We start from the raw sequence: 57,671 nt of genomic DNA on the forward strand, positions 1-57,671 counted from the left end.
CTGATTGTAGCAGATCCTGGTGAAATAGTTGAAAATATTATGAGTACCAGAGTGGTATCTGTAACGGCAAACACGGATCAGGAAGAAGTAGCAAAGCTGATCAGAAAGTATGATTTTCTGGCAGCGCCAGTAGTAACAAATGATGGTGTACTTGTGGGTATCGTAACAGTCGACGATGTGATGGATGTTCTTGAAGATGAAGCTACAGAGGATATTGGGGAAATTACAGCAGCAAAAGGTGCTACTGACGTAAACATTAGTTCATTTACAGCGGCAAAAAGACGTTCTCCGTGGATTATCCTCCTTATGTTTTTCGGAATGATCACAGCAGGCGTTATAGGACAGTTTGAAGAAACATTAGAAAGTATTGTTTTACTGGCAGCATTTATTCCGTTAATTATGGATTCAGCGGGTAACACCGGTACACAGTCACTTGCTGTTATGGTACGTTCTCTTGCTACTGGATCCTTTGAGAAGAAAGGTCTTGCTCACACAATAAAAAGAGAATTCGGTACTGGCCTCATGCTTGGGCTTATCTGTGCTGCCGTTCTTATGGTTATTGTACCAATTATATATCCAGGCCAGATAATGCTTGGTTTTATTGTAGCTGTTTCTATATTCTTAACTTTAAGTATAGCAACAATTATTGGAGCCGTTGTCCCTGTTGCAATTAATAAACTTAAGCTTGACCCGGCGATTGCTTCCGGCCCTTTTATTACTACTGTCAATGATATACTCGGATTACTGATTTATTTCTCGATTGCAACTGCTTTGCTGCAATATTTATAAAATATATGATCATATAATGAGCTGCCTGAAAACCGCGGGCAGTTCATTTTTTATCCCGATGTAACCGTCCGTAAAACTCCCGCCTAAAAACATGAGTGGAAGCGAAGATGTTCAGGCGGGAGATAACGGACGCTAACATCCCGATTGGTTCAACTAACAATCAGTGGGGGATGAGTAAACCCCCCCACTGATTGAAGGTTCACTTTATGAGAGATAATAAATTTATAAATCGTAGTAATTACGGTTTACAAATCGGAACCGTTACGATATAATCATTTTTGTCTAATAGAGTTATGTAGGAGAGGAGTTAACTATGAAGAAATTATCTGTTTTATTTTCATTAATTTTTGCAGCTATTTTAATACTGGCAGCTTGCGGCGCAAACGAACCTGAAGAAGATGAGGTAAATAACAGCAATGTTAACGAGGAAAATAATAATGAAAACAATAACCAGGACGGAGACGTAAATATTGATGAAACCATTAAGGTTTATACTACTCTTTATCCTTTAGAAGATTTCGCAAACCGTATTGGCGGCGAGTATGTGGAAGTAACTAATATTATACCGGCAGGTGCAGACGCACATTCCTTTGAGCCAACTGCCAATCAGATGATTGAAATTGCAGAAGGGGACTTGTTTATTTATAACGGAGCTGGGTTCGAGGCTTTTGCTGAACGAATCGAAGAAACCATTGCTTCTCATGACGTCAACATTTTAACTGCAGCTGAAGGAATAGACTTAATTGATTATCATCATGACCATGATCACGGCCACGATCACGATCACAACCATGATCACAATGACGACCACAACCATGCTCACAATGACGACCATAATCATGATCACAATGACGACCATAATCATGATCACAATGACGACCATAATCATGATCACAATGACGATAATAACCATAACCACAATGATGAAGATAATAACCATAATCATGGCCATAATAACAATGACGATCACACTAACAACGATCACAACCATAATCATGAAGATGATGAAAATAATCACGGCCATGACCACGCACACGGAGATGAGGATCCACACATCTGGCTTGATCCCCTGAGAGCGATAGAAATGGCTGAAAACATCAAGGATGCACTAGTGGAATTAAATCCGGCTGCTGAAGAAACTTTTACGGAGAACTTTGAATCACTCAGAAGTGAGTTGGAAGAGCTGGACCAGGAATTTATCGAGATGTCAGAGGAAGTGTCAAATAATACAATTGTTGTTTCACATGCAGGCTATGGCTACTGGGAAGAAAGATACGGTATTCATCAAATCGGAATTGCAGGCATCTCCCCGACAAATGAACCTTCCATTCAGCAAATGCAGGATGTTATCGGGCTTATGGAAGAAAATGATATTAACCATGTAATGTTTGAACAGAATATTCCACAGAATATTGCGCAGACAGTACAAAGTGAGACAGGATCTGAGTCTCTCTGGCTTCATAATCTCGAAACATTAACCGAGGAAGAAATTGAAGCGGGAGAAGATTACTTCTCACATATGCGCAGTAACATCGAAACATTAAGAACCGCCCTTCAGTAATTCAAGGATCAAAAAAAGCACTTCAGAATATCTCTGAAGTGCTTTTCCTTTAAATGGGCTATGAATAAAGCTGGGATTATTCAATTTTTATATTTATTGTTTAGGTTACGATTAAGTTAGTGTCCCTTTTTTTCCAAGAGGCACTGTTGTATTTCTTACGGCGATATATTCAGGTCTCGGACTTGCGCCGGAGAACGGTTCTGCAAGTTTGTTTTCAACACTGTTATAAACCATGAACAGGTTGTTTCTGGGATATGGTGTTATGTTGCTTGTGGAAGCATGCATTGTGTTACATTCAAATAATGTAATTGTACCTGCTTTTCCAGTTGCAACATCCAGGCCGCCGCCATTTTCCACCAGCCATTTCAGACTGTCGTTATCCGGCACACCAAATTTTTGAGTCTTTAAGGACTCTTTATAATGGTTTTCCGGCGTTTCACCTACACAGCTAACGTAGTAGTTTTGCGAACCGGGAACAAGCATAAGCGGTCCGTTAAATGTATAGTTGTCGGAAAGGGCGATTGACATGCTAAGTGCTCTCATTCTGGGCATGCCATCTTCTACATGCCATGTTTCAAAGTCAGAGTGCCAGTTAAATTCTTTCCCTGCAAATCCAGGCTTATAATTAATTCTGGACTGATGGATATAAACGTCGCTGCCCAGCAGGTGATTAACTATGTCCAGAAGTCGCTGGTCCTGCGCGATTTCCTTAAAGTAATTGTCGTCCTGGTCCACCGCGAATATGGATCGAATTTCATCATGATCAGGTTCGCGTATAATCTTATCTGATGAAACATCGCGGTTAGAGTCCTTCAGTTCGAAAATTGCTTTTTGCATATCAGCAACTTCATTATCAGAAAATATGTTTTCAAGTTGCAAATAACCATTTTTTTCATAAAAATTCAATTGATTTTTCGATAACGGAGATTCATGATCTTTAGAGCGGTCAGTATGGATGACTGGGTCTTTTCTTTCTGTAATTTTCGGTTTGCTTTCAACTCGTGAAGGATAGAGGTCTTCCATTCTTCAACACTCCTAACACTAAGATTTGTAAAAATCCTGATGTAAGTCATGATAGCGTTTCAAAAATCCAGCTTTATCATTAGCCCAATAAAACAGATTACTTGGTTAGTAATCTGCTTCATACTCTCACATCCCCATTAAAATTACTTAATAAACATAATTGGCCCAAAAAACAAAAAATTTCGGGTGTCCGTTATTAAAATAAATCTTCCGGGGAAAGCCGCTTTTAAGGTTAAATTATCTCTCACGTCCTTATATACCAGAGAGTGGCTTAGTTTGCAAATGTTGACACTCAAAAAGTGACCAGGAACATTCATATTTTTCAGGGATATGATCATCCTATGCTTGAACGGGAGGCGAAAAAAATGACACAAAATAAAAAAGTCTCAAATCAGGATGCTGAGAAGGTTGCCGAAAAAACGTACCAGACAGAATATTATAATAGCAATGATGTAACTGAAAAAGGACTTGCTTTAACACATGAACAGGTGTCAGATGATTACACAGAGGGCACAATCGACGGAAAAATTGATGAGACAGATGAGAACGGCTTTTTAAAAGAAAGCAATGGACTGGAAAGGGATAAAGGGCGGTTTAATAAATAACACACGAAACGAGGAAAAGAAATGGCCCGCAGAAATAAAATTTTAGTACCTGAAGCGAGAGAAGGGCTGGATCGGCTCAAAGCGAAGGTTACTAATGCTGAGACCCCAGAAGCAGCTAAATTTGAAGCAGCCAGAGAGCATGGTATCCCGCTGAATAATGGCTACAATGGTCAGATCCAGGCGAAAGATGCAGGTAAAATTGGCGGGAGTATTGGCGGCAGCATGGTGAGAGAAATGGTAAAAATGGCTCAAAGAGAGCTTAATAAAAAACCATAAACAACGAGGCTGTCCCAAAAGGTCGCTAAATTGCGACCTTTAAAGGACAGCCTCTTTCTTACCTTTAGTCAACGCATTTTTGTTAATTTCTTTTACATTTCATTTTTGAGTGTAGGAGGAAGGGGGACCCCTTCCTCCTACACCCAAGTTTTTGTATCACAAAAAGACCTTACGCTTTCCTGTTTTTCGAAAGGTCAATGTGCTATAGTTGAATCAAACTTCGTTACGATCTTTGAGCTGGGAGTGCGGACTCATAATCGTACAATATGCCGTGTGTGATAAGTTGAAACGTCACTTTCAGGAACTTATTCATACACGCCACAACAGCGACCTTATGAGGCTTACTCTGAGGTTGCTTTTTTAATGTGTAAGAATAGTCTACGAAGTGATTAGGTTTTCCTTTTGCCATAAGCATTGAACAAATCATAAAAAATAAAAGTTTCCACAGCTTCTTATTACCTCTTTTATTTATTCGATCACGATATTGCATATTACCGGATTGATAGCGCATGATATCAATGCCCGCGTAAGCGTTTAACTGTTTGGCGTTTTTAAAACGGCGGATATCCCCTAGTTCGCCAATCAGTCGACACGCTGTTGAATCTCCGATTCCTGGAAATGAACGCAAGACCTTATATTCTTTTCTCCCTTCTGAGATAGTTACCATTTGTTTGACGAGCTGAACCTTTTTCTCCATCAAATCCGCAATACGTCGAGCATAATCCCTTGCTTGATCACAACGAATGTCCGACGGATCAATAGCTGGATACGAATTTTCGGCAGCTTTCAATAATACAATGGCTTTCTCCTCTGCGCGTTTTAAAGATAAATTCTTTCGGGTGTTCTCTTTCAAACGGTTTTTAATAATCGTTTTTGAAAGTGCCCGTAATTGTGCCGAATGGGGATAGAGCTGTACGAGATTTAAAAATAACGCGGAACTTGGTGTAATGAGCTGTTCCAATTCCGGAAATGATAGATGTAAAATCGCATGCATTCTACTGCGTAAGAGGATCATCTCTTCATCAATTTCATCATAGTAACGTGTCATCGCCCGCATTTGTTCAAAGTAGTCATCTTGTTGGTATGTCGCTTCGCGAGCCATACTAAAGTGTGTTTTCGCAAGCTCGAGGACATCGCTAATATCAGTTTTATGACGACGCATCTTAGCCATTTGTAAATTCGCTTCCAATGGATTCATACGGCAGTATGTATGGCCTTTAGTCGCCAGGAACTTTTCCAGTGGTTTTGAGTAAATACCTGTTGCTTCAAACACAATTTCGGGGGCTTGTTTATCCAAAACCGTCATTTCTTCAATTCTGTGATGAAGCCGTTCAAAATCAATCCGAGTATGAGTTAATTCCCCTTCCAATTCACATTGTTTATACCGGTCATAAATAGCAAAAGTCCTTTTTCCTTTACTGACATCAAGTGCGATGACATGCTTCACACGAACCTTCTCCTTTTTAGCCAATCATAGAAGTCTTCACAGCGCCTTATTGATTCCATTTTCTTATACACGATCTCTTGGACCCAACATACTAAACTGATTCAAACAAGGGTGTGAAGTTGGCCGGTTTTTTGATACGGACTCTTATCTTGGTCCCAGAGGCTGTTCGGCCTTTCTTCACTTCTACTATAAAAAAATAGTAGCACAGACCATGGCCTTGGTCTGTGCTACTAATGTTAGAATGTTTTTTGTAAAGCTGTTTTTGGTTGATTTTCGAAAGTCGAAGGCCTCTTATCCTGCCTTCGGCTCTCTTTTTGTTTCTTTTTGGCCCTTGAACTTTAGATGTGTTTCCCATTTTAGAAAGTTATGGGCAATACAAAGAAGACCCCATTCCAGCGTCGTTTTGGAAAGGCCTCTCAGATAGAACCGATTAAAGCCCCGGTTATATTTAATTTGGCCAAAAACCGGCTCTACGTCACACTTCCTTCGCCGGTAAAGCTGACTGCCAGTTTCTGTCTGAAGTCGTTCCCGAACCTGCCTTCGCTGTTCCTGATTCTTCATGGACACACTAATCGTTTTCGTATCTTCTCCTTTAGCGCATACTGCCTGGAAAGGACAGCCGTGGCAATCCACGCACCGGTAAACACGTTTGATCGTCGTATAACCGTTTTCTGTTTTTCGATTCGAATTATACTGAAACGTAAGACGCTTATTATTAGCGCAAATCCACTCGTCTTCCTCTTCATCATATTGGAGGTTCTCCACCCGACCGATCTGATCTTTAAACTTTTTGGTCTGTTCCTTATCCAGTGTACTGTATTTCACATAGGCTTCTATCTTCTTCTCTTCACAAAAGGAGTAGTTTTCCTCACTTCCATAGCCTGAATCGGCGATCAGGTTGTTGGGAAGTCGGCGACCGTATTTTTCCAGTAACTCGAAGTGTGGTTTCAGGCAGCCTGGATCTCCGGCTCGCTGATGAAGGCTAAATCCGGTGATAAACTGGTTTTCTGTCCCTGTCTGTACATTGTAGCCTGGCTTAAGCTGCCCGTTACGCATGTGGTCATCCTTCATTCTCATGAAGCTCGCATCAGTGTCGGTTTTAGAGTAACTGTTTCGGCCGTTCAAAATCTCTTTTTGCGTCTCATATCTTTCTTTTCGTGGAAGGAGATCCTTTTCAAGAAGGCGCTTCGCCTTTTTAACCTCACGGTTTTTTGGTTCCTCAGCCAGTTTCTCTTCTAGTTCATTAATAGACTGTTTGATGTCCTCTGAAGTGATTGGGTCAGCCTCTAGTTTCTCTTGTGCGTCCAACTCTCCTGCGTGATCCTCGTCTTGCCGGGTCACCTTCTCTATATCCTGCATAATCTTATGGTACTTTTCGTTGAGCTGGCTGTCGTAGCGCTCGGTGGCTTTTCGCCAGACGAACGTATACTTATTGGCGTTAGCTTCAACCTTGGTGCCATCAAGGAAGTAGTCTTCTAACTTTACGAGACCATGATTCCGAAGGAGATCAACGATAGAAAAGAAAATCTCATAGATAATTTCTTTCATTTTCTCGGAGCGAAAACGGTTAATTGTGCGGAAGTCCGGTTGTTGGTGGCGAGCCAGCCACATAAAATAAATATTTTCCTTAAGCTGTTTTGCGATTTGTCTGGAGGAGTAGATTTTCTGTGTATAGGCATAGAGGATAATTTTTAACATCATTTTCGGATGATAAGGAGGACGTCCGCCCCCGTCATAACACCGATAGAGAATATTCTCATCGAGTTCTTCCACGGCTCGATTGACAATGCGACAAACGTGATGGGTTGGGATTTCTACTTCAAGATCCATTGGTAAATACAGCTGATCCATGTTATAATCTTGGAAAGAAATATGATCATGTTTCATAAAGAAATCGCCTCCTGGTATGGTTTTGGTGTGGTGCTTTAATTATACCAAATGGGGCGATTTCTTTATTTTTCAATTTTATTAAAATAGCTCGAAAGAGCGGCAGGCGGCGACTCCCGCGGGAAAAGCAACGGCTGAAGACCCCGCAGGGCGTTTTTCCCGAGGAGGATGAAGCGTTGCCCGGGGAACACGTCCGCCGAGAGCGATTCGAGCGAACTTATTATTTTTACTTTAATTAATTTGTTATAAAGAGAGAGGGTGTCACCAAAAGCTAGTTGCTTTTGGGACACCCTCGTGTTTAATACTTTAATTTTTCTGTTTAATCCTGCCGAGGAAAAAGCCATTTACATCATCAATTTTTCCCCGCCAGAGAAAGTGATTCTCAGATGGAGTAGGTTGAGTATCACCAACATAAACTTGGGCGTTTTTTAAGTGGATAAACTCTACATTGTTATTGTCAGACTTCTTTGCGTCTTCACTTGCCTTTAATAGTTCATCCTTGATTTTTTCGGCAGTTTCACTGCTGTCATCCTTAAAGTTTTCACTGAGCCGCTGGAAATATTCCTGTTCTCCAACAATTTTTCCGGTTACTAAGGAACCGTGGACGTTCAGGGTTATATCTATCGAATAACCATAGTCCTGAGCTGCATAAACAAAAACCTCAAGCATAGAATCTTTTGTACCGTTTTTTGAGGGCATCTAAAACTCTCCTTCTGGATGAGTGATTATTTATCGTCGGACTCTTCATTCTCCATTGTTAAAATTGTGCTGCCGCCATCGTTTTTGTTCTCGTCTTTTTCCTCGGAGTCCTCGCTTCCGGAGTCATCTTTACTCTGTTTTTTGCTGTTTTTCTTATTCTTGGATTCTTTGTCATTGTCTTTCTTCTTTTGCTGTTTCTTGTTATCAGAGTCTTTTTTATTCTTGCTGGAAGATTTTTCTTCCTTTTTGTCATTATCTGATTCACTGTTGTTCTTGCCTGATGACTTATCTTCCGTATTATTTTCATTTTTGCCTTGCTCTTTGTCTTCGTCATCACCGGACTTATCTTCCTCGGTCTTATCCTTTTCTGCGGACTCGCCTTTGTTATTCTTATCATCTTCTTCGGACTTTTCTTCGTCGTCCTTATCTTCGTCCTCGGACTTTTCTTCGTTATCCTTATCGTCTTTGCCGGAAAATTCCTGCTCCTCTGATTTTTCTCCTGAGTCGTTTTCTTCCTGTTTGTTTTCTTCGTTATTTGGATTTGTCTCGCTGTCATCCTGTTGCTTACCTTTGTTCGTTTCATCAGTTGAGTTATCATTGTTTTCTTCTTCGTCTGAAGAATCTTTGTCTGATTTTTTCAGCTTGCCGGCAAGCTCTTTTGATTTCTCTGATGTATTTGATTTAATCTCGTCGAACTTGCTTGTAGTAGCAGTTTTCAGCTCATCAAACTTAGTGGATGTGCTGGACTTTATGTCGTCAAACTTAGTAGACGTTGTAGATTTTATGTCGTCAAATTTTGTTTTCGTTGTTTCTCCAAGCTGTTTACTTTTTTCCATTACCTGATTTTTACCTTTTTCATAGCCGGATTTAGTCTGGGTGGAAATGTCAGACCTTAGTTCTTTTCCTGCTTTCGGTGCGAAGAGTAACCCTGCTGCAGCACCAGCGGCTGCGCCTAAAATAGCACTGGTAACAACTTTCCCTGCAGCGCCGTTTCCTTTACTGTTTTTTGCTTTTTCATTTTTGTTTTGATTTTGCTTATTGTCCTGGTTTTCGTTCTTGTTCTGATTCTCTCCCTTGTTTTGGCTGTCTCCGCTGTTTTTTTGTTCTTCGTTTTTGTTAGTCATACTTACCAACCTCCGTTAAAATTTTTCCTTAGTAAGTTCCTGTGTTTAAGGACTATCAACCAATACCCGTCATTGGTCAACAGACAAACATGAAAACAATGGAAGAATAGAGAGCCGAAAAGAAGAGATCGGAAAGTAGTGTTAAAGTCCTGGTTGAAAAGGTGTGAAAAAAGAACACTCTCGATTGATTGAGAGCATTCCTTTCATTAAATTATTTGTTTTTTCAGAAGGGCATGGTGTATCCAGTCAGAATGCTGCTATCATCTTTTTCGGACGAATTCTTCGTTACGTATAACGAACTGCAATAAATAAGAATACTCATCAGTTAAAACCACTCTTTATAAAGGTAAAAAGCGGCTGCGGCAAGAATAAGTAACTCAGAAAATTTTCCGGTCCGGTAAATCGGGATTGTCGTTCTTTTATTAGTCAGCGGGGCAAACAAAGGAACCCCTGCTTTTGAGAATAAATCTCCTGCCACATGAAAGAGATAACCTAAAAATAACCCTGTAGTAAATCCATGCTGCAAAGTAAAGGCCATAAGTCCAGCAGCAATACAGGCAATGGCAGAGTGGGTTATTCCCCTGTGCCCAAAAAGAAGGTTCACCGGACGGGAAAAAAAGGGAATTCGTTTTCCTATGTAAGAACGGCTTTCGTCAATATCCGGCAATACAGATCCAATTAATACACCGCTTACTAACGGTACGGAAATATGTAAATTAAGATAGGGGGCTAAAGCTGTAACTCCGGCAAGTGAAGTAATAATATGTGTGTAATAGCGCATGTTGTTTCCTCTTTCCTTGATTTTCAAAAAAATGGTCTCGTAAAAGTATAAACGTTTTTTTGTAATCAGGCATCACTCGGTTTTATAATAAAGGTATATTTACAACGACAATTTTTATAAATGGGAGGGATACTATGACAGCAACAGAGGAGTTCACCTATTCGGCTAATGACGGAACGAATTTATATGTCAATAAATGGACAGTGGAATCGGCTGAAAGGCCAAGGGCAGTAATTCAAATCGCCCACGGGATGGCAGAGCATATCAAAAGGTATGATATTTTCGCCAGGTTTCTGGTCCGGCACGGTTTCTCCGTCTATGGAAACGATCACAGGGGCCATGGGAGACTTGCTGAAAGAAACGGTACTTACGGCTACTTTTCTGATGAGAATGGCTTTGACAAGGTAGTGGACGATATGCTTTTGCTGACAGACAAAATTCAGTCAGAAAATCCAAATACTCCTGTTATTTTATTCGGCCATAGTATGGGTTCTTTTCTTGCGAGAAGGTATATGCAGCTTTACGGAGAAAAACTCAGTGGTGTTATCCTTTCCGGTACTGGTGGTAACAAAGGAAATTCAGTAAAAGTTGCAAAAATGATAGCAAGGGCAGAAAGCAGAATAAGAGGCAGAAAGACTCCCAGCCCTCTTATGACAAAGCTTACTTTTGGAGCTTACAATAAAAAATTCAAACCGTCCTTAACAGAATATGACTGGTTGAGCAGAGACAATGAGGAAGTCAGGAAATATATAGAGGATCCGCTGTGCGGTTCAGAGTGTTCTGCAGGTTTTTTCATTGATTTGTTTGAAGGCCTAGAGCTCATAAACGATAAAAAGAACATCAGAAAAATTCCTGAATCACTACCCGTTTATATTTTTTCAGGGGAAAAGGACCCTGTTGGCAATGATACTAAGGGAGTCCGTCAGGTATACGAAGCCTTTCTGGAGGCAGGCCTGGAAAATGTGGAACTTAAGTTTTACGAGGGAGGCAGGCATGAAATGCTTAACGAGACAAACAAGGAAGAAGTTTATCAGGATATTTTAGCCTGGCTCGAGAAGCACCTTTAAAAAGTTTTTTTAGTGAATGAATTTCATATAGTTCAAGATATTCATCTTTAATACGAACACTATCTTAAAATGTTACTTTATTGTTCGATTTACGCTTCAGATATACGCGTTCTGCGGGCACGGCTTCAACTAATTTTTGACGGATGAACGCCGTCAAAAATGGATTTTCAGCTCGCGTTATTCCCGCAAGAGTCGCCGTCTTACGCTGCAATCGAAAAGTAACGTTAGTCTTTTTTTATTCAAAGCCTATATATGAAATTCGTTCAAGTAAAAAAAAATGAGTATGTCGTTAGCTCAGAATGATTAAATAATCCCTGTTATAGAAGAGTAGTTGTCTTCAACACACTTCTTAAGTAACAACCATAATTCTGAGCAAAAGTGATACTCAATTAAAAAATATTTTGACAACTGAGAAAACTAGTGATAAAATTCTTTTCAACTTAATAAATTTTAATTATCAAATTTTTCTTATCCAGAGAGGCGGAGGGACTGGCCCGTTGAAGCCCGGCAACCACGGAACTGCATTGCATTTCCGAAGGTGCTAATTCCTGCAAAGCTTATTTCGAGCTTTGGAAGATGAGACAGAGAAGAATCAGGAATATTTCCTGTAACTTATCGTACTCATTTCCCTCTGCTTGTTTCAGGCAGAGGGATTTTTACGTTTAGACACTATGAAAAAATGCTTGTCTTTTCAGTAAAAGAAACAGGATTATTCCTGAAAATCAAAGTAATCTGATAAAAATACTAAATAATGGTTTGACTTCATTAAATTAACGTGTTACTATTCTAAATAATTGAACTATACTGAGTTTTACTAATTAAATATTTTTTACTCTTATCAAGAGTGGTGGAGGGACTGGCCCGTTGAAACCCGGCAACCAGCACATGAGCAGAAGCTTTATTGTGCAAGGTGCCAAATCCTGCAAAGCAGCAGCTTTGGGAGATGAGAGCGGAATGTAATTTGATTTCGTCTCTCTGTCTCCAATGACAGAGAGTTTTTTATTTATTTAGAAATGATCCTTCCGTCACTGGCCGCATCCGGAAAAAGTTCGGGAAAAAGTTTACCGTGGAGGTGAGGCAATGACAGTGAAAGAAAAAGGAGAAACGCAAACCGGCAAGGTGCTATTGCCAGAGTTTACACTGGAGTCAGGAGAAACCCTTCAAAACCTGGAATTAGCATATGAAAGGGCGGGTGCTGATAATGGGGAAACGGTGCTTATCTGCCACGCCTTAACTGGAAATCAGCATACTGTCGGGACGGAAAAAGAGCCTGGCTGGTGGCGTGGACTTATCAACTACGGAGGCTACGTGGATTTAGCCGAACACCAGACGATTACTTTTAATGTCCTTGGAGGGTGTAATGGAAGCACTGGCCCTTCCAGCAGGAATGAAGCTACAGGAAAACCTTATTTAACCGATTTTCCTTTTGTAAGTGTCAGAGATATGGTAAGAGCACAGAAAATAGCTCTCGATAAAATAGGAATCACGCACCTTAAAGCCGTAATTGGCGGTTCTCTTGGAGGAATGCAGGCATATGAGTGGGCACTCGAGTATCCGGAAATCGTTGATTCCTTAATAGTAATGGCAGCCACTCCATCGTTGTCAGACTATGGAATAGCTTTCAACGCCATGGCCAGAAAAGCGATAATGGATGATCCTAACTGGAACAACGGTGGGTACTCTGAAGAAGCTTTTCCTGTCAATGGCCTGTCGCTGGCGAGAATGGTGGGAATGGTCACTTACCGTTCCGGCAGACTTTTCAGCCAGAGATTCCATAGGGAAACGAAAGACGAATGGGGTGAAAACCATTCAGAAGTGGCATATCAGGTAGAGTCATATTTACTGTATCAGGGAGACAAATTCACAAAAAGGTTCGACCCAAATTCTTATCTGTATTTACTTAAAGCTATGGACAGACATGATATAGAAGAAAACAGAGGTCCATTGGCTGAAGTTCTGGCCCGTTTTAAAAAGAAAGTACTGCTAATTTCGTACGAGAGCGACCTGCTGTATCCACCTGATGAAATTGAACAGCTTGGGAACGCGTGGAAAAAGGCCGGGGCGGATGCAACAGTCCACCATGTTAACACAATTTTCGGCCATGATGGATTTTTAACAGAGTTTGATAAATGGGGAGATATTGTAAAGCGGACACTGGAAAAACAGACGGAGACAACTTAAAAGATCTACTCTTATCAAGAGAGGCAGAGGGACTGGCCCGATGAAGCCCGGCAACCATCGAGTAAACAATATACTCGGAAGGTGCCAAATCCTGCAAAGCTGTTACAGCTTTGAAAGATGAGAGGAAGGACATAAATTTTTATGCACCTTTCTTTCAGAGAAAGGTGTTTTTATTTTATATCTTTGTTAAAGTCTGATGTTTTTTACGGAAGGTGCGAGACGCCTTCGGGAATAGCATTAGCTGAAGATCCCGCAGGGAGGTTTTTCCCGAGGAAGCTGAAGCAATGTCCGAGGCAAGCGAGCGTCCTGGAGTGAAAATCAGCAACAAAGTTTAATAAACCATTTTTATAAAAGTCTGTAAACGGAAAACTGACTGCGGGCATTCTGGAATGAAGAAAAAATTAAAACAAAAACCGGGAGGAATTACTAATGGCAAACTCAAACAATTCGGAAACTTACAATGTGGAAACAGTACTTTTACATGGAGGACAGTCACCAGATCCGACTACAGGTTCAAGAGCGGTTCCTATTTATCAGACTACTTCTTATGTTTTTCACGACACTGAACATGCGGAAAGGCTGTTCGCCCTTGATGAACCAGGAAATATTTACAGCCGTATTGGGAACCCGACAGTAGATGTTTTTGAAAAGCGAATCGCACTGCTGGAAGATGGGGTGGCCTCGGTGGCAACAGCCTCAGGAATGGCGGGGATTTCCCTGGCAATATTGAATATTGCAGGAGCCGGGGATGAAATTGTTGCTGCAACAAACCTGTATGGCGGAACTTATAACTTGTTTTCAATCACTCTGCCGCGATATGGGATTAATGTGAAATTTGTAGACCCAACAGATCCGCAAAACTTTAAAGAGGCAATCAATGAAAATACGAAAGCAGTATTTGCTGAAACTATAGGTAATCCGAGCTTACATGTGCTTGATATTGAAGGGGTAGCTGAAGTAGCCCATGAAGCAGGTATCCCTCTCATTATTGATAATACATTTGCCACACCTTATGTATGTAAACCATTAACTCTTGGAGCAGACATTGTGGTTCATTCTGCTACTAAGTGGATTGGCGGGCACGGCACTTCAATCGGCGGAGTTGTAGTAGACGGTGGACGTTTTAACTGGCAGTCAGAAAAGTTCCCAGGTTTTATCGAGCCGGACCGAAGCTATAACGGTCTCTCCTATGCAAAAGACTTCGGAACATTGGCATTTGCCACAAAGCTGCGTGTGCAGCTGTTACGTGATTTTGGCGCAAGCTTAAGCCCGTTTAACGCTTTTCAGCTGTTACAAGGACTGGAAACACTTCACCTCCGGGTTGAGCGGCACAATGAAAACGCACTGAAGCTGGCGGAACTTCTATCTGGCCATCCGGCAGTAGATTGGGTGAACTATCCTGGGCTATCTTCTCACGAGTCCCACCAACATGCTTCGAAAGTGTTAACAAATGGATACGGTTCCGTGCTGAATTTCGGAATAAAGGGCGGCAGAGAAGCAGGCCGCAAGCTCATTGATTCTATTTCTCTCTGGTCCCATCTTGCAAACGTCGGGGATGCAAAGAGCTTAATCATCCATCCAGCATCTACCACTCATCAGCAGCTGTCTGACGAAGAACTGGTGGCTACAGGGGTAACGGAAGACCTTGTCCGTTTATCTGTAGGGATTGAAAATGTAGAAGACCTGTTCAAGGATCTGGATCAGGCGCTTTCAAAAGCTACAGGCCATGGAAATAAAAACAGCACGGTAATCAATGACGAAGGGGTAATAAAGTGGGCTTTATCCTCTCCGAAAGAACAGGTCGAGACAGAAAACGGTACAGAGGAACGTCAAAAAACTATCGCTATCGTTGGGCTAAGCAGTAATGAGGCTCGTCCTAGTAACCGCCTGGCGCGAAAAATGCAGCGATTAGGTTATAAAATCATTCCTGTCAATCCAAGAGAGACGGAAGTTTTAGGAGAAAAAGCTTACCCTGATCTGAAAAGTGTGGAAGGACCAATTGATATCGCGCAGATTTTCCGAAGCCCGGAAGCAGCGATTGAGCTTGCGAGAGAAGCAGCTGAGGTTCGTCCTAAAGTATTCTGGCTGCAGGAAGGTGTTATCTCTGAAGAAGCGGCCGCAATCGCGAAGGAAGCCGGACTTGAAGTAGTCCACAACCGCTGCACTTATAAAGAAGCTCAGCGCTTGAGAGGAACAATCGCCACATTTGCATGTGAGATTTAATCCAGGAACTTATATATTTGTGAGAAATTTAAGTTAAATGGTGATATCGCAACAACGACTTCATTTCGCAACAAGGGAAGCTGATATCGCAACAAGGACCACGTATATCGCAACAAGACAGGTGAAAATCGCAACAAAGATATCATTTCGCAACAAGGGAAGCTGATATCGCAACAAGGACTAAGTATATCGCAACAAGACAGGTGAGAATCGCAACAACGATATCATTTCGCAACAAGAATCGCGTATTTCACAACTAATAAATTATGAAAAGGAGAGAAGTATCTTGTCACACATTAAAAATTACAGCCTACTACTATTCGCAATACTGGGAGCAGCTTTTTTAACAGCCTGCGGCACGTCTACTTCCGGGGCAGATGCTTCTCATCCGGACAAAATTACAGTAGACTACGCATTTTATTCACCTACCAGCCTCGTATTAAAAGAGTTCGGCTGGCTGGAAGAAGCGTTTGAAGAAGAAGGAACTGAAATTGAATACGTTTTGAGCCATGGAAGCAACAGGGCACTGGAGTTCCTCTCAGGAGGAAGTATTGACTTTGGATCAACAGCAGGTGCCGCAGCGTTAATGGCTAAGAGTAATAATTCACCTATAAAGAATGTGTATATATATTCTCAGCCTGAATGGACGGCTCTTGCGGCGAATGCTGATTCCGGTATTCAGTCTGTAGCGGATCTTGAAGGTAAAAAAGTCGCGGCTACATTAGGAACAGACCCTTATATCTTCCTTATAAGAGCGCTGAATGAACACGGTCTTACAAGTAATGATATTGAAGTGGTACCGCTGCAGCACAGTGACGGAGCCAACGCACTGGCTACAGGACAAGTGGACGCCTGGGCAGGGCTGGATCCTCACATGGCAAGACAGGAGCTGGAAACAGACGCAGAGTTGTTTTACAGAAATACCGAATTTAATACTTACGGCTTCCTGAATGTTCGTGAAAGTTTCGCGGAGCAATATCCTGAAGCGGTAGATAAAGTAATTGAAGCATATGAAAAAGCCCGTGTATGGGCCCTTGAAAATCCTGAAGAAACAGCTGAAATTTTAGCAAAAGAAGCAGATATCGATGGTTCGGTAGCTTCCTTGCAGCTGGAAAGAAACGACTTCTCAAATCCAGTACCTGGAGATGAACACAGGGAGAGCCTCAAAGAAGCGGGAGACGTTCTCCAGCGCTCTGGCGATATAGACGAATCCCTGGATATTGAAGAGCTTGTTAATGAATTAATCGACTCCTCTTACGCAGAACGGGTCATCGGAGATTAGAAGGAGGGAACGGAAGTGGCAGTTTCAGAAAGACACCAGAATAACAGCACAGCATTTTTTGCGAAAAAAGAAAAAGCAGCTCAAGTTAAATCCAGATACAGCATTTTAAAAGTGCCGGCGGGAAAGATTGGTCTTTCCCTCCTTCTTCCTGTTTTGCTCCTCTTGAGCTGGGAAGCTGGATCAAGGCTGCAGTTAATCGATTCCCACCTTCTTCCTGCTCCTACAGTCGTATTAATTACCCTGTGGTCCATGGCGGCTGACGGAAGTTTATGGCAGCATACAGGAGCGACTTTGTACCGGATGTTCTGGGGCTTTATCTGGGGAACACTGATAGCTGTCATCCTCGGGTCCATTACCGGAATGTCAAAAAAAGTGGAACTGATGGTAGATCCGCTTATACAGGCGTTCCGTTCCATTCCATCTCTTGCCTGGGTCCCGCTCTTTATTCTCTGGCTCGGTATTGGAGAAGTTTCCAAAGTAACCCTGATAGCGGTAGGTGTGTTTTTCCCGGTCTACCTGAATGTTACCGGAGGCATACAGTCTGTTGACCGCAAACTGATTGAAGTTGGAAAGGCATACGGTTTATCCACTTTCCAGCTGATCAGAAGAATCGTCCTGCCAGCATCACTACCGTCATTTTTCACAGGACTCAGAAGCGGACTTGGATTAGGCTGGATGTTCGTTGTAGCGGCAGAGCTGATGGGGGCGAGCCAGGGGCTTGGATTCCTTCTTGTTCTGGGGCAAAATACAGTACGGCCGGAAGTTATTCTTGCAAGTATCTTGTTGTTTGCGGTGCTTGGAAAAATAACTGATTCTATTTTGAAAAAACTGCAGGACAAAGCACTGCACTGGCAGGATCGGATGGAAAATAACGAAGCAGCATAAGGAGGAAGACTCGATGAGTTTAACTGTAGAAAATGTAAGCAGAAGTTTTTCAGGAGATAAGGCAGTTGATAATGTATCCTTTACTGCGAAGAAAGGGGAAATCATCGGGCTTCTCGGTACGAGCGGATGTGGAAAAAGCACCGTTCTCCGAGCTATATCAGGGCTTGATACTGGTTATGAAGGAACGATCACAGTTAACGGCCTGAAGAGCAGGTCTGTGAACAAGGATCTGGGGATCATTTTTCAGGAACCGAGATTAATGCCTTGGCTCACTGTCCTTGATAATGTCTGCTTCGGCCTGGAAGGGGACAAAAAAGAGAAAAAAACGAAAGCGTTAAAGCTGCTGCAGCAAGTTGGCCTCCATGGATTTGAGCATTATTATCCGAAACAGCTGTCAGGGGGGATGGCGCAGAGAACCGCTATCGCCAGAGCCCTTGTAACAGAACCGGAAACGCTTCTCCTCGATGAGCCGTTCAGTGCTCTTGATGCGTTCACGAAGCTGCAGCTTCAGGATATGCTGCTTGATCTCTGGAACAGTTACCAGCCGACGATGGTAATCGTGACGCATGATATTGATGAAGCTTTGTATCTCTGCGACCGGATTATCATTCTGAAAGGGCAGCCTGGAAGCGTCCATAAAAACATTGAAATTAACAAACAAAAACCGAGAAGCAAAGCTGACCCTGAGCTAACTAAATTAAAGGGAGAAATTCTTAAAGCCCTTGAACTTGAAAAGAAAGCAGCATCCTTTTAATTGATTGATTATTGGCAATGATCAATTGATTTCCGACCAAAAACTCCGGATAAAGGCAGTGTTACGGAGCTTATAATACCCTGTAATAAGCAGTGTTGATTGCAGCCTAAGACGGCGGTGACTGTCTCTTCCTCTGCTCCTGCGGTTACTCGTCGCAAAAAGAGTTCTGCTCCTGCGGTTACTCGTCGCAAAAAGAGTTCTGCAAGCTTAGCTCCGTAGAATATCCGTCGAGACAACTCGATGTATTTGCGGTGAAGAAGATGCTCGTTCTTGCGGGAACAGCATGAAAAGCTGAAAATCCATTTTTGCCTGCGTTCAGCCGTCAAAAATTAGTTGAAGCCGTGCCCGCAGAACGCGTCCGTCTGAAGCGTAAATCGAACAAGAAAATAACATTTTAAGATAATGATAGTATTAATGATTAAAATCTTGAATTCTAAAAATGATTCAGTTTAACAAATTGTTTTTATAAGGAGGCAATAACGATGACAGCACAATTAACTAAAGAGAAGCGGACGATTCTGCCTCCTGTCAGAACAAGCAAAGCAAACCTTCAGGATTATGATAAAACAATTAACGAATTCAGCTGGGATGACGCCCTGAATGAACTTGCCAAGGCGCCTGCAGGACAGTGGAACGCGGCTTATGAATGTATCGACCGTCACGCAGATGAGGGTTACGGAGAAAAAACAGCCCTTCTTTTTACTGACGGAGACAGAGAGGAAAGCTACAGCTTTTCAGAAGTTAAACAGATAACAGATAATTATGCGAGAGTTTTACTTAAGAACGGAGTCAAAAAAGGTGACCGTGTCTTCATCTTCCTTCCTAAATCACCGGACTGCTATTTCACTATCCTGGCTGCCATAAAAGTGGGAGCAATCGCAGGGCCTCTTTTTGAAGCATTTATGGAAGACGCAGTGAAAGACAGAATGACAGATTGTGAGGCTCAGTATTTAATTACTGACGCAGCGCTTGGTAAACGTGTACCTTACGAGGAAATCCCGTCCCTCATTAAAACATGGGATATTTCTGAACTGCAGCAGGAAGCAGAGAGCTTGCCTGAGGACGATTCTCCTGTTGTGTGGGTTGATAAAGAAGACGGGATGCTGATCCATTACACATCCGGATCAACTGGCAAACCAAAAGGCGTGCTGCACGCTCACCGGACTATACCTCACCAGTATATTACCGGAAAATGGGTGCTGGACATCCAGGAAGACGATGTTTACTGGTGCACCTCACATCCTGGCTGGGTAACAGGAAGTGTATACGGGGTTTTTGCTCCATGGCTTAACCGGGCAACTGTCGTCATTCACGGAGGGCGTTTTGATGCGGAGCAGTGGTATGAATTGATTGAAAAATTCAAAGTATCTGTCTGGTACAGCGCACCCACAGCTTTCAGGATGTTAATGAGCCAGGGGGTAGCATATAAAAACTATGATCTTTCTTCATTAAGGCATATTTTAAGTGTTGGTGAGCCCCTCAACCCGGAAGTGATTTACTGGGCATATGAGAAATTCGGTGTGCGGATTCACGATACATGGTGGATGACGGAAACTGGCGGCCACCTGATCGTTAACCTGCCTTCCCAGCCAATTAAACCAGGATCCATGGGACGTGCTTTTCCGGGAATTGAAGTAGGCATTCTTGATGAAAATAATGATCCCCTTCCAAGAGGAGAAACAGGAAAGCTGGCTGTAAAAGCTCCATGGCCAGGGCTTATGAAAGAGATTTGGAAAAATGAAGCGAAATACCGCTCTTATTTTACAGACAATGGCTGGTATATCTCCGGCGATACAGCTTATCAGGATGATGACGGTTATGTCTTTTTCAACGGCCGGGATGATGACTTAATTAAGACTTCTGGTGAAAGGGTAGGTCCCTTTGAGGTGGAAAGTAAGCTTATTGAGCATCCAGCTGTTGCGGAAGCAGGCGTAATTGGCAAACCAGACCCGGTAAGGGGAGAAATTATAAAAGCCTTCGTTACACTGCGGGAAGGGTATTCGGAAACACCCGACCTTGTCGAGGAAATACGAGTCTTTGTTAAAACAGAGCTTGCGGCTCATGCTGCGCCTAAAGAAATTGAAATACTTAATGAGCTTCCGAAAACGAAAATCAGCGGGAAAATATTACGACGGGTACTAAAAGACAGGGAGATAAAAAAGCTGCGGCAGGAGAAAGGAGCATCAGGCCAATGACCTTAAAACCTTATAAAATTGCTATAATCGGTTTTGGAACAGTAGGTGAAGGAGTTTATGAGACAATCGAAAAAAAATCGGAAAAGCTCGGTTTACTCCTAGGGCGCCAGGTTGAAGTTCCTGTTGTTCTCGTAAAAAACGGAGATAAGCCGAGGCAGGTCAGCAGGAAGACGGAAATCACCACCTCTTTTGATTTGATATTAAATAAGAAAGAGATTGATGCGGTGGTGGAGGCTACTCCGGATGCTGCTACTGGCTATCCTTATGCAGCTGCCCTTCTGGAGAAGGGTGTGTCTGTCATCACCGCTAATAAGGAGCTTGTAGCAAAGCATGGGGAAGAGCTTCAAAGACTCGCTGAACGATCAGGGGCAGATCTCCTCTACGAAGCTGCTGTAGCAGGGGGGATTCCATTACTGAACACACTCAGGCATACGCTTAAAACAAATACGATTGACAAACTGGAAGGTATCCTTAATGGAACTTCAAATTATATATTAACAAAAATGCGTACTGAGAGAGCTCCATTTACCTCTGCCCTGGAAGAGGCTCAGGAAAAAGGGTACGCGGAAGCAGTCCCCGACAAAGATGTTGATGGATGGGATGCTTATTATAAAACTACGATTTTAAGCAGGTGGATATACGGGAAGTCTCCTGTCTGGCAGGACAACGCTCCGCGGGGAATACGAAATGTTGCCTCTGAGGATATTAAACTTGCTGAAAAAGCAGGAGGAAGACTTAAACACATTGCTTCATTAGTGAAAAGAGGAACGGAGGTGCATGCTTCTGTAACACCTTGTTTCCTGCTCGACAATCATCCTTTATATAATGTAGAGGGCGTAAATAACGGTATTAATATAGAAGGAAGTATTGTAGGATCCGTACTGCTTCAGGGGCCAGGCGCAGGTAAATTTCCAACAGCGAGCGCTGTTGTGGAGGATCTGGTGAATCTGTTAAAAAATAAGCATGAGCTTCCTGAAAGTAAGGGAACGGAATTTTTATCACATGGCTTGAACAAAGAAGCAGGGGAGCATTCAGATGAGGACAATTCTGTTTATTTTCTGGCATGGGATGGGTCAGCTGCTAAAAAAGCAGCATTACCAGGGGAGGCTGTGTTATGGCAGTCCGAAAATGAGTTCGGCACTTCTGCTGCAATCGTTCATTTTCCTGGTGAGTCTGCCAGAGGGCTGGAGAAATTTCAACGGAACGGTGGAAGAGTTTATCCCCTGTCCACTAATAACCCTGTCAACACAATCAGAGCAGATATAAGCAAAGAAGAGGGAAAGAAGCGGCTGTCTTATATTTAAAGCAGCTGCTTTTCTTTTCGTTTTAGTACATATGAAGGTGGAGACAATTAAAAGTAGTGGCGAAATGCTTCGAATTAACCTGAAATGATAATTGACTGAAAAAAGGGTTCAAAAGTCCCGTAAAATGATGGAATTGCTGATGATCTTGTTTATTACTGGGGCAATAGTTATTGTTTTTAGGTTCTGCGGATCCGGAAAAGAGTGACAAATCATTATATAAACTGCAGTAGGATAGCAGTCTAACCCCAGTAAACTCCAGCGGAAATTAACCTTTTTTGTCGAATCTAAAAAATTATCAAAATTTTGCGAGGTTTTATGATATTCTAGTAAGAACAAGACCGAACAATAGAGAAAGGTCATATTTTAAAAGGTAGAGGTGCTGCACATGTTTCGTACACTCCGTAACATTTTTCGCGTGGGGGATCTGCGCAACAAGATTATCTTCACATTACTTATGCTGGTTGTGTTTCGTATCGGCGCACATATTCCGGCACCTGGTGTCAATGCTGATGTCCTCAACTTCGAAGGACTTGCCGCATTTGGCTTCCTTAACGCATTCGGGGGAGGAGCTTTAGAAAACTTCTCTATTTTTGCTACTGGAATCATGCCTTATATTACTGCTTCAATTATTGTCCAGTTACTACGAATGGACGTTGTTCCTAAATTCGCCGAGTGGGCTAAAGAAGGAGAAGCAGGCCGTAAGAAGCTTGCTCAGGTTACCCGCTACGGTACGATCGGTATAGCATTTTTACAAGGGTTAGCGCTGTCAGCAGGTTTCAATAATATTATGCCTGGCCTTGTGCCCGACCCTAGTTTTGGTAAATACATTCTCATCGCCATTGTCCTGACTGCAGGAACTGCCTTCCTTATGTGGCTTGGTGAGCAGATTACTGCGAAAGGTGTAGGAAACGGAATTTCCATTATCATTTTCGGTGGTATTGTCTCCGCCCTTCCAAACGGCGTAAATCAATTATACGCAAGCTACATTGCGGATGCTGGAGATCAGCTTTTCGTTAATATAGTAATCATTGCATTGTTAGCGCTTGCTGTACTGGCAATCGTTGTAGTCGTGGTTTTTGTACATCAGGCAATCAGAAAGATTCCTGTGCAGTATGCTAAGAAAATGGCTGTTGGAGGACGTCCTACAGGAGGACAGTCGACTCACCTGCCGCTGAAAGTAAACGCAGCAGGGGTTATCCCGGTTATTTTCGCCATGTCACTATTCGTTTTTCCGCCGACTGTAGCAAACCTGGCAGGTGCTGATACAGCAGTAGGCCAGTGGATTGTAGCTAACTTTGATAATACGCAGCTATTCGGGATGCTGTTTTACGCAGCATTGATTATCGGATTTGCTTACTTCTATACATTTGTTCAGATCAACCCAGAACAAATGGCGGAAAACCTCCGCAAACAAAACGGCTTTATTCCAGGAATCCGCCCTGGTAAAAATACCGAGGTGTACATTACCCGCACGCTTTACAGACTCACGTTCGTGGGCTCGCTGTTCCTGGCATCAGTTTCAATTGTACCCCTGCTGTTCACCGCAGCAATGGGGCTGCCGCCAGCTGTACAGATCGGCGGAACAGGACTCCTCATCGTCGTCGGTGTTGCATTAGATACCATGAAACAAATCGACAGCCAGCTCATCGACCGCCGCTATACAGGCTTCCTGAAGAAGAGCTCTTAATTAATTTTAATATTCATTTCAAACCTCCGTGGGCGGTCCTTCCGCCGCGGGGGTTTTTGTTTTGGTTTTTGGGAGCGTGGGTTGTGGCGGTAACGTGTCGTGGGTTCCTGGAACCAAGGTGCCAGGATGGGAGAAGAAGTATGAGGGAGAATGAGTGAGGAAAAGGGAGGTATTCAACGTGTCCCCAGTGTACCTGGAACCGGGGTACCTGGAACCAAAGTGCAAAAAGGAACATAAGTGAGGATAAGTGAGAAAAGGAGAGAAGTCCAACGTGGCACCGTTGAACCCGGTCCGCTGGAACCCGGTCCCGAGGTGCCAGGTTGCCAGAGCGAGTATAAGCGAGCATGAATGAGCTTTTTGGAGCCACGCCAACCAACTCACCCCATCCCAACCACACGACTTCCCACGACCACCCCCGCCTCATCCCAACATTAATCCCGATGTAACCGTCCGTAAAACTCCCGCCTCAAAACATGAGTGGAAGCGAAGATGTTCATGCGGGAGATAACGGACGCTAACATCCCGATTGGTTCAACTAACAACCAGTGGGGGATGAATAAAACCCCCACTGATTGAAGGTTCACTTTATGTCACAGCTTTTTTACCAGCCCCTGGGTCCCCCACGACAGCACGGTCCCCGATCGGGACGTTAAGCTGGTAAAATATTCGCGAATTCCATGCAATCAAAGTAGCAATTACGATGACGGTCCCGAGCCCAGTGAATAACAAGGTAAAGCTGTATATCTCAGCAAAAACACCGCCGAGCCCCGCACCTAGCGGAATCCCTGACTGGGCCAGGAGAGTCCTCACTGTAAAGACACGCCCTCTGATATTTTCAGGCACCCGCTTTTGGTAAAAGGTTGTGTTATTAATTGTAAAAACAATGGCGAAGACACCCTGGCACATGGAAAAAAACAAAGCCAGCCACACATTTGTAGTTAAGCCGAGAAGGATAAACAATACGCCACCCATAGTCAGGCTGCCGAGCATAACGAAACGGAGGTTCTTTGGCTGCCTGAAAAACCCGGTTATAAAAGAGCCGAACACCATACCGAGAGAGAACAAGGACATAAACAATCCATATTGAAATTCGGTGCCTCTGAGGTGTTCAATAACAAATGGAAGAAACATTGGCTGGGCTGCACCAGTACTGAAATTTATAATCATCATCAGAATTCCGATCCAGAAAAGGACAGGATACAGCCTGAAAAATCCGATGCCTTCTTTAAACATAGCCAACCATGATGGCTTCACTGAAGGTTGGTTCCGCTCCATTTTTTGCACGAATAACAGAAGAATTCCAGATAAGGTAACCGCAGTTACAAGAATAGAGATAACCGCCAGCGGACCTAGCATGGTTAACAGCAGCCCGCCCAGAGCAGGCCCTATGAGCATCATTGTCTGCATTGTACCTTCGAGAATGGAATTGCCCCGCTGCAGATGTTCTTTCGGTAAAATAAACGCAACATAAGACATACTGGCTGGCCGGAAGAGGGGTTCAGCAAGCCCTGTAACCATTGCAGCGATAAACAGTACAGGCAGCTGAAGCTGATCAGTAAACAGCAAAACAGCCGGAATGAAAAACGCCACAGCTCTCAGCCATTCAGAAATGATCATTACAGTTTTGTACTGGAACCTGTCGATATAAGGGCCGGCGAGAAGGTTAGTCAGCAGGCTTGGCACCATAAAGGACACCCATATCATACTCATAGCTATCTTCGAGCCCGATAAATCGTAAACAAGCCAGGAAATGATAAAAGCAGCGAATGTTCCTCCCAGACCAGAAGCTCCCTGGGCAAGCCATAAAAACAAAAACGAGCGTTTGAAAATAAACTCTTTCATTTCGTTCCTCCGTTTTATTAAGAAATTTTTCTTATTAAAAGACTTCCTAATCTAAGGGTGCCGTTTAGTTCCTATGATGTAATATATTTTTTTATTTTCCTTTCCATTTCCGTTAAGCCTTCTTCCCTGTAGCTGAAGCTTTCTGGTCTGCCAGGTGAGATATGGATACGGACGAGCCCGGCTGCACGAAGGGAGATCAGATGATGATGGACAGTACTCTTTGCAAGGCCGCTGTATTCATGGATCTTTTTAAAGGTTTCCGGCTGGCCCTCTGCGAGGAATTTTAATATTTTTATTCTGTTTTCATCCGATAATGCCTGCTGTGCCCGCATCGACTCAGGAGGAATGGACTGGCCAGGCCCTGTTATTCCATCCGCGGCATACTGGTAAAAGAGCTGATTTTCTCCATAGCTGTACAGAACAACGGGGCGGGAGTGATACTGGGGCAGAAGAAATACCTTTTGTTCATCTGGCTGATTTTCCAGATAAAAACCTCTCGTGGTTTTTTCTATCACTTCCACTTCGTTTAATTGACTCAGTGCTTCTTCTGTTTTAAGATGCTGAGTATTTAACTCCTGAAAGATTCGCGGATCCAAAACAGAGAAGTATTTCCTGTGCCATTGTTCAAGAATTGGACCTGTCTCCATAATGGGCACAGGTGGTTCAGCCGGAAGCTGATTTATCGTTGGGAGGGAAGGAGGAAGATCTTCTGTTTCTGAAATCCAGGATAACAGATCCTCAATGGATTCCCCTGTTTCTCCTTGTAATACCGCGCTATGAACACAGCTTATAGTAGTAAGAATCTCCTCATTTTGTAAACTTTTCAGGAATTCATCATCAAAAGACTTTGCTGTTGCGTTTCGCCACTTTGTTCCAAGGTCGACTTTCTTCCAGAGACTCTTTGTTGAGAAAACATAAAGACTTACGAGGAATTCCATTTGTGGTGTAAATTTAGAAATTACTTGCATATTGTTCGACTCCAATCGAATGATTATTTTTATAGTTCGATTATATTCGAACGAAACACAATTAGCAACCGGGAATTATAATATTCTGTAAATTAGACACCTGGGAGAAAATCTGGAATAATTAAGGAGAGAGATACCGGAATAATAAATGAATTTAAAAGGAGGGGCAGGATGCCGAAAAAGGATGGAGGCTTAGTATTTTATCCACGTAAAAGCGACCGTTTGGAGGGGAAAAACAAAACGTCCTTCCATGTTACGGTGATTTTATTTTATTCCTTGATTCTTTTTTCACTGGGCGTACTCATATACACTATAGTTGTAGCAGGAGCTTCAGTATTCGGGAACTTCATGTATCCGTTCTTTTATCCCCTTTTGGCTGCCGCAACTCTTTACGCAACTAACAAGCCGCCTATACCTTTTCTCAGCAAAAAAGAAAAGCTGGAGAATCTGCAGTATCATTTGAACGAGAAGGAATTGCATATTATTTTATCCGGTAAAATAAAAATGTCGGTCCCGTATAAGAGTATTTTTTATGCGGAAAAGCTCCCTGAGCCAATTGGAAAACCTGGGTCTGTCCAGTCACAGGGAAAATTTTTATGGATCGCTGATCAAGCTATCGGAGTAGACGACTACGGGGCCCTTTATGTTTTCTCCAGTTCACTGTCAGAAGGAGTTTTACTGCATCGGAAGTTTGAAAAAATACTTGTTTCTCCTGAAAAAGACGAGGAATTTATGGCGGAAATAAAAAGGCGCGCGAAAGTTGAGGAGTCAAATAAGAAAGCAGCCTCCTTAATGAAAAATATAAGGTGAGAAAAAATGTTTTGACAGTACACCAGCCGGGCTCAATTTATAATGAGCCCGGCTGGTTTTTTCTCCGTAAGAACCAGAGGTTAATAATAAGATTAGTATAGAAAAGGAACAAGGCGGAATCGGTGGCGGCACCAGTAAACATAAATGTCACCATATTTTTTCTGGAAAAATGCCTCTTCCAGACTCATTCTGTAGTGAAGAGCGCTTCCTACAAAAATAAAGGTAAACAGCAGCGAGAGCCAGTGGCCGCTTATAAACAGGCATGTTCCTGCAGCAATCAGGAAAAAACCTGTATGAAAAGGGTGTCTGGTAAATCTGTATGGGCCGCTGCTGTACAGAGGCTGGTCTTCAGACGGAATAATTGTTCTTGTGAAATAAGGCTTTGTAAAACGGTAAGTCCAGTAACGCAGCAGCAAGCCGCTGCCGATAAAAAACAAGCCGATATTTTTGCATAATACAGAAGAACTTTCGAAAAAGGTGCTGATCAGGAATCCCGCCGATACAGCACACAGAAACATAAAGGAAAGCAAACCTTTCAGTAAGACGGCTTTACTCCATACCTCCTTTTTCTTTTCGTGGGATTCAGTAAACACAAACCATTCCAGCAGCCAGGCGGCAATTAAAATGATGAAAAAAAGGACAGTGATATTCATACTCCTAGTCTGTACGGAAATAGAAAAATTACACCTGCATTACCACGAAATACTGTGGTTCATTGCAGAAAAAAGTGATTTTTCCATCCAGTAATAATTGTTCAATTACAGAGCGCTGAATGGAATTAGGAATATTAGACGGCTATCCACAAAATTACGCTTTCAATCAGCGAAATGGGGGGTCAATCGTCGAAATGATTTTTTCCTCGAAACAGGGGGGAAACCCAAAATGATAAATCCTGAAACCGAGAAGACCAACGAACAAAATGCCCCCAATTTCCAAACATCAAAAAAAGAGACAGATATAAATCTGCCTCCGTTCTTCTTTTATTGAGTCTGATTATTCTGCCCGTTGCTGTAGGGCATCTGGTTTTCGTAACCTGTGAATCGCTGGTAGGACTGCTGAAGGGTTTGCGGCTGTGCAGCTTCGAAGCTGTACCAGCCTTTTTCAAACATTAAATTAAACAAGTCACGCTGGCAGCGCTGGGATTCCACGAAAACCTGTTCAAGGTCCATGTATAATGCTTCATGGCTTGCTTCGTTCAGCGCAGTGGAATAAGACGACGTCATGTATTTTTCCGTTGCAAGCATGTCGTTAATATAATCCCTGTCTGTCATTTGAGGCGTTTCCGGAATCTGAGTCTTAGGGTTTTTGATTTTGCTTTGCTGCTGGCCTTGATTTTGCCCCTGGCCTTGTCCGTTATTCATATTTAGGAATCCTCCTTTCTTTATTGTAATTGACTGCTGTTCTGAGATTGATTTTGTTTATCAAAATGAGCGAGCAGCATTTGATAATGCATATGATGCATTCTTCCTGCTTCATCAAGTGCCTGTGAAATCTGCTGATCCTGGCATTGGGCAGCGAAAGCGTGCGCTTTTTTCATTGCAAGTAAGTTCCAGGAGAGCATATCACTGATGTATAAATGATCTTTGCTTGTAATCACTTCCGGCGGCTCAGGCATGATGTTTTGCTGCTGAGGCTGCATGCCAGGCTGCTGGTTCATTCCCGTTGTCTGCTGATCCATTTTTTCCATCCACCTCCGATATTTTTAAATAATGAGCCATTCACTCCGTTAGTTTACTTCAGAGGCGGAGAACTATACTTCCACAAAAAGAGCAGTTTTTTTGCACAAAAACACTATGATAAACGTAAAATGAATAGAATTAAGAAAATTTTCAGTCATCACTATTGCGTCTGACCGAAAAAAATTATATAGTAATAGTTGTAAACATTTCGTGTAAAATTTTGCTGCACATTGGGTGCAAAATTTTTTGCTCAAAAAATGAATGAGTATTCATTCAAAGCGGGAGAAGGAGGTACTTCATGACTGGGAAGATCAAAAAAGTAGCAGTATTGGGTTCAGGTGTAATGGGTTCAGGTATCGCAGCTCATTTAGCCAATATCGGTATTCCAACACTCTTACTTGACATTGTGCCAAGAGAATTGACCTCAGCAGAAGAGAAGAAGGGATTGACTCTGGAAGATAAAGCGGTGAGAAACCGGCTTGCGACAGAGTCGATTCAGAAGCTGAAAAAACAGAAACCGGCGCCATTGGCGAAAAAAGAAAATATTGACCTCATTGAAGCTGGAAACATGGAAGATGATATGAAGCGTCTTTCAGAGGTGGACTGGGTTATTGAAGTAGTGGTAGAAAATCTTGAAATCAAGCAGAAAGTTTTTGCTCAGGTTGATGAGTACAGGAAAGAAGGAACGATAATCAGTTCCAATACTTCTGGTATTTCCATCGAAGCGATGGCAGAAGGCCGTTCTGAAGATTTCCGCAGACATTTCCTGGGAACTCACTTTTTCAATCCGCCTAGATACTTAAAGCTTCTTGAAGTAATTCCCACGAAAGATACTTCTAAAGAAGTTTTCGATTACATGGTTAAATTCGGTGAAGATGTGTTAGGAAAGGGTGTTGTTGAAGCGAAGGACACGCCAAACTTTATAGCTAACCGGATTGGTACTTACGGCTTACTCGTTACAGTAAGGGAAATGCTTAACCGCGGTTTCTCCGTTGGTGAGGTTGACTCAGTAACAGGACCTGCAATCGGAAGGCCGAAAAGTGCAACTTTCAGAACACTGGATGTCGTGGGACTTGATACTTTCCTTCACGTTGCTAAAAATGTATACGACCAGGTGGAAGGGGAAGAAAAAGAAGTTTTCGATCCTCCTGCCTTCATGAAGGAAATGGCTGAAAAAGGCTGGCTTGGAAGCAAGTCAGGACAAGGCTTCTATTATAAGAAGAAAGGCGAAAAAGGAAGTGAGATCCTTGAGCTGGACTTCGAAACAATGGAGTATGTACCGCGTAAAAAGCTGAAAGCTCCTTCTGTACAGCAAAGCAAACAGGCGAAATCAAAGCAGGATAAATTGAAAGCGCTTGTATACGCTGATGACCGTGCAGGCGAGCTTGTCTGGAATATACTTAAACCGGTTCTTCTCTACTCCGCTGAGAAATACGCGGAGGTGGCGGAAAACATCCGTGACGTCGACCTTGCTATGAAGTGGGGATTCGGCTGGGAGCTTGGCCCATTTGAAACATGGGATGCCATCGGTCTTGAGAAGTCAGTTCAGCGTATGGAAGAAGAAGGAGAAACAGTTCCGGCATGGATTAAAGAAATGCTTGTTAAAGGATTTACAAGCTTTTATAAAGGCTATGACGGCTACTACCACAATGGAGAGTACGCTACAGCTGAAATAAATGAAAAAGTAATCAACATCAAACAGGTAAAAGAGGAAAGTGGCGTAATTACTAAAAATGCAGGAGCTTCTCTCATAGACATTGGAGACGATATCGCACTGCTGGAATTCACGTCACCAAACAACTCTATCGGTCTAGATGTGCTGCAGATGATCAGTAAATCCATTGATGAAGTGGATAAGAACTATCGCGGGCTTGTCATTAACAACCAGGGCAAGAACTTCTGTGTAGGTGCAAACCTGATGATGATTCTTATGGAAGCACAGGACTTCAACTGGCCTGAACTGGACCTTGTTGTCCGCCAGTTCCAGAATGCAATGGCAAAAATCCGTTACTCCTCTAAACCAGTAGTTACCGCACCGTTCGGAATGTCACTTGGCGGTGGAACAGAGATTTGCTTACCATCAGCAAGTATCCAGGCATCTATGGAAACTTACATGGGTCTTGTGGAAGTAGGAGTAGGATTAATCCCTGGAGGCGGTGGAAACAAAGAGCTTTACCTCCGTCAGATCGAAAGGCTTCCTGAAGGAGCTCAGATTGACCTGCAGGCTGTTGCGAACCAGGTGTTTGAAACAATAGCGATGGCTAAAGTAAGTACCAGCGCGCAAGAAGCGGAACAGCACGGATTTATCCGCCCGCAGGATGGAATAAGCATCAACGGAGACCACCTGCTTCATGATGCGAAACAAAAAGCACTTCACCTTGCAAACGCAGGTTACCAGGCTCCGAAACGTAAAAAGATTCCGGTAGTAGGTGAAACTGGTTATGCAGCAATGGTACTGGGCGCTAAGCAAATGGAGCTAAGCGGCTACATTTCAGAGCATGATATGAAAATCGCTGATAAACTCGCCTTCACAATTGCGGGCGGACGAGTGCCAAAAGGAACTGAAGTAGATGAACAATATTTACTGGACATCGAGCGTGAAGCCTTCCTGAGTCTTTTAGGTGAACCAAAGACTCAGCAGAGAATGTCACACATGCTGACAAAAGGCAAGCCGTTACGTAACTAAGAAAGTCTGAAGGAGGGGAATCTTTTGAGAGAAGCCGTCATAGTAGCAGGTGCGCGAACACCTGTAGGAAAAGCAAAAAGAGGTACATTAGCGAAAGTAAGGCCAGATGATTTAGGGGCTTTAACAATAAAAGAAACATTAAAACGAGCAAACAATTTTGATCCAAGCCGTGTAGAAGACGTCATTATCGGCTGTGCCATTCCGGAAGCAGAACAAGGGCTGAATATGGCCAGAAATATTTCCGCACTGGCGGGAATGCCAAATTCAACTCCTGCGATCACTATTAACAGGTACTGCTCATCCGGGCTGCAAAGTATCGCATATGCATCAGAAAGAATTATGCTCGGAAACTCCCAGGCAATTATCGCTGGCGGAGCGGAATCTATGAGTCTGGTTCCAATGACTGGACATGTGGTGGCGCCGAACCCAACACTCGTAGCGGAAGCTCCTGAGTACTACATGGGAATGGGCCATACTGCAGAAGAAGTGGCAAGACGTTTTGAAATCAGCCGTGAAGATCAGGACACTTTTGCAGCTGAAAGCCACAGAAGAGCTGCAAAAGCAATTGAAGAAGGAAAGTTTAAAGATGAAATCGTTCCTGTTCCAGTAACTATGCGCTCTTTCGACGAGAAACATAAGCTTGTCGAAAAAGAAATCCTGTTTGATACAGATGAAGGAGTACGCCACGGAACTACAGTGGAAACTCTTGCAAAACTTCGTCCAGCTTTCCATGTAAAAGGAACTGTAACAGCAGGAAACGCTTCACAAATGAGTGATGGTGCTGCCTCTGTTTTAGTAATGGACAGAGAAACAGCTGAAGCAGACGGATTGACTCCGTTAGTAAAATTCCGATCCTTCGCTGTAGCTGGTGTTGCGCCTGAAATTATGGGGGTAGGTCCTGTAGAAGCTATTCCTAAAGCGGTTAAGCTGGCAGGACTTGAACTTTCCGACATTGGATTATTTGAATTAAACGAAGCATTCGCTTCTCAGGCAATCCAGATTCACCGGGAACTGAAGCTTGATTATGACAAAGTTAATGTTAACGGCGGAGCAATCGCTCTGGGGCATCCGCTTGGCTGTTCAGGAACAAAGCTGACACTCAGCCTTATTCATGAAATGAAGCGTCGCGGCGAACAGTTCGGTGTCGTAACAATGTGTATCGGCGGCGGAATGGGCGCAGCTGGAGTCTTTGAACTGATCTGATAGATTACAAGAGTTGCCAGGCGGGTGTTCGCGTAACTTAGCCCGCCAGGCCTGAAATTTAAGTTTAATATTAAATACCATTCAAGGAGGAACGAGCATGACAACTTCAAGCAAAACAATTAAAGGCGGCGGCTTCTTACTGGAAGAGCTGACTCCTGAGCAGGTTTTTACACCGGAAGACTTTACAGATGAACATAAGATGATTGCGAAAACAACGGAAGATTTCGTTGTTGAGCAGGTAGTACCTGAGGTAGAAAAAATTGAAGAGCACCAATTCGACATTTCTGTCCGCTTACTGAAAGAAGCAGGAGAACTTGGTCTTTTAGGAGCCGACGTTCAGGAAGAGTACGGCGGAATCGGACTTGATAAAATCAGCTCTTCTTTAATCACCGAAAAATTCGCGCTTGCAGGTTCTTTCTCCCTTTCACACGGAGCTCACGTTGGAATCGGTTCTCTGCCTATCGTGTTCTTCGGTAACGAAGAGCAAAAGCATAAGTACCTTCCTGCATTAGCGACAGGCGAAAAGCTTGCTGCATATGCTCTAACAGAGCCAAGCTCAGGTTCTGACGCTTTAAGTGCAAAAACAGTGGCGAAATTAAATGACGCTGGAACTCACTATGTACTTAACGGTGAAAAACAGTGGATTACGAACGCTGGCTTCGCAGATGTCTTTGTTGTATACGCAAAAGTTGACGGTGAACATTTCACTGCGTTTATCGTAGAAAAAGACTTTGAAGGTGTTTCCACTGGTCCGGAAGAGAAGAAAATGGGTATTAAAGGTTCTTCTACTCGTACATTAATCCTTCAGGATGCTCTTGTACCGAAGGAAAATGTGCTTGGAGAAATCGGTAAAGGCCACGTTATCGCGTTTAACATCCTTAACATTGGACGTTACAAGCTTGGAGTAGGCTGTGTAGGCGGAGCTAAGCGTGCTATTGAAGTATCTGCTAAATATGCTAACGAGCGTAAGCAGTTTAAACTACCAATCTCTAAATTCACACTTATTCGCAAAAAGCTTGCAGAAATGGCTGTGAAAACTTATGCAGCAGAAAGCTCTATCTACCGTACAGGCGGATTGATTGACGCTGCATTTGAAAACCTTTCTGACGAAGAACAAAAAGACGGAGCTGCAGTTGGTAAAGCTATCGGTGAGTACGCAATTGAGTGCTCCCTGAACAAAGTATTCGGATCTGAAGTACTCGATTTCGTAGTAGACGAAGCAGTACAAATCCACGGTGGTTACGGCTTCATGGCAGAATACGAAGTAGAATCCATGTACCGTAACTCAAGAATCAACCGTATTTTTGAAGGAACTAACGAAATCAACCGTATGCTCGTACCTGGAACGCTTGTAAGAAAAGCAATGAAGGGCGAACTGCCGCTTCTTGAGAAAGCTGGAAACATTCAGGAAGAGCTTATGATGATGATGCCTCAGGAAGTAGGCGATGAGCCGCTTGAGCAGGAAAAATATCTTCTTGATAACGCTAAGAAAATCTTCATGATGGTTGCTGGTACTGCTGTTCAGAAATACGGCGAGAAGCTTGCGAAAGAACAGGAAATGCTTGCGAATGTAGCGGACATCGTTTCCGAAATCTTCAGCATTGAGTCTGTAATCCTTCGTACAGAAAAAGCAATCAACAAAGATGGTCTGGAGAAAGCAGAGCAGAAGCTTTTTATGACTCAGGTATTCACTCAGGAAGCGTTCAACCATATCGAAGCTATCGCGAAAGAGTCTCTCGTTGCTCTTGAAGACGGAGATACTGCACGCACAATGCTTTCTATTCTTAAGAAGCTGACTCGTCACAACCCAGTAGACGTAGTTGCTAAAAAGCGTGAAATCGCAGCGCGAATTGTTGAAGCTGAAAAGTACGTAATCTGATTTTTTCGCCGGATTTCCCGGAAAACTAATGTAAATTTGTTAGCCAATTTGGGGCACTCCCCTGCCCCAATAAAATAATTCTCCTTTCTAAAAAGAAAGGGCATTCTCCTCTCTGTATGACGCAAAAGAGCCCCTGTTTGGGGCTCTTTTGCCGTTGTGGAGGAATTGAGCAGCAAGAGGTATCTGCGTCTCTTGAGCGGGAGTTTGGGGCAGGCTGAAGGGGGGAAGAGGTGCTGTTATCCTTTGAGCATGGAGAAAGCATGCACTGAATTCCAGAAAGAGTGTGATTCAAGCGTTGAGTGTAAATAAAGCCCGCATTGAATTCCAGAAAGAAGGCGACTCATCCCTCGAGAAAGTCAGTGCCCCAGCTGAAGTAACGAACTGGAGCTGCTTTCCGCTCCCGTGCTCGTTTCAGCTCATTCACCCGCGGGTAAAAGATGAATGTACGTTAAATCTGGTTGCTTTCCTCACATTTGTGCATACTAAATAACCTAGCATTATGAGGAGGGATACAATGGATAAAAAAACAGGTAAGGAATTTTTCCATGAAGAGAGGATAGAATCCACTGAAAAGTTCACACAGGAGTCACGTCGTGGGGATACAGAACTGGAAACCTCTATTCAGGAAACGTATGAACAGCTTTCTCCGGAGGATACTGAAGGTAAAAATCAATAAGGGGCAGAATTATTGCCCCTTCCATAAATCAAATGTAATAATATAGAAAGAAAGTTAAAGGATTTAAGGAGGTTTTCACATGAGTTTAACATTTTATCACTACCCTAATTGTGATACTTGCAGGAAAGCGAAAAAGTGGATGGACGAACAAGGATTATCGTATGAGGCTACTCATATTGTAAATGACCCTCCCTCAAGGGAAGAAATCCAGGATATATATGAAAATAGCGGGCTTGAATTGAAGAAATTATTCAACACAAGCGGAAAGCGTTACCGGGAACTTGGCATGAAAGATAAAATGAAGGATTCCACAGAAGAGGAACTTCTGGACTTACTGGCTTCTGATGCCATGTTAATAAAACGGCCTTTAGTCAGCAATGGAACTAAGGCAACAGTAGGGTTCAAAGAGGAAACGTTTTCAGAAACCTGGAAATAAGCTGCGGAATGGTTGCTTATAGGAGTGTTAATATACTATATTTAAAGTTGAGGGTATATTTGCTGGACTGTGAAATACATAGTTTATATGGAATAAGTATCCACAGTCCGTATTCATTCTAATGATATGAAGCGGAGGGTTTTATGGATGAGTAATTTACCAAAGGAACTTAAGTATTCAGAAGAACACGAATGGGTAAAAACAGAAGATGGAAAAGTACGTATTGGTATTACTGACTTTGCACAGGCAGAGCTGGGAGACATTGTTTTCGTAGAGCTTCCTGAAGTAGGAGACGATATTGAAGCAGACGAGCCATTTGGCAGTGTAGAGTCTGTTAAAACTGTTTCTGAGCTATATGCCCCTGTCAGCGGCAAGGTAGTTGAAATCAATGAAGAGCTTGAAGACTCTCCGGAGTTTGTTAACGAATCTCCATATGAAAAAGCATGGATGATCGTTGTTGAACCTTCCGATTCTTCAGAAGTTGATAACTTAATGACAGCTGAGCAGTACGAAGAAATGATTAGTGAAGACTAATTAGCAAGCAGGAAGCAAGGGGCATATCAGGCCTCTTGCTTTTTTACTTGGCCTGTACTAAGGCTGCCTCGACAGTTTAAGTTTAGAATACCCGCGGAGAAAGTGATCGCAAGAAGGCCTTGCGTTACTTGAGAGGCTGACATCGCGTTACTCAAGGGATGCAAGAAGGCCTTGCGTTACTTGAGAGGCTGACATCCTGTTACTCAAGGGGTGCAAGAAGGTCTTGCGTTACTTGAGAGGCTGACATCGCGTTACTCATGGGGTGCAAGAAGGCCTTGCGTTACTTGAGAGGCTGACATCGCGTTACTCATGGGGTGCAAGAAGGCCTTGCGTTACTTGAGAGGCTGACACCGCGCGTTACTCATGGGGTGCAAGAAGGCCTTGCGTTACTTGAGAGGCTGACATCGCGTTACTCAAGGGATGCAAGAAGGCCTTGCGTTACTTGAGAGGCTGACACCGCGTTACTCAAGGGATGCAAGAAGGCTTTGCGTTACTTGAGTGGCTGCCATCGCATTACTCAAGGGGTGCAAGAAGGCCTTGCGTTACTTGAGAGGCTGACATCGCGTTACTCATGGGGTTCAAGAAGGCCTTGCGTTACTTGAGAGGCTGACACCGCGCGTTACTCATGGGGGGCAAGAAGGTCATGTACTCCCTCATTCATACTAGGCCCTTCACTCAGGGCATAAAGGACACCTTATCTTTCACTCATTGGGACAAATCTCTTCACTTTGGATACTTCCTTCTCTCCATCTTTCGTTCTGTATATCAGATCAAAACTCCTCTCCACCCAAAGGACCGGGCTATATAAACTGCTTCATACTGCCATCACTGGTTAAACTTACACTCCAATGCCTGACATATAATCTTCCTCAACGGATCAAGCTAACCTTAAAAAGGAAGGGGAGTAGTCAGCATGGCGGATAATGAACAGTATTTCAACACATCTGCAGAAAATGGACAAACTGTTACAAGGCATATTGTGGATGATATCAGAAGAAACCGGGCCAAGTCGAGGGAGGAAATCACCCAGCAGGTAACCCGGCAGAATGAGAAAGACGGGGCGACTGGCCTCTACCTTGGTGGCCAGAAAATAGGCCACATGCCTGGGGGAGATCAGCAGCACTTGTTTGAAATGGCGGAAGGTTTTGAGTTTGACAAAGATAAAATTTATAAAAAGAAAACAGATGCTGCCGCCGCGAAGAATCCGGACCAGCCGCAGGCTTATGTGGAAGGCTGTGATATGGGCTGGTGCTGAAGCGGGAAAATCGTATGGAGAGATTCCTCCATACGATTTTTTGTTATTTTCCAAAATTAGGCTTCCCATCTCACTCTTTATCGTCTATATTATAATTTAGTGAGTCGAAATATTTTTTATTTTTAATAAAATACATAAATAAAATAGAACAGGTCCGCCTTCCTAATGGCGGGAGGAGAAAAGAGATGGGGAAAATACTCAGCGAATGGCCTCGCCAGTTTAAAGGCTATAACAGAAATGTCCGCTTATTTCTGATTAGTTCCATCCTTGCCCATTCCGGAATGGGTATCTTTATGATCATTTACAATTATTATGTCCGTGAACTTGGGTTCGATGACCAGATGAATGGTTCTGTTATAGCGATGCAGTCTATAGCCACAGCACTGCTTCTTTTGCCTGCCGGGATTTTGAGCGACAGGGTGGGAAGAAAGAAAGTAATCCTGTACGGCGCCGTATTTACCGCCGTCAGCCTGTTTTTCAGAGCTGTCCTGGCAGGGGAAGTTTCCCTCCTTGGGCTCGCGTTCATGACGGGAATGTTTATGGCTTTTATCCAGGTTTCTTCCATACCGCTGCTGGCAGAAAATTCAACGGAAAAACAGCGTGTGCATTTATTCAGCTTTAATTTTGCGGTCATTATGATTGCTAATGTTATTGGCAATATTTTTGGCGGGGTTGTAAGTGATTTTTTCCATTATGTTATTGGCCTTGATCAGCTTTGGAGTATCCGGATCACGCTGCTTGCAGGAACTGCGTTTTTCTTCAGTGCTTTAATTCCTGTCTCTAAAATACAGGAAGAGCGTAAACTGGAGGATAAAAAGGTTCAGGACAGGTCCCTTAAAAAGTTATTTCAGTCAAACAGGGCGGGAATCAAAATTATCCTCCTGTTTGCCGGAGCTCAGATATTAATAGGGTTTGGCTCCGGACTTGTTATTCCATATCTGAATTTATACTTTGTGGATCGCTTTGAGATCTCACACTCCCTTGTAGGTTTAATTATTTCTTCCGGGCAGGCGATGACTGCTGTTGCTCTTATGATAGGCCCTGCTGTAGTTGCAAGGGTAGGGGAAGTGAAAGCAGTTGTTATACTGCAGCTCCTGTCCATACCGTTTTTGCTTCTTACCGCCTTTACGGAAAATCTGTACTGGGCAGTTTTTGGTTTTCTGTTCAGACAGGCGCTGATGAATGCAGGCAATCCGATTCAAATGTCATTAATGATGCGGAGTGTGGATAACTCGATCAAAGGCCTGGCAAATTCTGTAGGGCAGGCAGTTTTCATGCTTGGCTGGGCCGTAATGGGTCCTGTATCCACCACTATCGTTATGATTTATGGTTCATATACAGGGTATGCAATCGTGTTTTCCATCACCGGTGCCCTCTATCTGCTCGGAACAATTTACTTTTTCTTCGTCTTCAGAAAGCCTCTATACAGTAATACGGAAAAACTTCCGCAAAATGCAGGTTAATAGAGGTTTTTTCGTTCGGTATGTGGAATTTTAGAAGATAGCCATTTTAATAAAGGTCGGGGGACAAGAAAATGGAAAACCTTCTCATTGATTCTGCTGAACGGATAAAAAAGGGGGAGCATATTGCCGGTCTTGTGAAAAAAGCAGATATCACCTTTTTTATAAAATGTGAAGAAGACGGCTGGTTTGTTCATTTATATAACGGGGAGTTTGAAATACGGAAGCAGTCTGCAGAAGATAAAGGGGATTGGCTGGTAATTGAAGGAAACCCATCATCAATAAAACGTTTTATAAATGGAGAAGATTTTCTCCTCTCTATGAAACGAAGAGGAGAGCTAAAGGCTGAAGGGAAGCTGAGACAGCTGCTTCTTCTGGAATCAATCTGGTTTTTAACGAAGTAGGAGGTTACCACAAACTTCCGTATGGCAATCCCAGTAATAATTTTACGCAAATAATTATTTTATAAAACTATTTGACAACCTTTAATTTTTCATGATAAGATGCTGTTTAGTAATTGACTGAACATTAATTTAATATTTCTTATCCAGAGAGGCGGAGGGACTGGCCCGATGAAGCCCGGCAACCACCAGGGAAACCTGGAAGGTGCCAATTCCTGCAAAGCATAGGCTTTGGAAGATAAGAGACGGGACTTTATTTATTAACCTTTCTGCTTATTTTCGTGAGCCGAAAGGTTTTTTTGTTTTATATATAGCCATACTGTTTGTTAAGATAGGAGAGCTTGCACTATAATCCTTTCGCACTCTAAATTGACTAAACAGATAAGATTACAAGATATATAGTTTTTAAAGAAAGTGAGGCCCAAAGGATGATTAACTTATCTAAGCTTTCTAAGGTCTTTAATACGAAAGACGGCAAAGTAACAGCTGTCGATAATATAGATTTGACCATTGATGAAGGGGAGATATTCGGTATTATCGGTTACAGCGGAGCAGGTAAAAGTACGCTAATCAGGCTGCTGAATATGCTCGAGTCTCCATCTGAGGGCTCTGTAACAATAGCTGGTAAAAAGATGGAGGATCTTTCGAAAAGAGAGCTGAGAGAGGCTCGCCAGGAGATCGGAATGATATTCCAGCATTTCAATCTGCTCTGGTCCAGAACAGTAAAAGACAATATTGCCTTTCCTCTTGAAATTAAAGGGGTACCAAAAGAGGAAAGAGACAAGCGGGTAAACGAGCTAATCAGGCTTGTTGGACTGGAAGGAAGAGGGGGCTCTTACCCTTCTCAGCTTAGTGGAGGACAGAAACAAAGGGTGGGTATTGCAAGAGCTCTTGCCAATAATCCGAAAGTTCTTCTCTGTGATGAGGCAACTTCAGCTCTTGACCCGAAAACGACTGACTCGATTCTCGATCTGCTAACAGACATTAATAAAAACCTTGGCTTAACTATCGTTCTTATAACCCACGAAATGCATGTGATCAGGAAAATCTGCCACCGGGTAGCAGTAATGGAACAGGGCAGGGTTGTAGAACAGGGTAATGTTCTCGATGTGTTTAAGCGGCCAAAAGAAGATATGACAAAAGAATTTGTTAAACAGGTGACTGAACCAGAGGAAACGGAAGAAACATTAAAGGATCTCTTTGGAGAAGAAGGGATAGGCCATATACTCCAGCTGACATTTGTCGGCGGTGACGCCAAAAAGCCTTTAATAAATAATATTGTCAGGTCATTTGATGTTACTGTGAATATCCTTCAGGGGAAGATCAGCCAGACGCAGAACGGGCCATACGGTTCATTATTTATCGGGGTTGACGGGGAAGCCTCCGAAATAAACCGTGTTAAAGATTATATCCGTGAACAGCAAGTGGAAGTGGAGGTGATCCACGGTGAGTAAATTGATTGCGGGAAACATTTTATTGTTTCCGAATGTAAACTGGGAGAACATGTGGGAGGCAACTCAGGAAACACTGTATATGTCTGTAGTGGCATTGCTGTTCACTTTCCTGTTCGGACTTCTCCTCGGGCTGCTTTTGTTTTTGACAGACCGTGGGAATCTCTGGGAAAACAGAATTATCCAGGGGGTTACAGCGGCATATGTGAACGTATTTCGTTCGATCCCATTCATTATTTTAATTGTATTGCTAATCCCGTTTACCAGGATTGTGGTGGGAACGATGCTGGGACCCTCAGCGGCACTCCCTGCTTTAATTATTGGGGCTGCCCCCTTTTATGCAAGGATGGTAGAGATCGCCTTAAGGGAAATTGACAAAGGCGTCATCGAAGCTTCCAAATCAATGGGAGCAAGTAACAGCCAGATTATTTTTAAAGTACTGCTTCCTGAATCTATGCCGGCCCTGGTGTCGGGACTTACTGTTACAGCTATCGCACTTGTCAGCTATACTGCGATGGCGGGAGTTATTGGAGCAGGAGGTCTCGGGGACCTGGCGTACCGTGACGGATTCCAGAGAAGAAACACAGATATCACCCTCATGGCGACTTTGATTGTGTTAGTGATCGTCTTTATCCTTCAGTTTATCGGTGATCGCTTGACCAATAGATTAGACAAAAGATAATAATTTTTTAAAAAATAAGGAGGACTTTATAATGAAAAGAATTTTTAAAACTCTAAGTGTAGCAGGTTTATCAGTTGGGCTGCTTGCAGCTTGCGGCGAAGGAGATAACAATAATAACAACCAGGCTGGAAACGACGGCAATGCAGGTAATAATGAGGAAGTAAACAACGATGCTGAGGAAAATAATAACGAAGGCAACAATGAAGAAGCAGCAGAAGATCTGGGTGAATTAGTAGTAGGTGCTACAAACGTTCCACACGCTGAGATTCTGGAATTTGCCCAGCCGCTTCTTGAAGAAGAAGGCGTGGAACTCGATATCGTAACTTTTAACGATTATATTCTTCCGAACGAAGCACTTGACGCTGGTGAACTGGATGCAAACTACTTCCAGCACATTCCTTACCTTGAAATGCAAATCGAAGAAAATGGCTATGATTTTGTAAATGCTGGTGGCATCCATATTGAGCCAATCGGTATATATTCTCAGGAATACAGCAGTCTGGACGAGCTTCCGGAAGGGGCACAGATCATTATGAGTGATTCTGTTGCTGATCACGGGCGTATCTTAATGATGCTTGAAGACAATGGCCTTATTACTCTTGCAGAAGGTGCAGGAATTGGCGCTTCAATTAATGATATTGAAGAGAACCCTAATAACTTTGATTTCCAGGCAAATGTGGAAGCGGCTCTTCTCCCAACAGCTTATGAAAATGGCGAGGGTGATGCAGTGCTAATCAACTCTAACTATGCGCTTGACGCTGGTCTGAACCCATTAGAAGATGCAATTGCACTTGAATCTGGCGACCAGGACAACCCATATGTTAACGTAATAGCTGTAAATTCAGGCGATGAAGAAGATCCGCGAATCGTTAAGCTTGTAGAAGTGCTTCTGTCTGAAGAAGTAAGAGATTTCATTGTTGAAGAATACGATGGTGCAGTAGTACCAGCTGAATAATATTGTATGTCAGACCCGGTTCTTTTAAAGAGCCGGGTTTGTTTATTTACTTGAATGAATTTCCGTGCCCGCAGAGAGGTCCGGCTGAAGCGTAAATCGAACAACAAAGTAAATCTTTAAGATAGTGTTTGCATTCAAGTTGGAAATCCTGAATGATGAAATCGATTCACTTAGGAAAGCAAATATCATTTTCATTTTTCTCAGCACCTCATGATATTTTTCCTGATTAAAGTAATAATAAAAAATGCTTACTTTTCATTGTTAGCTCTGCAAAGAATAAAGAAGCAGCCAAGTGAGAAAAACAACAGGAAATAAAAAGCCAAATTAAAGGAGTGCAGAAATATGGATAACGAAATTAGGCCAATGTCTTCGGTGGAAGAAGCATTACATCATTATAAAGAAGGCTTAGGGACTTTTACGAGGCAGATGCCGGAGATTGCGAGTAAATACAATGCCTTTACAGAAGCCTGCTTTGAGGAAGGGAAACTGACACAAAAAGAGAAACAGCTGATCGCGCTGGGAATCAGTCTGTATGCTCAGGACGAGTATTGTATTATCTATCATATGAAAGGCTGTCTCGACCAGGGGTGTTCGCAGGAGGAAATCCTTGAAGCTGTTGGTGTCACAGGAGCATTTGGCGGTGGGGCAGCGATGAGCCAGGGAGTTACTCTGGTGGAAGAATGCCTCGAAGAATTTGGAGGGAATCTTCATTAAGCAGTAATTACAGCCAGGTAACCCAGTTTTTGGAATTGTGAGAATATTGGAGGTATTAAGCGTATATTTCCATCTTCTCTTGGTGAGGTGGTGAGAGGAAATCTTACACTGCCTCCTTCCTGTATAAGCAGCGCTGTGCACTTTGGGTAAAAATATCTTAGATGGTATGATTGGTTTGTAAGAAAAAGAGGTCAAAGTCTGGTTTAAGGTGCGAACGATTAGGGAAGTTTTTCTTCAAGCACCAAAGTTTGACCAAAAAAAACCGAAAGGAATGTGATTCATTATCCATCAGATTCAAACCAAACATACGAACGAGATGGAAAAGGCAATGTACCAGTCATATGGTATAGGTTATGAGGAGTATAATCGTAAACTGGAAAACCGTATCGAGGTTGAAAAAGAACGGGAGAAAGACCATCATAAATCGATGCAGATTCTCTCGCAGTACAGCAGACAGATCCACACATAGAACGATGTATGTAAGAGGGCAGTACCTTTAAGAAATATATGTATAACCGGCTGGCAGGCGCAGAGTCTGCCAGCCGGTTTGTTTTCCCCCTGTAACCTCCATTTTTGTAAATACAGAATGGAGAGTTTCAACATGGGAATATTAAAGTGTAGAGTAATAATCATTCTCAATTAGGAGAAGTATAATACATTTAAATGAGAAAAAGCTCCAATAAATTTTGTATGGCCTCCTGGAGTGTTTCTTTATATAACGAAAAAGTATTAGCAATTAAAGACGAATGGGTTTATAGAAAAAACGTGAAAAATGGAAGAAATTAAGCGAGAGAGCACATGAGCATTTAATATTTGTTCTAATATTGAAGAATATTTGCTTTTCCCTTGAACTCGTTTTTCATTTGATATAAGATTAGAATGAGAATAGATTGAGAATGAACGGAAGCTGAAAAAGTGTTCATCAACAGCAATCTTAGCACGTTTGTGATCAAACATGCAAAAAAATAAATGGAGGTATTGTCATGTCTGCACCAAACTTAAAGGTTGAGGATCTTCATGTTTCGATTGAAGATAAAGAAATTCTGAAAGGCTTTGGCATTGAAGTGAAAGGCGGGGAAATCCACGCTATTATGGGTCCTAACGGAACAGGTAAATCCACTCTTGCTTCCGCATTAATGGGCCACCCTAAATATGAAGTAACTAAAGGTAATGCAACCTTCAATGGTGAAGATCTTTTTGAAATGGAAGTTGACGAGCGTGCACGCGCAGGTCTTTTCCTTGCAATGCAATATCCGAGTGAAGTTGCAGGTGTTACTAATGCAGACTTTGTTCGTACTGCTATAAATGCTCACCGTGAGGAAGGCGACGAAATTTCTCTAATGAAATTTATCCGTAAAATGGACGAAAAGATGGGAACTCTTGAGATGGATGAGTCCTTCCAGCACCGTTATCTAAATGAAGGCTTCTCCGGCGGTGAGAAAAAACGCAACGAAATTCTTCAGCTGTTAATGCTTGAACCAAAGATCGCAATTCTTGATGAAATCGACTCAGGACTTGATATCGATGCATTAAAAGTAGTTGCACAAGGTATTAATGAAATGCGCAGCGAAGACTTCGGCTGCCTGATTATTACCCACTATCAGCGCCTTCTGAATTACATTAAGCCTGATTTTGTACATGTTATGATGCAGGGACGCATCGTTAAATCAGGTGGTCCTGAACTGGCAGAGCGCCTTGAAGCAGAAGGTTACGAGTGGATTAAAGAAGAACTTGGAATTGAAGACGAAACAGTAGGCCAGGAATAATTGCGGTTGACGAGGAGGAATAACGATGACAGCGGAAACTAAATTTCCAGTGGATCAGGACATTTTGACGAGCTTCTCTAAAGACCGCAACGAACCTCAGTGGCTTACAGATTTGCGTCTTTCGTCTTTAGAGAAAGCAGAAACGTTAGAGTTGCCTAAACCTGACAAAACAAATATTAAGAACTGGAACTTCACGAACTTTGAAACGTTCCAGAATACAGCAGAAACAGCAGAACTTTCAGATTCAGCAAAAGCGCTTATTGGAAGTGAAGAAGATGCGCCAAACCTGATCGTTCAGAAAAATGGAGAAACTTCCATCAGCAGAATTTCTGAAGAGTTAAAACAAAAAGGTGTTATTTACACAGATATTCAGACTGCCGTTAAAGAGCACAGCGACCTGGTGCAGAAATATTTCATGCAGGACGCTGTTTCAGCAGATGAACACCGCCTTACAGCACTTCATGCGGCACTTTTAAACGGTGGAGTATTTGTTTATGTGCCAAAAAATGTTGAAGTAGAGCTGCCTCTTCAGGCGCTTTATGTCCAGGAGGGCAATTTCGGGCTGTTCAACCATGTGCTTATTGCGGCTGATGTAAACAGTTCTGTAACTTATATTGAAAATTATATGAATGACGGAGATGCGTACGCTTCAGCAGCAAACATTGTAGCAGAAGTATATGCTGCCGATGGGGCAACTGTTAATTTTGGAGCAGTTGATACCTTCTCTTCAGAAGTTATCACATATGTGAACCGCCGTGCGCAGGTATCCGGAAGAGACGCAAAAGTTTACTGGGCTCTGGGCCAGATGAACGATGGTGATACTATTTCTGAAAATACAACGTATCTTGTTGGTGAAGGGTCTTATGCAGATACTAAAACAGTGGCGATTGGCCGCGGTACGCAAAAACAGAACTTCACAACTAACGTCATTCACTTCGGGAAAAATTCTGACGGACAGATTCTGAAGCATGGTGTTATGAAAGATGCGGCTACATCTATTTTTAACGGTGTATCCAAAATTGAACATGGTGCTACAAAAGCAAATGGCGAGCAGACAGAGCGTGTCCTTATGCTCAGTGAAAAAGCCCGCGGGGATGCAAACCCTATTCTGCTTATCGATGAAGATGATGTAACTGCAGGCCATGCTGCATCTGTAGGGAAAATTGATCCTATCCAGATGTTCTATCTTATGAGCCGTGGAATTTCACGCCGTGAAGCTGAGCGATTAATTATCCACGGATTCCTTGCTCCGGTAGTAAACGAACTGCCGATCGAATCCGTAAAAGAACGGTTAATCGAGGTTATTGAAAGGAAAGTATACTAATGAATGTACAAGAAGTACGTCAAATGTTTCCTATCCTCCATCAGGAAGTAAATGGCCACCCTCTTGTATATTTAGACAGTGCAGCAACTTCACAAAAGCCGGTGCAGGTCATTGAAGCGGTGGAGGATTACTACCGCCGCTACAATTCCAATGTGCACCGGGGAGTTCATACTCTTGGAACCCATGCTACCGATGCGTATGAAGGAGCAAGGGAAAAGATACGAAAATTCATAAACGCACACAGCACGGAAGAAATCATATTTACACGTGGAACTACCACCGCCCTTAACCTGGTAGCGACAAGCTACGCAAGGGCTAACCTTGGGCCGGAAGATGAGATTGTTATCACGCCGATGGAGCATCATAGTAATATCATTCCATGGCAGCAGGTTGCAAAGCACACGGGGGCAACCCTCAAGTACATGCCGCTGCAGGATGACGGTTCTATAAGCCTGAAGGACGCAGAGGAGACAATTACTGATAAAACGAAAATTGTTTCTGTCATGCAGGTCTCGAACGTCCTTGGTGCTGTGAACCCAATCAAGGATATTACAAAGATAGCCCATAAGAATGGTGCTGTAATGGTTGTTGACGGGGCACAGAGTGCCCCTCATATGAAAGTGGATGTAAAAGACCTTGATTGCGACTTCTTCGCTTTTTCTGCGCATAAAATGTGCGGCCCGACAGGAATTGGCGCCCTGTACGGAAAGAAAAAGCATCTTGAAAAAATGGAGCCTGTTGAGTTTGGCGGAGAAATGATTGACTTTGTTGGTCTGCAGGAATCCACATGGAAAGAATTGCCGTGGAAGTTTGAAGGCGGAACGCCAATAATTGCCGGAGCAATTGGCATGGGGGCCGCAATCGACTTTCTGACGGAGATTGGTCTTGATAATATAGACGCACACGAAGAAAAGCTCGTGAAGTATGCTATTTCCCGCATTGATGAAGTTGAGGGAGTTAAAGTATACGGACCTGAAAAACGAGCTGGGATCGTTACTTTTAATTGTGATGATGTGCACCCCCACGACGTTGCTACTGTGTTAGACGCAGAAGGTGTGGCAGTAAGAGCAGGGCATCATTGCGCACAGCCGCTTATGAAGTGGCTGAATGTAACAGCTACTGCCCGTGCGAGCTTCTACCTCTATAACACAGAAGAAGAAGTGGATGTGTTTGTAAAGTCACTAATAAAAACAAAGGAGTATTTTGGAAATGTCTTTGGGTAATCAGCTTGACACATTATACCGGCAGGTAATCATGGACCATTATAAAAACCCAAGAAACCGCGGGCAGCTCGAAGGGGATTCTTTAACGGTTAACATGAATAACCCTACATGCGGAGACCGCATTGAGCTTCAAATGAAAGTGGAAGACGGAAAAATCTCCGACGCTAAATTCGTTGGAGAAGGCTGCTCCATTAGTCTGTCCTCTGCTTCTATGATGACTCAGGCTGTAAAAGGGCTGTCAGTTGAAGACGCACTAAAGCTTTCCGAAATCTTTTCTGCTATGATGCTGGGTAAAGATTTTGATGAGGGGGATTTTGATCTGGGTGACATTGAAGCACTCCAGGGAGTTGCAAAATTCCCTGCCCGTATCAAATGTGCCACTCTTTCCTGGAAAGCGATGGAAAAGGGGCTTCAGGATTCAGCTGGTGAAGAGGAATAATTACAGATTTTCCCCTAAACCTTGGTTTAACCTGTGCTTATGATGTAAAATGGTAAGTATAGTTTGGCTTATGCCAAAAGATGACTTCCCTTAGCTGGTTTGGAAGTTATTATTCAGAAGCTGGCATCGCCGCGTATGACATTCAACGGACTGAACGGTTTCTGAAAACAGGAAAGTCGCCCTGACATGTGACAGTATCAATAAGGGAGGGTTTTTTCATGGCAAAAAAAATGCCTGAAATTAGTGAATATCAATACGGGTTTTCTGATAAAGATGTCTCTATTTTCCGTTCTAAAAAAGGATTGACAAAAGAGATTGTTGAAGAAATTTCCCGCATGAAAGAAGAACCAAAGTGGATGTTGGACTTCCGTCTGAAATCCCTTGAACAGTTTTATAAAATGCCTATGCCTCAATGGGGCGGGAATCTGGCTGAGCTTAATTTCGATGAGATTACGTACTACGTAAAGCCATCAGAGAAATCAGAGCGTTCATGGGATGAAGTTCCTGAGGAAATTAAAAATACGTTTGACAAACTTGGTATTCCGGAAGCCGAGCAGAAGTATCTCGCGGGTGTTTCCGCTCAGTATGAATCTGAGGTTGTTTACCACAATATGAAAGAAGAGCTTGAAGAACAAGGTATTATCTTTAAGGATACAGATACAGCTCTTAAAGAAAATGAAGACATTTTCAGGGAGCATTTCGGAACAGTTATTCCTCCATCTGACAACAAGTTCGCAGCGCTGAACTCTGCTGTATGGTCAGGAGGATCCTTTATCTACATTCCAAAAGGGATTAAAACAGATACACCATTACAGGCTTACTTCCGTATTAACTCTGAAAATATGGGACAGTTTGAGCGTACGCTCATCATCGCTGATGAAGACAGCTCTGTACACTATGTAGAAGGCTGTACAGCTCCTGTTTATACAACAAACTCACTGCACAGTGCAGTTGTTGAAATCATTGTTAAAAAGGATGCATACTGCCGTTATACAACAATTCAGAACTGGGCGCCAAACGTATTCAACCTTGTTACTAAGCGTGCGGTAGCGGAAGAAAACGCAGTGATGGAATGGGTTGATGGAAACATCGGTTCCAAGCTGACAATGAAGTATCCTGCAGTAGTAATGAAAGGCCGCGGTGCCCGTGGTAACGTTCTTTCTATCGCGATTGCAGGTAAAGGGCAGCACCAGGATGCCGGTGCAAAAATGCATCATCTGGCACCTGATTGTTCTTCAACAATTGTTTCTAAATCCATCTCTAAGCACGGCGGTAAAGTAACTTACCGTGGTATCTGCCACTTCGGCCGTAAATCTCAGGGATCTAAAGCTAATATCGAGTGTGATACGTTAATTATGGATAATCAGTCAACTTCTGATACTATCCCTTATAACGAAATCCTCAACAACGATATTACTCTTGAACACGAAGCGACTGTATCCAAAGTATCTGAAGAGCAGCTCTTCTATCTGATGAGCCGCGGAGTTTCAGAGCAGGAAGCAACAGAAATGATCGTAATGGGCTTCATTGAGCCATTCACTAAAGAGCTTCCAATGGAATATGCAGTTGAGATGAACCGTCTTATCAAGTTCGAGATGGAAGGTTCTATCGGTTAATTTTAACCAATAATATAACTAAGCGGATCTGCCTCTGGCAGATTCGCTTTTTTGCGTTCCGCTTGTTAACAATTATGTCCTGATATCTGATGGCTGCAGGTTTTTTTGATGTTATCCCTTCAGACGTTTCCTTGACGTTATAATATCTTTTCTAATTAATTGATATGTTACTTAAAGTGGTGATAAGATACATTATGTAACTTCGTTTCTTCTTTCTAACTTTTATTTTCTTGTGTATAATAAGCGAGTGATTAAGGGGGGGACGGCGCATGGAGTTTGTTGATGCGATTCGTGACGTAAAAAAAATTGAGCAAATAAAAGCAAAGTTAAAAGAACGCTCCATTCGGGATTATCTGCTTTTTGTAATAGGAGTTAATACGGGCCTCAGAATCAGTCAATTGCTGAAGCTGAAATTAAATGACGTACTGACTGCAGAAAGAGAACCAGCGAGAGTTTTATATATATCGCCGGATGAGCGTGGAATATATTTAAACAGAAATGTAAGGAACGCGTTAAGCCATTTTCTTGAGAAGAAAGAACTCTCCAGAGAAGACTATTTATTTACTTCAACCAAAAAAGGGGAACCTATAACGAGACAGCATGCTTACAGGATTGTTAAGCAAGCAGCTGCAGAAGCAGGGATACATGAGCACATTGGAACCCACACCTTAAGAAAAACATTCGGATATCATGCGTTCAGAAAGGGAGTATCATTAGCACTATTACAAGAGCGGTTTCATCATGCTACTCCTTCGGAAACACTCAGATACATTGGGGCAAAAAAAGAAGATGTCACTATACCTATGATTGATGTAAATCTCTAAAAGATTATTGGCGAATATTCACTTCAAGATTAACCTCCAAGCAGTGTGCCGGGGGTTTTACAGACAGTTATATGGGATAAAAGGAAACCGGGGATTTCCCCGGTTTTTTCTATTCTCTGAAAATGGTGTATTATTTATTGTGGCGGCTCCATGTAGTTTCAACAATTTCATTAACAGGTAATTTATACTGCAGGTAGAAAAGGACCTAAAATGAAGCTAGGGCGTCCCGTATGCCCAAACTCCTGGAAAAACATGGAGAAAGGTCACACAAGAACGTCCGCATGGTACATGTATGCCATCTGCACGCCACCCGCACATCATAACCAACAAAAATAAAATATAAAATAAAAAACGGAGGAGATAGAATGATCTGGACAGGATTAGCAGGCTGGGGAGACCATGACTCCTTATATCATGATCTGAAATCCACTGCTGATAAGCTCAGCCAGTATGCCGGGCACTTCCCAATTGTGGAACTGGATGCATCTTTTTATGCGGTACAGCCCGAACGTAATATGAATAAATGGGTTAATGATACGCCAGAGTCATTTCAGTTTGTCGTAAAAGCTTATCAGGGAATGACAGGACATCAGCGGGGAGAAATTCCCTTCGATTCAAAAGAGGAGATGTTTGAAGCTTTTAAAAAGTCACTTGAGCCCATGAGAGACGCAGGAAAGCTTGCCATGGTTCTGCTGCAATTTCCACCTTGGTTCGACTGCAGGAAAGAAAACGTGGATTATCTACGCTACTCTAAAAGATTGCTGGGAGATATCCCTTCTGCTTTGGAATTCCGGCACCAGTCATGGTTTTCTCCTCAATACAGAGAGAGGACGATACAATACATGAAAGAAGACAACTGGATTCACAGCATCTGCGATGAACCGCAAGCAGGCGAGAAATCGATTCCCTTTGTGCCTGTACCAGTTGGAGATAAGACTCTCGTCCGCTTACATGGCAGAAATGTGCACGGCTGGACGAAGCCTTCCAAAGGCCAGGAATGGCGGGATGTTCGTTATCTGTATGACTACAGCGAATCAGAGCTCACCAGCCTTGCAAATAAAATACAATCTGTCGCTCAGGATACGGGGGAGGTTTTTGTGATTTTTAATAATAATTCCGGGGGGCATGCGGCAGGCAATGCCAGTAGGTTTATGGAGATTGCCGGCCTGAAATATAAGGGTCTGGCACCTCGACAAATGGACTTATTTGACTGATAATAGAGGATAGACGGGAAGTAAAAAGATAAATGTCAGATGATTATTTTCCACAGGGAATCCAATGGTAATTGTGTAATAATAAGTTAGCTTACAAATAGAATTGACAGAGTGGAAAAGTTGAAAGCAGGTTAACATATGGAATGGATAGTTTTGATTATTTTAGGGCTTGCCGCTGCAATTTTGGGCAGCATTATGGGACTTGGCGGAGGAATAATAATTGTTCCTGCTCTCATGATTCTGAGTGCGTACACAGCCTTTTTTGAGGGAATTACCCCACAGACTGCAGTTGGAACCTCTCTTCTGGTTATGATTTTCACTGGTCTGTCATCGACATTGGCTTATATGAAACAGAAGACCGTAGATTATAAAGCTGCACTGATTTTTTTCTGTGGCAGCGGACCAGGTGCTCTGTTTGGCGTCTGGCTTAATAAAGATATTAATACAAACAATTTTTTAGTCTTTTTTGGATGTTTCATAATAATCGTTTCTTTTATATTAATGGTGAGAAAATACATTAAGCCCCTGAAGAGAAGAGGAGCAGGAATTACAAGAAGTTATACTGCTCCCGGCGGGGAAACAATTACGTATGGTTTTCAGCCTTCGGTGGCAATTGCCATCTCATTTGTTGTAGGAATGTGTTCAGGGCTCTTTGGTATCGGCGGAGGATCTATGATGGTCCCGGCAATGATTCTCCTGTTCGGGTTTCCTCCTCATCTGGCAGTGGCTACCTCTATGCTGATGATATTTTTATCGGCAATTGTCAGCTCTCTTTCCCATATCTCATTGGGAAACGTGGAGTGGCTGTATGCTCTGGCGTTAATCCCAGGTGCATGGTACGGTGGTAAAATTGGGGCAGCAATTAACAGAAAAATGACAAGCCAGGCGGTCGTAAATATGCTGAGAATTTTTCTGGTCATTATAGGAATAAGGCTTATTTACCAGGGTATTACCGGGTAAAGGATTGCCCGGGAAAACACAGTCTGTTAAGAGGGTGAAAGTACCTGCCGATATAAAAATAACATGCTATACCCCTCTCTGGATGAAAATATCCGAGGGGCATATTGACTTGGATAAGGCGGTGAGATTTTGGCAGTCAAAAAGCTGCGAATACTCCATACAAATGATCTGCACAGCCAGCTGGAAAACTGGCCTTCAGTAACAGCCTGGCTTAAGGACAGAAAGAAGCAGGCAAAAATAAATGGGGAAGATGTTCTCCTTTTTGATATTGGCGACCATGCAGACAGGGCGCACCCTGTTACGGAGGGACTGCATGGGACCGGAAATGTAACTCTGTTAAATGAACTTGAATATGATGCTGTAACCATTGGCAACAACGAAGGTATGACTCTTCCTAAAGCAGAACTTAACCGTCTTTACAGCAATGCCGAATTCCCGGTAATTGTAAGTAATTTATTTGAACCCAGTGGAGAGCGGCCAGAGTGGGCGACCCCCTGGAGGATAATTACTACTCCTGGAGGCCTCAGAGTTGGTATCACAGGGGCTACTGTGCCTTTTCAGCTGTTTTATAAAACACTAGGCTGGAAAGTGGAGTATCCTTTGGAGGAACTGAGCAGAATAGCCAAGGAACTTAAACCGGAGACAGATTTGCTTATATGTCTCTCCCACTTAGGCTTATCAGAGGATGAGCAGCTTGCGGAACAAATCCCGGAGTTCGATCTCGTGCTTGGAGCCCATACTCACCACGTACTTCCGGACGGGAAAAAAATAAACAGTACCTGGATAAATCAGTGTGGACGGGGCGGCAAGTACGCCGGAGAAGTGAAAATTAATATTTATAATGAAGGCAACCTGCAGAGTAAGGCTGATATATATAAGGTTACAACTGAAAAAATGAATCTTAATCATCGGGATGACAAGACTGATAAACTGATAAGTGAACTGGCTGTTCAGGCTGACAGGAATATGAGTAAAAAAATTATAGATCTGCCCGAGTCTCTTAATTCAGACTGGTATTCCCCGGCATCTCTGGCAACTCTTCTTGCAGAAGGCCTTACAGAATGGTGTGATGCTGAAATAAGTATGGTGAATGCGGGAGTTTTACTTGATGGCCTTCCTGAAGGCCTCGTTACTTATAAAGATATTCACCGAATATGCCCTCATCCAATAAACCCGGCTGCAGTACGGATTTCCGGTGAAAAGTTACTGGAAATTATCAGACAGGCGAGAAAAAAGGAAATGGTCGAATTTGCGTTAAAGGGTTTTGGCTTCCGGGGGAAAATTCTTGGCGCAATGGTATTTGATAAAATAGAAGTACCGGAGAATAAGTCATACATAAGTGAAGAGGATGTATTTATAAACGGTGAAAAACTTTCCCGGTCAAGGAAATATAAGCTGGCTACACTGGATATGTTTACTTTCGGCCATTTGTACCCAGCGATAAGTTCCATCACAGAGAAGGAATATTATATGCCGGAATTTCTCCGTGATGTGTTAATATGGAAACTAAAAGAACAATATCCTGAACCAGAATAAACTTACCTGCCACGTCTGGACATACACCTTTTCTTTCCCAGGCTCATAGTTTGATTTAAGGTTCCCCTTATAATCAGCAGAAAGAAAGAGGTGTAAATAATGGTGGAGGTAAAACCGCTTTTTATTGAAGGGAAGCCGTTTACAGCAGTTTCAGTCCAGCTTCCCAAAACTAATCTTTTAATGGTATCTAACGAAACCGGCTATATCATGTGTGGAGCACTCGATGTGAATTTGCTGAACGAGAAATTACAGGGTCGTAAAATAATTGCAGGCAGAGCCACAGGTGTCAGGTCTATTGAGGATCTGCTGGCTGCACCACTGGAATTAGTAACAGTCGAGGCGGAGAAAAAAGGAATTTTTCAAGGAATGACAGGAAAAGACGCGCTGCTAAAAATGGCGTAAGGATAGATCCGCAGCTCCTTTCAAGCTGGCATAGGGAGGGGCTGCTGTTAAGTGCCTAAGAAAAAGGACGGGGGATCATATGAGATTACGGTCAATCAACGCGCTGAAAGATAATGATTGTCTGGCAAAAGCAATTTATAACGAAAATGGACAAGTATTGCTGCATAAAGGAGTCGTCCTGACTAAAGGGATGATTGAAAAAATGAAGGCTAAAGGAATCACTTTTGTTTATATAGAAGATGCCCTGACGGATGATTTATATATTAAAGAAGGTGTAAGTGAAAAAACGAGACAGGAGTCGATTCATACGATTCAGTCTAATTTCCGGACTATTTCTGAAGAAATAGTATTGGGAAAATCAATAGATATGGATAAACTGGAGCCTTCCTTTTCCTCTGTAGTTAAGAATATACTTAGTGACATTCGGGAGAATAAAGAAGCGATTTCAATGCTTTCAGATGCTTTTAGCTATGATACATATATTTTTCGTCATTCCTTAAATGTTACTATTTATTCTCTTGCTTTAGGAAAAAAGTATGGATTGAGCGAGAAGCAGCTGGAAGAGCTGGGCATGGGGGCGATCCTTCACGATATAGGTAAAATCGCAATCCCTGAAAAAATCCTCAATAAAAAAGAAACACTAACAGATGATGAATTTAAATTAATTCAGGAACACCCTGAAATAGGGTTCGATCTGCTAAGGAAATCCCATACGATTTCCTTACTGGCTGCTCATTGTGCCTACCAGCACCATGAAAGAATAGATGGCTCAGGATATCCCCGGGGACTGAAAGGGAAGGATATTCATCTTTATGCCAAATTAATCGGGGTAGCAGACGTTTTCGAAGCAGTGACAGGAAACAGAGTATACCGGAATGCAAAGCTTCCCCATGAGACACTCGAGCTTCTTTATTCTGGCGTGAATACTTTATTCGACAAGGATATTGTGGAGGCTTTTGCAAAAACAATAGCTATTTATCCAGTGGGGCTGGAAGTGACTTTAAGTGACGGACGTACAGGGGTTGTTGCAAAGCAAAACGGAGATTTTACTTCCAGGCCTGTGATCCGGGTGACTAAAGAGAAGGGAAAGGAAGTTGCCCCTTATGAAGTGGATCTTATGAAAACGCTGAATGTCACCATCTCTTCCTGTGAAACATCACTTTCTCAGGAAGAAGCCTCCTAAAATAATAATTAAAGTAAGACAGAAAAATAAAAAACAAATTAACTAACTGAAAGGGTGGTTTCTGTGCAGCAGTACCTCGACTTATGCAGGCATGTCCTGGAAAATGGAACGGAAAAAGAAGACAGAACCGGCACGGGGACAATCAGCACCTTCGGCTACCAGATGCGCTTCGATCTGAATGAAGGATTTCCGGTGCTGACTACGAAAAAACTGGCGCTCCGTGCTATTATCCATGAGCTCCTGTGGTTTATTAAAGGAGACACAAATATTAAGTACCTTCAGGAAAACAATGTCAGGATATGGAACGAATGGGCTGATGAAAATGGTGACCTTGGCCCTGTGTACGGTAAGCAATGGCGTTCCTGGCCGGATCCTGATGGAGGAACAATCGACCAGCTTGGCAAAATTATTAATGAGATTAAAAGCAACCCTGATTCCCGCAGACTAATAGTGAACTCCTGGAATGTTGCAGACCTTGATAAAATGGCGCTTGCTCCCTGCCATTGCCTGTTCCAGTTTTATGTAGCTGACGGTAAGCTGTCCTGCCAGCTCTATCAGCGAAGCGCGGATCTTTTCCTTGGTGTGCCGTTTAACATAGCCTCCTATGCTTTGCTGACAATGATGGTCGCTCAGGAATGTGAGCTTGAATTAGGTGAGTTTATCCATACTTTCGGAGATGTTCACATATATAGGAATCATATTGAGCAGGTGAATCTTCAGCTTACGAGGGATCCGCGGCCGCTGCCGGAGATGAAACTAAATCCGGATATAAAGAAAATCGAGGACTTTACAATAGAAGATTTTGAGTTAACGGGATACGACCCGCACCCTCACATTAAAGGCGAGGTGTCTGTATGATTTCTATGGTAGTAGCGATGGATGAAAACAGAGTAATTGGTAAGGACGGGGACTTGCCATGGCACCTTCCGAATGACCTGAAATTTTTTAAACGGGTAACAACAGGACATACAATTATAATGGGGCGTAAAACTCATGAATCTATCGGAAGGCCTCTGCCTGACAGGCGGAATATCGTGGTAACAACCCAGCAATCATATGCACCTGAGGGCGTGGAAGTGCTTCATTCACTGGATGAAGTGAAACAATTTGCCGACAAAAAAGAAGAAGAGTTCTTTTTAATAGGTGGAGAAACATTGTTCAGGCAGCTCCTGCCAGTAACGGGCAGAATTTATCTGACAGTCATTCATGATGAATTTGAAGGGGACACGTATTTTCCGGAAATATCAGAAGATGAGTGGGAAGTGGTTTCCTCTGAAAAAGGGGAGACTGACGAGAAAAATATTTATGAGCATACCTTCCTTGTTTATGAAAGGAAGAAATAATGGATGTAAAAACCATAGTCAGCAAGTGCTCCGCAGACCAGAGGCCGTTGCCTCTGGTTTTTTTGTGAAAGAAGATGTCCTTTCCTGCATATGATTGTGCAGAAGGGGGATTTTGTTATGAGAAAGTTTCGTGCATTTAAAGCCCGGCCTCGTCCGAAAAAAAGAAAAGGTCCGTTACCCTTCCGCTATGTTTTCATCATATCGCTGCTGATTTTCAGCTTTATGACAGTACAGGGACTGATAATTGTTGAGAAAGGGATCAGGCCAACCCTTTTAACAATTGCCAAAACAGAGACCCAGAGAATCGGGACATTAGCTATTAATGATGCAATCTCGAAAAAAATACTTGAGGAATCCGGGATGGAAAACCTTATAGAATTCGATACAGACAATCAAGGAAATATACAGTCAGTAAGATTTAACACAGTCATTTATAATTA

At 42.8% G+C, this 57,671-nt stretch carries 55 protein-coding genes and 4 riboswitches (2 of these 59 cut by a window edge); of the genes, 42 read left to right on the top strand and 13 right to left on the bottom strand.

The features are described from left to right. Positions 1-789: the 3' portion of a magnesium transporter gene (gene mgtE / locus BK582_RS09155; protein ID WP_078594496.1), read on the top strand. The gene continues 576 nt to the left of window position 1, outside the view; only the last 789 of its 1,365 coding nucleotides appear in the window; its start codon lies beyond the left edge, outside the window; its stop codon occupies positions 787-789. Positions 790-1,102: 313 nt separating this feature from the next. Then, positions 1,103-2,350, top strand: coding sequence for a metal ABC transporter solute-binding protein, Zn/Mn family (locus BK582_RS09160; RefSeq protein WP_078594498.1), 1,248 nt, complete (start codon positions 1,103-1,105; stop codon positions 2,348-2,350). Between the two features lie 111 nt (positions 2,351-2,461). On the opposite strand, the gene thpD is transcribed toward BK582_RS09160, so the two are convergent. Further along, the gene (gene thpD / locus BK582_RS09165) at positions 2,462-3,373 is read right to left on the bottom strand and encodes an ectoine hydroxylase (RefSeq protein ID WP_078594500.1); all 912 of its coding nucleotides are present in this window, start codon (positions 3,371-3,373) and stop codon (positions 2,462-2,464) included. A 365-nt stretch (positions 3,374-3,738) separates the two neighbouring features. Between thpD and BK582_RS09170 the strand changes: the two genes are divergently transcribed. Together BK582_RS09170 and BK582_RS09175 are read left to right on the top strand one after the other, a co-directional pair. Next, on the top strand, positions 3,739-3,978 hold the full coding sequence (locus BK582_RS09170; RefSeq protein ID WP_078594502.1) for a YozQ family protein: 240 nt from the start codon (positions 3,739-3,741) through the stop codon (positions 3,976-3,978). A gap of 21 nt (positions 3,979-3,999) precedes the next feature. Beyond that, positions 4,000-4,254 (top strand): alpha/beta-type small acid-soluble spore protein, encoded by a 255-nt coding sequence (locus tag BK582_RS09175; RefSeq protein WP_078594504.1) that lies wholly within the window; start codon positions 4,000-4,002, stop codon positions 4,252-4,254. Positions 4,255-4,477: 223 nt separating this feature from the next. Here BK582_RS09175 and BK582_RS09180 read toward each other — a convergent pair whose 3' ends face one another. From BK582_RS09180 to BK582_RS09200, 6 genes are all read right to left on the bottom strand, one after another. After that, complete coding sequence (locus BK582_RS09180) at positions 4,478-5,701, bottom strand: IS110 family RNA-guided transposase (RefSeq protein ID WP_078594506.1); 1,224 nt, start codon at positions 5,699-5,701, stop codon at positions 4,478-4,480. A 291-nt stretch (positions 5,702-5,992) separates the two neighbouring features. Beyond that, positions 5,993-7,588: an IS1182 family transposase gene (locus BK582_RS09185; RefSeq protein WP_078594508.1), complete on the bottom strand. Its 1,596-nt coding sequence runs from the start codon at positions 7,586-7,588 to the stop codon at positions 5,993-5,995. A gap of 65 nt (positions 7,589-7,653) precedes the next feature. Beyond that, positions 7,654-7,878, bottom strand: a complete 225-nt coding sequence (locus tag BK582_RS26905; protein ID WP_169910928.1) for a hypothetical protein — start codon at positions 7,876-7,878, stop codon at positions 7,654-7,656. 16 nt (positions 7,879-7,894) lie between these two features. Next, on the bottom strand, positions 7,895-8,287 hold the full coding sequence (gene gvpU / locus BK582_RS09190) for a gas vesicle accessory protein GvpU (RefSeq protein ID WP_078594510.1): 393 nt from the start codon (positions 8,285-8,287) through the stop codon (positions 7,895-7,897). A gap of 26 nt (positions 8,288-8,313) precedes the next feature. After that, positions 8,314-9,411 carry a YtxH domain-containing protein gene (locus BK582_RS09195; RefSeq protein WP_078594512.1) on the bottom strand — a complete coding sequence of 366 codons (1,098 nt, stop codon included), beginning with the start codon at positions 9,409-9,411 and terminating at the stop codon, positions 8,314-8,316. Positions 9,412-9,736: 325 nt separating this feature from the next. Continuing rightward, positions 9,737-10,192 (bottom strand): metal-dependent hydrolase, encoded by a 456-nt coding sequence (locus tag BK582_RS09200; protein WP_078594514.1) that lies wholly within the window; start codon positions 10,190-10,192, stop codon positions 9,737-9,739. 134 nt (positions 10,193-10,326) lie between these two features. On the opposite strand from BK582_RS09200, the gene BK582_RS09205 reads away from it, so the two are divergent. Next, entirely contained in the window at positions 10,327-11,259 is a 933-nt protein-coding gene (locus BK582_RS09205) for an alpha/beta hydrolase (protein WP_078594516.1), read from the top strand. Between the two features lie 64 nt (positions 11,260-11,323). On the opposite strand, the gene BK582_RS27635 is transcribed toward BK582_RS09205, so the two are convergent. Beyond that, positions 11,324-11,470, bottom strand: coding sequence for a hypothetical protein (locus BK582_RS27635; protein ID WP_218190719.1), 147 nt, complete (start codon positions 11,468-11,470; stop codon positions 11,324-11,326). Positions 11,471-11,724: 254 nt separating this feature from the next. Beyond that, a riboswitch (SAM riboswitch) is annotated at positions 11,725-11,842 on the top strand. A gap of 249 nt (positions 11,843-12,091) precedes the next feature. Then, positions 12,092-12,209, top strand: a riboswitch (SAM riboswitch). 130 nt (positions 12,210-12,339) lie between these two features. On the opposite strand from BK582_RS27635, the gene metX reads away from it, so the two are divergent. The 8 genes from metX to secY all read left to right on the top strand — a co-directional run bounded on the left by metX (position 12,340) and on the right by secY (position 23,770). Further along, positions 12,340-13,440, top strand: coding sequence for a homoserine O-acetyltransferase MetX (gene metX, locus BK582_RS09210; RefSeq protein ID WP_078594518.1), 1,101 nt, complete (start codon positions 12,340-12,342; stop codon positions 13,438-13,440). Between the two features lie 8 nt (positions 13,441-13,448). Continuing rightward, positions 13,449-13,564, top strand: a riboswitch (SAM riboswitch). A gap of 305 nt (positions 13,565-13,869) precedes the next feature. After that, positions 13,870-15,663 (top strand): PLP-dependent aspartate aminotransferase family protein, encoded by a 1,794-nt coding sequence (locus BK582_RS09215; protein WP_078594520.1) that lies wholly within the window; start codon positions 13,870-13,872, stop codon positions 15,661-15,663. A 295-nt stretch (positions 15,664-15,958) separates the two neighbouring features. Further along, positions 15,959-16,945 carry an aliphatic sulfonate ABC transporter substrate-binding protein gene (locus tag BK582_RS09220; RefSeq protein ID WP_078597934.1) on the top strand — a complete coding sequence of 329 codons (987 nt, stop codon included), beginning with the start codon at positions 15,959-15,961 and terminating at the stop codon, positions 16,943-16,945. Positions 16,946-17,047: 102 nt separating this feature from the next. Continuing rightward, entirely contained in the window at positions 17,048-17,830 is a 783-nt protein-coding gene (locus tag BK582_RS09225) for an ABC transporter permease (RefSeq protein WP_139368323.1), read from the top strand. Between the two features lie 13 nt (positions 17,831-17,843). Then, positions 17,844-18,584 (top strand): ABC transporter ATP-binding protein, encoded by a 741-nt coding sequence (locus tag BK582_RS09230; RefSeq protein WP_078594524.1) that lies wholly within the window; start codon positions 17,844-17,846, stop codon positions 18,582-18,584. A 482-nt stretch (positions 18,585-19,066) separates the two neighbouring features. Next, complete coding sequence (acsA, locus tag BK582_RS09235) at positions 19,067-20,779, top strand: acetate--CoA ligase (protein ID WP_078594526.1); 1,713 nt, start codon at positions 19,067-19,069, stop codon at positions 20,777-20,779. Next, positions 20,776-22,083 (top strand): homoserine dehydrogenase, encoded by a 1,308-nt coding sequence (locus BK582_RS09240; RefSeq protein ID WP_078594528.1) that lies wholly within the window; start codon positions 20,776-20,778, stop codon positions 22,081-22,083. The genes acsA and BK582_RS09240 overlap by 4 nt, the downstream gene beginning before the upstream one ends. Before the next feature lie 385 nt (positions 22,084-22,468). Continuing rightward, a complete protein-coding gene (gene secY, locus BK582_RS09245; protein WP_078594530.1) occupies positions 22,469-23,770 on the top strand; it encodes a preprotein translocase subunit SecY in 1,302 nt (433 codons plus the stop codon). Positions 23,771-24,355: 585 nt separating this feature from the next. On the opposite strand, the gene BK582_RS09250 is transcribed toward secY, so the two are convergent. Continuing rightward, positions 24,356-25,612: an MFS transporter gene (locus BK582_RS09250; RefSeq protein ID WP_078594532.1), complete on the bottom strand. Its 1,257-nt coding sequence runs from the start codon at positions 25,610-25,612 to the stop codon at positions 24,356-24,358. Positions 25,613-25,683: 71 nt separating this feature from the next. Next, complete coding sequence (locus BK582_RS09255; RefSeq protein ID WP_078594534.1) at positions 25,684-26,580, bottom strand: ArsR/SmtB family transcription factor; 897 nt, start codon at positions 26,578-26,580, stop codon at positions 25,684-25,686. 171 nt (positions 26,581-26,751) lie between these two features. Here BK582_RS09255 and BK582_RS09260 point away from each other — a divergent pair, with 171 nt between their 5' ends. After that, a complete protein-coding gene (locus BK582_RS09260; protein WP_078594535.1) occupies positions 26,752-27,390 on the top strand; it encodes a PH domain-containing protein in 639 nt (212 codons plus the stop codon). A gap of 92 nt (positions 27,391-27,482) precedes the next feature. On the opposite strand, the gene BK582_RS09265 is transcribed toward BK582_RS09260, so the two are convergent. From BK582_RS09265 to BK582_RS09275, 3 genes are all read right to left on the bottom strand, one after another. Next, positions 27,483-28,043: a methyltransferase family protein gene (locus BK582_RS09265; RefSeq protein ID WP_078594536.1), complete on the bottom strand. Its 561-nt coding sequence runs from the start codon at positions 28,041-28,043 to the stop codon at positions 27,483-27,485. Positions 28,044-28,370: 327 nt separating this feature from the next. After that, positions 28,371-28,751: a spore coat protein gene (locus BK582_RS09270; protein WP_078594537.1), complete on the bottom strand. Its 381-nt coding sequence runs from the start codon at positions 28,749-28,751 to the stop codon at positions 28,371-28,373. 20 nt (positions 28,752-28,771) lie between these two features. Further along, positions 28,772-29,047, bottom strand: a complete 276-nt coding sequence (locus BK582_RS09275) for a hypothetical protein (protein ID WP_078597936.1) — start codon at positions 29,045-29,047, stop codon at positions 28,772-28,774. A 320-nt stretch (positions 29,048-29,367) separates the two neighbouring features. Here BK582_RS09275 and BK582_RS09280 point away from each other — a divergent pair, with 320 nt between their 5' ends. The 28 genes from BK582_RS09280 to yunB all read left to right on the top strand — a co-directional run. Further along, a complete protein-coding gene (locus BK582_RS09280; protein ID WP_078594538.1) occupies positions 29,368-31,755 on the top strand; it encodes a 3-hydroxyacyl-CoA dehydrogenase/enoyl-CoA hydratase family protein in 2,388 nt (795 codons plus the stop codon). 24 nt (positions 31,756-31,779) lie between these two features. After that, positions 31,780-32,958, top strand: a complete 1,179-nt coding sequence (locus tag BK582_RS09285; RefSeq protein WP_078594539.1) for an acetyl-CoA C-acetyltransferase — start codon at positions 31,780-31,782, stop codon at positions 32,956-32,958. A 97-nt stretch (positions 32,959-33,055) separates the two neighbouring features. Further along, positions 33,056-34,837: an acyl-CoA dehydrogenase family protein gene (locus BK582_RS09290; RefSeq protein WP_078594540.1), complete on the top strand. Its 1,782-nt coding sequence runs from the start codon at positions 33,056-33,058 to the stop codon at positions 34,835-34,837. Between the two features lie 514 nt (positions 34,838-35,351). Continuing rightward, entirely contained in the window at positions 35,352-35,513 is a 162-nt protein-coding gene (locus BK582_RS26910; RefSeq protein WP_169910929.1) for a hypothetical protein, read from the top strand. Between the two features lie 79 nt (positions 35,514-35,592). Beyond that, positions 35,593-35,949 carry an arsenate reductase family protein gene (locus tag BK582_RS09300; protein ID WP_078594542.1) on the top strand — a complete coding sequence of 119 codons (357 nt, stop codon included), beginning with the start codon at positions 35,593-35,595 and terminating at the stop codon, positions 35,947-35,949. A 147-nt stretch (positions 35,950-36,096) separates the two neighbouring features. Next, on the top strand, positions 36,097-36,483 hold the full coding sequence (gene gcvH, locus BK582_RS09305; protein WP_078594543.1) for a glycine cleavage system protein GcvH: 387 nt from the start codon (positions 36,097-36,099) through the stop codon (positions 36,481-36,483). 913 nt (positions 36,484-37,396) lie between these two features. Further along, positions 37,397-37,738 (top strand): DUF2553 family protein, encoded by a 342-nt coding sequence (locus BK582_RS09310; protein WP_078594544.1) that lies wholly within the window; start codon positions 37,397-37,399, stop codon positions 37,736-37,738. A 185-nt stretch (positions 37,739-37,923) separates the two neighbouring features. Beyond that, positions 37,924-39,201 carry an MFS transporter gene (locus BK582_RS09315; RefSeq protein ID WP_078594545.1) on the top strand — a complete coding sequence of 426 codons (1,278 nt, stop codon included), beginning with the start codon at positions 37,924-37,926 and terminating at the stop codon, positions 39,199-39,201. Positions 39,202-39,272: 71 nt separating this feature from the next. After that, complete coding sequence (locus tag BK582_RS09320; protein WP_078594546.1) at positions 39,273-39,602, top strand: hypothetical protein; 330 nt, start codon at positions 39,273-39,275, stop codon at positions 39,600-39,602. Between the two features lie 136 nt (positions 39,603-39,738). Continuing rightward, positions 39,739-39,844: riboswitch (SAM riboswitch) on the top strand. Positions 39,845-40,027: 183 nt separating this feature from the next. Beyond that, positions 40,028-41,053, top strand: a complete 1,026-nt coding sequence (locus tag BK582_RS09325) for a methionine ABC transporter ATP-binding protein (protein WP_078594548.1) — start codon at positions 40,028-40,030, stop codon at positions 41,051-41,053. A 49-nt stretch (positions 41,054-41,102) separates the two neighbouring features. Next, positions 41,103-41,732: a methionine ABC transporter permease gene (locus tag BK582_RS09330; protein ID WP_078597938.1), complete on the top strand. Its 630-nt coding sequence runs from the start codon at positions 41,103-41,105 to the stop codon at positions 41,730-41,732. A gap of 31 nt (positions 41,733-41,763) precedes the next feature. Next, complete coding sequence (locus BK582_RS09335; RefSeq protein ID WP_078594550.1) at positions 41,764-42,687, top strand: MetQ/NlpA family ABC transporter substrate-binding protein; 924 nt, start codon at positions 41,764-41,766, stop codon at positions 42,685-42,687. Between the two features lie 342 nt (positions 42,688-43,029). Next, positions 43,030-43,401, top strand: a complete 372-nt coding sequence (locus tag BK582_RS09340; protein ID WP_078594552.1) for a carboxymuconolactone decarboxylase family protein — start codon at positions 43,030-43,032, stop codon at positions 43,399-43,401. 316 nt (positions 43,402-43,717) lie between these two features. Then, a complete protein-coding gene (locus BK582_RS26915) occupies positions 43,718-43,870 on the top strand; it encodes a YuzK family famiily protein (RefSeq protein ID WP_169910931.1) in 153 nt (50 codons plus the stop codon). A gap of 514 nt (positions 43,871-44,384) precedes the next feature. Then, positions 44,385-45,167 carry a Fe-S cluster assembly ATPase SufC gene (sufC, locus tag BK582_RS09345; protein ID WP_078594555.1) on the top strand — a complete coding sequence of 261 codons (783 nt, stop codon included), beginning with the start codon at positions 44,385-44,387 and terminating at the stop codon, positions 45,165-45,167. 25 nt (positions 45,168-45,192) lie between these two features. Further along, on the top strand, positions 45,193-46,491 hold the full coding sequence (sufD, locus tag BK582_RS09350) for a Fe-S cluster assembly protein SufD (protein WP_078594557.1): 1,299 nt from the start codon (positions 45,193-45,195) through the stop codon (positions 46,489-46,491). Further along, a complete protein-coding gene (locus BK582_RS09355) occupies positions 46,491-47,714 on the top strand; it encodes a cysteine desulfurase (RefSeq protein WP_078594559.1) in 1,224 nt (407 codons plus the stop codon). The genes sufD and BK582_RS09355 overlap by 1 nt, the downstream gene beginning before the upstream one ends. Continuing rightward, positions 47,701-48,153 carry a Fe-S cluster assembly sulfur transfer protein SufU gene (gene sufU / locus BK582_RS09360; protein WP_078594561.1) on the top strand — a complete coding sequence of 151 codons (453 nt, stop codon included), beginning with the start codon at positions 47,701-47,703 and terminating at the stop codon, positions 48,151-48,153. The genes BK582_RS09355 and sufU overlap by 14 nt, the downstream gene beginning before the upstream one ends. A gap of 218 nt (positions 48,154-48,371) precedes the next feature. Then, positions 48,372-49,769, top strand: coding sequence for a Fe-S cluster assembly protein SufB (gene sufB / locus BK582_RS09365; protein ID WP_078594563.1), 1,398 nt, complete (start codon positions 48,372-48,374; stop codon positions 49,767-49,769). Positions 49,770-50,038: 269 nt separating this feature from the next. Further along, positions 50,039-50,593, top strand: a complete 555-nt coding sequence (locus BK582_RS09370; protein ID WP_078594565.1) for a tyrosine-type recombinase/integrase — start codon at positions 50,039-50,041, stop codon at positions 50,591-50,593. A gap of 365 nt (positions 50,594-50,958) precedes the next feature. After that, positions 50,959-51,807: a DUF72 domain-containing protein gene (locus BK582_RS09375; protein WP_078594567.1), complete on the top strand. Its 849-nt coding sequence runs from the start codon at positions 50,959-50,961 to the stop codon at positions 51,805-51,807. A 138-nt stretch (positions 51,808-51,945) separates the two neighbouring features. Further along, positions 51,946-52,767 (top strand): sulfite exporter TauE/SafE family protein, encoded by an 822-nt coding sequence (locus BK582_RS09380; RefSeq protein ID WP_078594569.1) that lies wholly within the window; start codon positions 51,946-51,948, stop codon positions 52,765-52,767. A 129-nt stretch (positions 52,768-52,896) separates the two neighbouring features. Then, positions 52,897-54,303, top strand: a complete 1,407-nt coding sequence (locus BK582_RS09385) for a bifunctional metallophosphatase/5'-nucleotidase (RefSeq protein WP_078594571.1) — start codon at positions 52,897-52,899, stop codon at positions 54,301-54,303. Between the two features lie 99 nt (positions 54,304-54,402). After that, on the top strand, positions 54,403-54,705 hold the full coding sequence (locus tag BK582_RS09390; RefSeq protein ID WP_078594573.1) for a YunC family protein: 303 nt from the start codon (positions 54,403-54,405) through the stop codon (positions 54,703-54,705). A gap of 79 nt (positions 54,706-54,784) precedes the next feature. After that, positions 54,785-55,888, top strand: a complete 1,104-nt coding sequence (locus BK582_RS09395) for an HD-GYP domain-containing protein (protein WP_078594576.1) — start codon at positions 54,785-54,787, stop codon at positions 55,886-55,888. 63 nt (positions 55,889-55,951) lie between these two features. Next, positions 55,952-56,746, top strand: a complete 795-nt coding sequence (locus tag BK582_RS09400; RefSeq protein WP_078594578.1) for a thymidylate synthase — start codon at positions 55,952-55,954, stop codon at positions 56,744-56,746. After that, positions 56,743-57,231 (top strand): dihydrofolate reductase, encoded by a 489-nt coding sequence (locus BK582_RS09405; RefSeq protein ID WP_078594581.1) that lies wholly within the window; start codon positions 56,743-56,745, stop codon positions 57,229-57,231. The genes BK582_RS09400 and BK582_RS09405 overlap by 4 nt, the downstream gene beginning before the upstream one ends. 117 nt (positions 57,232-57,348) lie before the next feature. Then, positions 57,349-57,671, top strand: partial view of a sporulation protein YunB gene (yunB, locus tag BK582_RS09410; RefSeq protein ID WP_078594583.1) — the beginning only. Its footprint extends 544 nt past the window's final position; only the first 323 of its 867 coding nucleotides appear in the window; its start codon is at positions 57,349-57,351; its stop codon lies off the right edge, out of view.

The sequence above is a fragment of the Evansella clarkii genome (assembly GCF_002019695.1).
Lineage (GTDB): Bacteria > Bacillota > Bacilli > Bacillales > Salisediminibacteriaceae > Evansella > Evansella clarkii.

Bases quoted from the DNA above. Each gene is read 5' to 3' on its own strand.
- BK582_RS09160 (WP_078594498.1), top strand. From the start codon at position 1,103: ATGAAGAAATTATCTGTTTTATTTTCATTAATTTTTGCAGCTATTTTA.
- thpD (WP_078594500.1), bottom strand. From the start codon at position 3,373: ATGGAAGACCTCTATCCTTCACGAGTTGAAAGCAAACCGAAAATTACA.
- BK582_RS09170 (WP_078594502.1), top strand. From the start codon at position 3,739: ATGACACAAAATAAAAAAGTCTCAAATCAGGATGCTGAGAAGGTTGCC.
- BK582_RS09175 (WP_078594504.1), top strand. From the start codon at position 4,000: ATGGCCCGCAGAAATAAAATTTTAGTACCTGAAGCGAGAGAAGGGCTG.
- BK582_RS09185 (WP_078594508.1), bottom strand. From the start codon at position 7,588: ATGAAACATGATCATATTTCTTTCCAAGATTATAACATGGATCAGCTG.
- gvpU (WP_078594510.1), bottom strand. From the start codon at position 8,287: ATGCCCTCAAAAAACGGTACAAAAGATTCTATGCTTGAGGTTTTTGTT.
- BK582_RS09195 (WP_078594512.1), bottom strand. From the start codon at position 9,411: ATGACTAACAAAAACGAAGAACAAAAAAACAGCGGAGACAGCCAAAAC.
- BK582_RS09200 (WP_078594514.1), bottom strand. From the start codon at position 10,192: ATGCGCTATTACACACATATTATTACTTCACTTGCCGGAGTTACAGCT.
- BK582_RS09205 (WP_078594516.1), top strand. From the start codon at position 10,327: ATGACAGCAACAGAGGAGTTCACCTATTCGGCTAATGACGGAACGAAT.
- metX (WP_078594518.1), top strand. From the start codon at position 12,340: ATGACAGTGAAAGAAAAAGGAGAAACGCAAACCGGCAAGGTGCTATTG.
- BK582_RS09215 (WP_078594520.1), top strand. From the start codon at position 13,870: ATGGCAAACTCAAACAATTCGGAAACTTACAATGTGGAAACAGTACTT.
- BK582_RS09230 (WP_078594524.1), top strand. From the start codon at position 17,844: ATGAGTTTAACTGTAGAAAATGTAAGCAGAAGTTTTTCAGGAGATAAG.
- acsA (WP_078594526.1), top strand. From the start codon at position 19,067: ATGACAGCACAATTAACTAAAGAGAAGCGGACGATTCTGCCTCCTGTC.
- BK582_RS09240 (WP_078594528.1), top strand. From the start codon at position 20,776: ATGACCTTAAAACCTTATAAAATTGCTATAATCGGTTTTGGAACAGTA.
- secY (WP_078594530.1), top strand. From the start codon at position 22,469: ATGTTTCGTACACTCCGTAACATTTTTCGCGTGGGGGATCTGCGCAAC.
- BK582_RS09250 (WP_078594532.1), bottom strand. From the start codon at position 25,612: ATGAAAGAGTTTATTTTCAAACGCTCGTTTTTGTTTTTATGGCTTGCC.
- BK582_RS09255 (WP_078594534.1), bottom strand. From the start codon at position 26,580: ATGCAAGTAATTTCTAAATTTACACCACAAATGGAATTCCTCGTAAGT.
- BK582_RS09260 (WP_078594535.1), top strand. From the start codon at position 26,752: ATGCCGAAAAAGGATGGAGGCTTAGTATTTTATCCACGTAAAAGCGAC.
- BK582_RS09265 (WP_078594536.1), bottom strand. From the start codon at position 28,043: ATGAATATCACTGTCCTTTTTTTCATCATTTTAATTGCCGCCTGGCTG.
- BK582_RS09270 (WP_078594537.1), bottom strand. From the start codon at position 28,751: ATGAATAACGGACAAGGCCAGGGGCAAAATCAAGGCCAGCAGCAAAGC.
- BK582_RS09275 (WP_078597936.1), bottom strand. From the start codon at position 29,047: ATGAACCAGCAGCCTGGCATGCAGCCTCAGCAGCAAAACATCATGCCT.
- BK582_RS09280 (WP_078594538.1), top strand. From the start codon at position 29,368: ATGACTGGGAAGATCAAAAAAGTAGCAGTATTGGGTTCAGGTGTAATG.
- BK582_RS09290 (WP_078594540.1), top strand. From the start codon at position 33,056: ATGACAACTTCAAGCAAAACAATTAAAGGCGGCGGCTTCTTACTGGAA.
- BK582_RS26910 (WP_169910929.1), top strand. From the start codon at position 35,352: ATGGATAAAAAAACAGGTAAGGAATTTTTCCATGAAGAGAGGATAGAA.
- BK582_RS09300 (WP_078594542.1), top strand. From the start codon at position 35,593: ATGAGTTTAACATTTTATCACTACCCTAATTGTGATACTTGCAGGAAA.
- gcvH (WP_078594543.1), top strand. From the start codon at position 36,097: ATGAGTAATTTACCAAAGGAACTTAAGTATTCAGAAGAACACGAATGG.
- BK582_RS09310 (WP_078594544.1), top strand. From the start codon at position 37,397: ATGGCGGATAATGAACAGTATTTCAACACATCTGCAGAAAATGGACAA.
- BK582_RS09315 (WP_078594545.1), top strand. From the start codon at position 37,924: ATGGGGAAAATACTCAGCGAATGGCCTCGCCAGTTTAAAGGCTATAAC.
- BK582_RS09320 (WP_078594546.1), top strand. From the start codon at position 39,273: ATGGAAAACCTTCTCATTGATTCTGCTGAACGGATAAAAAAGGGGGAG.
- BK582_RS09325 (WP_078594548.1), top strand. From the start codon at position 40,028: ATGATTAACTTATCTAAGCTTTCTAAGGTCTTTAATACGAAAGACGGC.
- BK582_RS09330 (WP_078597938.1), top strand. From the start codon at position 41,103: ATGTGGGAGGCAACTCAGGAAACACTGTATATGTCTGTAGTGGCATTG.
- BK582_RS09335 (WP_078594550.1), top strand. From the start codon at position 41,764: ATGAAAAGAATTTTTAAAACTCTAAGTGTAGCAGGTTTATCAGTTGGG.
- BK582_RS09340 (WP_078594552.1), top strand. From the start codon at position 43,030: ATGGATAACGAAATTAGGCCAATGTCTTCGGTGGAAGAAGCATTACAT.
- BK582_RS26915 (WP_169910931.1), top strand. From the start codon at position 43,718: ATGGAAAAGGCAATGTACCAGTCATATGGTATAGGTTATGAGGAGTAT.
- sufC (WP_078594555.1), top strand. From the start codon at position 44,385: ATGTCTGCACCAAACTTAAAGGTTGAGGATCTTCATGTTTCGATTGAA.
- sufD (WP_078594557.1), top strand. From the start codon at position 45,193: ATGACAGCGGAAACTAAATTTCCAGTGGATCAGGACATTTTGACGAGC.
- BK582_RS09355 (WP_078594559.1), top strand. From the start codon at position 46,491: ATGAATGTACAAGAAGTACGTCAAATGTTTCCTATCCTCCATCAGGAA.
- sufU (WP_078594561.1), top strand. From the start codon at position 47,701: ATGTCTTTGGGTAATCAGCTTGACACATTATACCGGCAGGTAATCATG.
- sufB (WP_078594563.1), top strand. From the start codon at position 48,372: ATGGCAAAAAAAATGCCTGAAATTAGTGAATATCAATACGGGTTTTCT.
- BK582_RS09370 (WP_078594565.1), top strand. From the start codon at position 50,039: ATGGAGTTTGTTGATGCGATTCGTGACGTAAAAAAAATTGAGCAAATA.
- BK582_RS09375 (WP_078594567.1), top strand. From the start codon at position 50,959: ATGATCTGGACAGGATTAGCAGGCTGGGGAGACCATGACTCCTTATAT.
- BK582_RS09380 (WP_078594569.1), top strand. From the start codon at position 51,946: ATGGAATGGATAGTTTTGATTATTTTAGGGCTTGCCGCTGCAATTTTG.
- BK582_RS09390 (WP_078594573.1), top strand. From the start codon at position 54,403: ATGGTGGAGGTAAAACCGCTTTTTATTGAAGGGAAGCCGTTTACAGCA.
- BK582_RS09395 (WP_078594576.1), top strand. From the start codon at position 54,785: ATGAGATTACGGTCAATCAACGCGCTGAAAGATAATGATTGTCTGGCA.
- BK582_RS09405 (WP_078594581.1), top strand. From the start codon at position 56,743: ATGATTTCTATGGTAGTAGCGATGGATGAAAACAGAGTAATTGGTAAG.